The organism is Phaeobacter gallaeciensis DSM 26640 (assembly GCF_000511385.1).
Lineage (GTDB): Bacteria > Pseudomonadota > Alphaproteobacteria > Rhodobacterales > Rhodobacteraceae > Phaeobacter > Phaeobacter gallaeciensis.
In genome coordinates, this window is sequence record NC_023137.1 from 72672 (window position 1) to 130018 (window position 57347).

Annotated in this window: 51 protein-coding genes (2 of these 51 cut by a window edge); 20 read left to right on the top strand and 31 right to left on the bottom strand. The window is 60.2% G+C overall.

Translation table 11 applies throughout. The annotated features are described in order from the left end of the window. Positions 1 to 1965, top strand: the 3' portion of a protein-coding gene (pbpC, locus tag GAL_RS00305) for a penicillin-binding protein 1C (RefSeq protein WP_024095616.1). The gene continues 114 nt to the left of window position 1, outside the view; only the last 1965 of its 2079 coding nucleotides appear in the window; its start codon lies beyond the left edge, outside the window; the stop codon is at positions 1963 to 1965. Between the two features lie 37 nt (positions 1966 to 2002). Here the strand turns inward: pbpC and GAL_RS00310 are convergent, their stop codons facing one another. Genes GAL_RS00310 through GAL_RS00325 form a run of 4 tightly spaced genes read right to left on the bottom strand, consistent with a single transcriptional unit; the run spans position 2003 to position 8912 of the window. Beyond that, on the bottom strand, positions 2003 to 4063 hold the full coding sequence (locus GAL_RS00310; RefSeq protein ID WP_024095617.1) for a hypothetical protein: 2061 nt from the start codon (positions 4061 to 4063) through the stop codon (positions 2003 to 2005). A 15-nt stretch (positions 4064 to 4078) separates the two neighbouring features. Beyond that, positions 4079 to 6997, bottom strand: coding sequence for a DUF4159 domain-containing protein (locus tag GAL_RS00315; RefSeq protein ID WP_024095618.1), 2919 nt, complete (start codon positions 6995 to 6997; stop codon positions 4079 to 4081). Then, entirely contained in the window at positions 6994 to 7908 is a 915-nt protein-coding gene (locus GAL_RS00320; protein ID WP_024095619.1) for a DUF58 domain-containing protein, read from the bottom strand. Before GAL_RS00320 ends, GAL_RS00315 begins: the two co-directional genes overlap by 4 nt. Further along, a complete protein-coding gene (locus GAL_RS00325; RefSeq protein ID WP_024095620.1) occupies positions 7905 to 8912 on the bottom strand; it encodes an AAA family ATPase in 1008 nt (335 codons plus the stop codon). Before GAL_RS00325 ends, GAL_RS00320 begins: the two co-directional genes overlap by 4 nt. 64 nt (positions 8913 to 8976) lie before the next feature. Here GAL_RS00325 and GAL_RS00330 point away from each other — a divergent pair, with 64 nt between their 5' ends. From GAL_RS00330 to GAL_RS00340, 3 genes are all read left to right on the top strand, one after another. Further along, entirely contained in the window at positions 8977 to 9594 is a 618-nt protein-coding gene (locus tag GAL_RS00330; protein ID WP_174888024.1) for a DUF1285 domain-containing protein, read from the top strand. 276 nt (positions 9595 to 9870) lie between these two features. Further along, positions 9871 to 10623 (top strand): hydroxypyruvate isomerase family protein, encoded by a 753-nt coding sequence (locus GAL_RS00335; RefSeq protein WP_024095622.1) that lies wholly within the window; start codon positions 9871 to 9873, stop codon positions 10621 to 10623. Positions 10624 to 10772: 149 nt separating this feature from the next. Continuing rightward, on the top strand, positions 10773 to 11042 hold the full coding sequence (locus GAL_RS00340) for a DUF2798 domain-containing protein (protein WP_024095623.1): 270 nt from the start codon (positions 10773 to 10775) through the stop codon (positions 11040 to 11042). A 209-nt stretch (positions 11043 to 11251) separates the two neighbouring features. On the opposite strand, the gene polA is transcribed toward GAL_RS00340, so the two are convergent. Then, positions 11252 to 14065, bottom strand: coding sequence for a DNA polymerase I (polA, locus tag GAL_RS00345; RefSeq protein ID WP_024095624.1), 2814 nt, complete (start codon positions 14063 to 14065; stop codon positions 11252 to 11254). Here polA and GAL_RS00350 point away from each other — a divergent pair. Then, complete coding sequence (locus GAL_RS00350; RefSeq protein WP_040104268.1) at positions 14064 to 14294, top strand: hypothetical protein; 231 nt, start codon at positions 14064 to 14066, stop codon at positions 14292 to 14294. The genes polA and GAL_RS00350 overlap by 2 nt on opposite strands. On the opposite strand, the gene GAL_RS00355 is transcribed toward GAL_RS00350, so the two are convergent. Next, entirely contained in the window at positions 14291 to 16345 is a 2055-nt protein-coding gene (locus GAL_RS00355) for a bifunctional diguanylate cyclase/phosphodiesterase (protein WP_024095625.1), read from the bottom strand. The genes GAL_RS00350 and GAL_RS00355 overlap by 4 nt on opposite strands. A 210-nt stretch (positions 16346 to 16555) precedes the next feature. Continuing rightward, positions 16556 to 16738, bottom strand: a complete 183-nt coding sequence (locus GAL_RS00360; protein ID WP_024095626.1) for a zinc-finger domain-containing protein — start codon at positions 16736 to 16738, stop codon at positions 16556 to 16558. Positions 16739 to 16809: 71 nt separating this feature from the next. Here GAL_RS00360 and GAL_RS00365 point away from each other — a divergent pair, with 71 nt between their 5' ends. Beyond that, positions 16810 to 17742: an ABC transporter ATP-binding protein gene (locus GAL_RS00365; protein ID WP_024095627.1), complete on the top strand. Its 933-nt coding sequence runs from the start codon at positions 16810 to 16812 to the stop codon at positions 17740 to 17742. A 61-nt stretch (positions 17743 to 17803) separates the two neighbouring features. Here the strand turns inward: GAL_RS00365 and GAL_RS00370 are convergent, their stop codons facing one another. The 3 genes from GAL_RS00370 to GAL_RS00380 form a co-directional block, all read right to left on the bottom strand. Continuing rightward, positions 17804 to 18181: a hypothetical protein gene (locus GAL_RS00370; RefSeq protein ID WP_024095628.1), complete on the bottom strand. Its 378-nt coding sequence runs from the start codon at positions 18179 to 18181 to the stop codon at positions 17804 to 17806. Positions 18182 to 18202: 21 nt separating this feature from the next. Beyond that, complete coding sequence (locus tag GAL_RS00375; protein WP_024095629.1) at positions 18203 to 18964, bottom strand: DUF6478 family protein; 762 nt, start codon at positions 18962 to 18964, stop codon at positions 18203 to 18205. A gap of 181 nt (positions 18965 to 19145) precedes the next feature. Beyond that, positions 19146 to 19745, bottom strand: coding sequence for a hypothetical protein (locus GAL_RS00380; protein WP_040104267.1), 600 nt, complete (start codon positions 19743 to 19745; stop codon positions 19146 to 19148). A 302-nt stretch (positions 19746 to 20047) separates the two neighbouring features. On the opposite strand from GAL_RS00380, the gene GAL_RS00385 reads away from it, so the two are divergent. The 4 genes from GAL_RS00385 to GAL_RS00400 all read left to right on the top strand — a co-directional run bounded on the left by GAL_RS00385 (position 20048) and on the right by GAL_RS00400 (position 26550). Further along, a complete protein-coding gene (locus tag GAL_RS00385) occupies positions 20048 to 23266 on the top strand; it encodes an ABC transporter transmembrane domain-containing protein (RefSeq protein ID WP_040104266.1) in 3219 nt (1072 codons plus the stop codon). Beyond that, a complete protein-coding gene (locus GAL_RS00390; RefSeq protein ID WP_024095632.1) occupies positions 23256 to 24179 on the top strand; it encodes a CPBP family intramembrane glutamic endopeptidase in 924 nt (307 codons plus the stop codon). The genes GAL_RS00385 and GAL_RS00390 overlap by 11 nt, the downstream gene beginning before the upstream one ends. 62 nt (positions 24180 to 24241) lie before the next feature. Then, entirely contained in the window at positions 24242 to 25186 is a 945-nt protein-coding gene (accD, locus tag GAL_RS00395) for an acetyl-CoA carboxylase, carboxyltransferase subunit beta (RefSeq protein WP_024095633.1), read from the top strand. A 95-nt stretch (positions 25187 to 25281) separates the two neighbouring features. Beyond that, a complete protein-coding gene (locus tag GAL_RS00400; protein WP_024095634.1) occupies positions 25282 to 26550 on the top strand; it encodes a bifunctional folylpolyglutamate synthase/dihydrofolate synthase in 1269 nt (422 codons plus the stop codon). A 106-nt stretch (positions 26551 to 26656) separates the two neighbouring features. On the opposite strand, the gene zapE is transcribed toward GAL_RS00400, so the two are convergent. Then, positions 26657 to 27727, bottom strand: a complete 1071-nt coding sequence (gene zapE, locus GAL_RS00405) for a cell division protein ZapE (protein ID WP_024095635.1) — start codon at positions 27725 to 27727, stop codon at positions 26657 to 26659. Positions 27728 to 27950: 223 nt separating this feature from the next. Between zapE and GAL_RS00410 the strand changes: the two genes are divergently transcribed. Continuing rightward, positions 27951 to 29192, top strand: a complete 1242-nt coding sequence (locus tag GAL_RS00410) for an MFS transporter (RefSeq protein ID WP_024095636.1) — start codon at positions 27951 to 27953, stop codon at positions 29190 to 29192. A gap of 18 nt (positions 29193 to 29210) precedes the next feature. On the opposite strand, the gene GAL_RS00415 is transcribed toward GAL_RS00410, so the two are convergent. From GAL_RS00415 to GAL_RS00445, 7 genes are all read right to left on the bottom strand, one after another. Beyond that, positions 29211 to 30131: an ornithine cyclodeaminase family protein gene (locus GAL_RS00415; protein ID WP_024095637.1), complete on the bottom strand. Its 921-nt coding sequence runs from the start codon at positions 30129 to 30131 to the stop codon at positions 29211 to 29213. Then, the gene (locus GAL_RS00420) at positions 30128 to 30748 is read right to left on the bottom strand and encodes an HAD family hydrolase (protein ID WP_024095638.1); all 621 of its coding nucleotides are present in this window, start codon (positions 30746 to 30748) and stop codon (positions 30128 to 30130) included. The genes GAL_RS00415 and GAL_RS00420 overlap by 4 nt, the downstream gene beginning before the upstream one ends. A 12-nt stretch (positions 30749 to 30760) precedes the next feature. After that, positions 30761 to 31726, bottom strand: coding sequence for a DMT family transporter (locus tag GAL_RS00425; RefSeq protein WP_024095639.1), 966 nt, complete (start codon positions 31724 to 31726; stop codon positions 30761 to 30763). Between the two features lie 83 nt (positions 31727 to 31809). After that, positions 31810 to 32262 (bottom strand): YaiI/YqxD family protein, encoded by a 453-nt coding sequence (locus GAL_RS00430; protein WP_024095640.1) that lies wholly within the window; start codon positions 32260 to 32262, stop codon positions 31810 to 31812. Continuing rightward, positions 32262 to 33755, bottom strand: a complete 1494-nt coding sequence (gene sthA, locus GAL_RS00435) for a Si-specific NAD(P)(+) transhydrogenase (protein ID WP_024095641.1) — start codon at positions 33753 to 33755, stop codon at positions 32262 to 32264. Before sthA ends, GAL_RS00430 begins: the two co-directional genes overlap by 1 nt. Positions 33756 to 33758: 3 nt before the next feature. Beyond that, complete coding sequence (fghA, locus tag GAL_RS00440) at positions 33759 to 34592, bottom strand: S-formylglutathione hydrolase (protein WP_024095642.1); 834 nt, start codon at positions 34590 to 34592, stop codon at positions 33759 to 33761. Between the two features lie 197 nt (positions 34593 to 34789). Beyond that, positions 34790 to 35728 (bottom strand): AEC family transporter, encoded by a 939-nt coding sequence (locus GAL_RS00445; RefSeq protein WP_024095643.1) that lies wholly within the window; start codon positions 35726 to 35728, stop codon positions 34790 to 34792. A 303-nt stretch (positions 35729 to 36031) separates the two neighbouring features. On the opposite strand from GAL_RS00445, the gene GAL_RS00450 reads away from it, so the two are divergent. After that, positions 36032 to 36676 (top strand): TetR/AcrR family transcriptional regulator, encoded by a 645-nt coding sequence (locus GAL_RS00450; RefSeq protein ID WP_040104265.1) that lies wholly within the window; start codon positions 36032 to 36034, stop codon positions 36674 to 36676. Positions 36677 to 36682: 6 nt separating this feature from the next. Here GAL_RS00450 and GAL_RS00455 read toward each other — a convergent pair whose 3' ends face one another. Continuing rightward, positions 36683 to 37231, bottom strand: coding sequence for a c-type cytochrome (locus tag GAL_RS00455; RefSeq protein WP_024095645.1), 549 nt, complete (start codon positions 37229 to 37231; stop codon positions 36683 to 36685). Between the two features lie 163 nt (positions 37232 to 37394). Between GAL_RS00455 and GAL_RS00460 the strand changes: the two genes are divergently transcribed. Further along, entirely contained in the window at positions 37395 to 38096 is a 702-nt protein-coding gene (locus GAL_RS00460; protein ID WP_024095646.1) for an ArsR/SmtB family transcription factor, read from the top strand. Positions 38097 to 38164: 68 nt separating this feature from the next. Further along, positions 38165 to 38509, top strand: coding sequence for a DUF2794 domain-containing protein (locus tag GAL_RS00465; RefSeq protein WP_173674603.1), 345 nt, complete (start codon positions 38165 to 38167; stop codon positions 38507 to 38509). Between the two features lie 37 nt (positions 38510 to 38546). On the opposite strand, the gene GAL_RS00470 is transcribed toward GAL_RS00465, so the two are convergent. From GAL_RS00470 to GAL_RS00480, 3 genes are all read right to left on the bottom strand, one after another. Continuing rightward, positions 38547 to 39392 (bottom strand): C40 family peptidase, encoded by an 846-nt coding sequence (locus tag GAL_RS00470; protein WP_024095648.1) that lies wholly within the window; start codon positions 39390 to 39392, stop codon positions 38547 to 38549. A gap of 11 nt (positions 39393 to 39403) precedes the next feature. Continuing rightward, positions 39404 to 40798 (bottom strand): leucyl aminopeptidase family protein, encoded by a 1395-nt coding sequence (locus GAL_RS00475; protein ID WP_024095649.1) that lies wholly within the window; start codon positions 40796 to 40798, stop codon positions 39404 to 39406. Positions 40799 to 41096: 298 nt separating this feature from the next. Continuing rightward, on the bottom strand, positions 41097 to 41492 hold the full coding sequence (locus GAL_RS00480; protein ID WP_024095650.1) for a hypothetical protein: 396 nt from the start codon (positions 41490 to 41492) through the stop codon (positions 41097 to 41099). 138 nt (positions 41493 to 41630) lie between these two features. On the opposite strand from GAL_RS00480, the gene GAL_RS00485 reads away from it, so the two are divergent. Then, complete coding sequence (locus tag GAL_RS00485) at positions 41631 to 42281, top strand: carbonic anhydrase (RefSeq protein WP_024095651.1); 651 nt, start codon at positions 41631 to 41633, stop codon at positions 42279 to 42281. A gap of 33 nt (positions 42282 to 42314) precedes the next feature. Here GAL_RS00485 and GAL_RS00490 read toward each other — a convergent pair whose 3' ends face one another. Further along, positions 42315 to 43469, bottom strand: coding sequence for a DUF3095 domain-containing protein (locus tag GAL_RS00490; RefSeq protein ID WP_024095652.1), 1155 nt, complete (start codon positions 43467 to 43469; stop codon positions 42315 to 42317). Between the two features lie 172 nt (positions 43470 to 43641). Between GAL_RS00490 and GAL_RS00495 the strand changes: the two genes are divergently transcribed. The 4 genes from GAL_RS00495 (at position 43642) to GAL_RS00510 (ending at position 48187) form a co-directional block, all read left to right on the top strand. After that, positions 43642 to 44820: an MFS transporter gene (locus GAL_RS00495; protein ID WP_024095653.1), complete on the top strand. Its 1179-nt coding sequence runs from the start codon at positions 43642 to 43644 to the stop codon at positions 44818 to 44820. Positions 44821 to 44898: 78 nt separating this feature from the next. After that, a complete protein-coding gene (locus GAL_RS00500; protein WP_024095654.1) occupies positions 44899 to 45921 on the top strand; it encodes an aspartate-semialdehyde dehydrogenase in 1023 nt (340 codons plus the stop codon). A gap of 130 nt (positions 45922 to 46051) precedes the next feature. Beyond that, positions 46052 to 46387: a hypothetical protein gene (locus tag GAL_RS00505; protein WP_024095655.1), complete on the top strand. Its 336-nt coding sequence runs from the start codon at positions 46052 to 46054 to the stop codon at positions 46385 to 46387. 126 nt (positions 46388 to 46513) lie between these two features. Further along, positions 46514 to 48187 (top strand): DUF4139 domain-containing protein, encoded by a 1674-nt coding sequence (locus tag GAL_RS00510; protein ID WP_024095656.1) that lies wholly within the window; start codon positions 46514 to 46516, stop codon positions 48185 to 48187. Between the two features lie 8 nt (positions 48188 to 48195). Here GAL_RS00510 and GAL_RS00515 read toward each other — a convergent pair whose 3' ends face one another. The 7 genes from GAL_RS00515 to GAL_RS00545 form a co-directional block, all read right to left on the bottom strand. Then, positions 48196 to 49266 (bottom strand): branched-chain amino acid ABC transporter permease, encoded by a 1071-nt coding sequence (locus GAL_RS00515; protein ID WP_024095657.1) that lies wholly within the window; start codon positions 49264 to 49266, stop codon positions 48196 to 48198. After that, complete coding sequence (locus tag GAL_RS00520; RefSeq protein WP_024095658.1) at positions 49263 to 50294, bottom strand: branched-chain amino acid ABC transporter permease; 1032 nt, start codon at positions 50292 to 50294, stop codon at positions 49263 to 49265. The genes GAL_RS00515 and GAL_RS00520 overlap by 4 nt, the downstream gene beginning before the upstream one ends. A gap of 59 nt (positions 50295 to 50353) precedes the next feature. Then, on the bottom strand, positions 50354 to 51103 hold the full coding sequence (locus GAL_RS00525; RefSeq protein WP_024095659.1) for an ABC transporter ATP-binding protein: 750 nt from the start codon (positions 51101 to 51103) through the stop codon (positions 50354 to 50356). After that, entirely contained in the window at positions 51096 to 51872 is a 777-nt protein-coding gene (locus GAL_RS00530; protein WP_024095660.1) for an ABC transporter ATP-binding protein, read from the bottom strand. The genes GAL_RS00525 and GAL_RS00530 overlap by 8 nt, the downstream gene beginning before the upstream one ends. Positions 51873 to 51995: 123 nt before the next feature. Then, a complete protein-coding gene (locus tag GAL_RS00535; RefSeq protein ID WP_024095661.1) occupies positions 51996 to 53180 on the bottom strand; it encodes a substrate-binding domain-containing protein in 1185 nt (394 codons plus the stop codon). Between the two features lie 142 nt (positions 53181 to 53322). Next, positions 53323 to 54093, bottom strand: coding sequence for an HpcH/HpaI aldolase family protein (locus tag GAL_RS00540; RefSeq protein ID WP_024095662.1), 771 nt, complete (start codon positions 54091 to 54093; stop codon positions 53323 to 53325). Between the two features lie 137 nt (positions 54094 to 54230). Continuing rightward, positions 54231 to 55640, bottom strand: coding sequence for a pyridoxal phosphate-dependent decarboxylase family protein (locus tag GAL_RS00545; protein ID WP_024095663.1), 1410 nt, complete (start codon positions 55638 to 55640; stop codon positions 54231 to 54233). Between the two features lie 227 nt (positions 55641 to 55867). Between GAL_RS00545 and hpaR the strand changes: the two genes are divergently transcribed. Continuing rightward, positions 55868 to 56302: a homoprotocatechuate degradation operon regulator HpaR gene (gene hpaR, locus GAL_RS00550; protein ID WP_040104263.1), complete on the top strand. Its 435-nt coding sequence runs from the start codon at positions 55868 to 55870 to the stop codon at positions 56300 to 56302. 9 nt (positions 56303 to 56311) lie between these two features. On the opposite strand, the gene GAL_RS00555 is transcribed toward hpaR, so the two are convergent. Next, positions 56312 to 57347, bottom strand: the 3' portion of a protein-coding gene (locus GAL_RS00555; protein WP_024095665.1) for a glycerate kinase type-2 family protein. The gene runs 239 nt beyond the window's last position; only the last 1036 of its 1275 coding nucleotides appear in the window; the start codon falls outside the window, past its right edge — the gene reads right to left on this strand; its stop codon occupies positions 56312 to 56314.

The following is a 57347-nucleotide window of genomic DNA, read 5'->3' on the forward strand; positions in this document are numbered from 1 at the left end:
ACGCCGATGCCTGCGACGCTGGCGGAGACCGCGACAGAGGTTCGTGACCGCAACGGGCAATTGCTGCGGGCTTATCCGGTGGCGGATGGGATCTGGCGCATGGCTGTAACGGTGGATCAGGTCGATGCGGGCTATCGCGCGATGTTGCTGCGATATGAGGACAAGCGGTTCTATGACCACAGCGGTGTCGATGCGCTGGCGTTGGTGCGCGCGGCGGCACAGGCCCTGTGGCGGGGGCGGGTGGTCTCAGGCGGGTCAACGCTGAGCATGCAGGTGGCACGACTGCTTGAGGATGGCAGTACCGGGCGCTGGGCGGGAAAGCTGCGACAGATCCGATTGGCGTTGGCGTTGGAACGTCGCCTCAGCAAGGCGCAGATTTTAGAGCTGTATCTGATCCACGCGCCGTTTGGTGGTAATCTCGAAGGGGTGCGGGCGGCGAGCTATGCCTGGTTCGGCAAGGAGCCGTCGCGGCTGACCCCGGCAGAGGCTGCGCTGCTGGTGGCGTTGCCGCAGGCACCGGAGGCGCGCCGCCCGGATCGCGCGCCGCAAAAGGCACGGCTGGCCCGCGACCGGGTGTTGCAGCGGATGCGTGATGCCGGGGTGCTGACGGCTGACGTAGCCGAGGCCGCAGCGCGGGCGCCGATGCCGCGGCGCATGCGGGGTTTTCCACAGCTGGCGCCACATCTGGCGGATGATCTGGTGGCAGAGACACCGGAGCAGGCGCGGATTGATCTGACCCTGGAGGCCGGACTGCAACAGCGTCTGGCGCAGCTCTTGGCGCAGAGTGTGGCGCGGCAGGATGCGAGGCTGTCGGCGGCAGTGCTGGTGGCGGATCACCAGAGCGGCGAGATCCTCGCCTCTGTCGGATCGTCCGGGTACCGGGATGATCTGCGGCAGGGGTTTGTGGATATGACACGGGCCTCACGGTCCCCCGGATCGACGCTGAAACCGTTGATCTATGGTCTCGCCTTTGATCAGGGGCTGGCCCATCCCGAAACGCTGATCCACGATGGTCCGATTGATATTGATGGTTATGCGCCACAGAATTTCGACGGTCGCTTTCGGGGGGATCTGCGAATCCGGCGGGCGCTGCAGCTGTCGCTAAATACCCCGGTGATACAGTTGACGCAGGCATTAGGCCCGGCGCGCCTGATGTCAGCGCTGCGGCGGGGCGGCGCACGCCCTCGGTTGCCTGGCGGCAAGCCAGGGCTGGCGGTGGCGCTCGGCGGGGTTGGCGTGTCGCTGCGGGATCTGGTGCAGGTTTACGCTGGGCTGGCGGCTGGTGGGCAGGGTCCCCGGCTAAGGGCGCGTCTGGACGCGCCATACGAGCGGATGCCGCGTCTGATGAGCAAAGTCTCCGCTTGGCAGATCGGCGATATTCTACGCGGTGTGCCGCCTCCCGCCGGGGCGCCTGCGGGGACGGTGGCCTATAAAACCGGCACATCTTACGGGCATCGCGATACCTGGGCGATCGGATGGGATGGCCGCTATGTGGTGGGTGTCTGGCTGGGGCGGGCGGATGGCACGCCGGTGCCGGGAGCCTTTGGTGCGGAACTGGCGGCGCCACTGTTGTTTGAGGCATTTGGGCGGATTGGGCGCGGATTTACCCCCTTTCCAGCTGCACCTGCCTCGACCCTGCGCGTTGCGACGGCGGAGCTGCCGCTGCCATTGCAGCGCTTTGAGAGGGGGGGCGTTGGTGGCCCGCCCGGTGAGCGGCTGAAGCTGGCCTTTCCCCCGGATGGGGCGGCTCTGTTGCTGGGGGAGGGCGGGCAGATGACCCTGCGGATCAAGGGCGGCGAAGCGCCGTTTCTGGTGCTGGCCAATCAGACGCCTGTGGTGACAGGCGCCCGACGTCGCAGCATCGATCTGCCTGGGTTGGACCGCGGGTTTTCAACACTGGTGGTTGTCGATCGTAACGGCCGGTCGGATCAGGTGCGGGTGCGCATTACCCGCCCGGATGAGTAGTTGTCATCAGCGCATTGTTAGACCCCGGAATGTGGGATCAGCGCCGCCCCTCGCGCAGCCAGCCTGCAATGATCGCGGCGCTGGCCATCAGCAGAACCAGCCAGGCGGGCAGAAGCGGCGTTTGCCTGACCGAAATGGTACGGTAGGCGTCGCGCGGTGTCAGGCCGATCCAGCCGCGCCCCGCTGCAACACGTCCGGCACGTATATTGCGGAGGCTGGGTATGCCATCATGTAGCGCCCGCACACCGCCGCGTGTCTGCGCTACGGCGGCGGCCATGACCTCTCCGGTGGCGATGGTCTGTTCAAATTCGCGCGGGGCCGCAGGGCCGAGGCCGATCACGGTGGATTGCTCCCCTTCTTCCAGCCGGTAGAGGCCGGGTTCCGGCCCCTCATAGCGGCCTTCCCACCGGCCGGGTGCGGTCTGGGTCAGGGAGACCGTGGCGGTGCTGCCATCCGGGGGGGTGACGGTGACCTCGCCGACATCCGCATCAAGACTGCGGCGCTGGATGCGCATACGCTGGCCGGTGGCCTCGGCTGAGAGAACATCCTCCTCCAGCTCGGGCTCTTTCATCATCCAATGGGCCAGACGGCGCAGCAGTTCCAGTTGCGGGCCGCCGCCCTCATATCCCCGGCTCCAGAGCCAGGCATGATCGGAGGCCAAGAGCGCCACACGTCCTTCCTCAACGCGGTTCAGCACAAGCAGGGGGCGGGCGTCGACGCCGCTCATCAAAACATGGCCTTCGGGCACGTCGACTTCGATCTGGCGCAGCCAGCGGCCCCAATCAGCGGCGCCGGTCAGATCAGCGGTGACGGGATGGCGCTGGCCGAGATCGGTGATCTCGGGCCGGTAGGCCCGTTCCAAGACACGCGCCGAAGGGCTGGCGGGCAGAATACTGGAAAGCGGCGAGCGGTAGATACTATCGGCGCTGGCAAAATCCGGCCCGGCGGCGACAAGAACAGCGCCACCGCGCTGCACGTAATCGGCCACATTGTCGAGGTAGATTGCGGGCAGGATGCCGCGGCGTTTGTAGCGATCAAAGATGATCAGATCGAAGTCGTTGATCTTTTCCAGAAACAGCTCCCGCGTGGGGAAGGCGATCAGCGACAGCTCATCCACTGGCACGCCATCCTGTTTTTCCGGCGGGCGCAGAATGGTGAAATGCACAAGATCCACGGCGCTGTCGGATTTCAGCAAATTACGCCAGGTGCGCCCGCCGGGATGTGGCTCACCGGAGACCAGCAGCACACGCAGCCGGTCACGGACGCCGTTGATCTGGACCAGCGCAGCATTGTTGCGATCCGTCAGCTCGCCCTCAGTGGTGGGGACGGTGAACTGGATCACGTTGCGCCCGCCATGGGGCAGCGTCAGGGGCAGGTCGAAATCGACACCAACCGGCAGGTTGAAGCGCTGAGGTTCGGCGCCACCGATGGAAATTGCCAGCTCGGCCAGTTCGCCCGTAGGCGGGGCGTCCCCCTGATCCTCAATCCGTAGTGTCAGGGTCACCGGCTCGCCGATAATGGCAAAGCTCGGGGCGTTCTTCACGATCAACCGCCGGTCCCAATCACCGGGGCGGCCGGTCAGTAGGAGATGCAGCGGGGCAGGCAGGGCTGGGGTTTGTGCAATGTCATGGATCTGACCATCGCTGAGGGCAATGATCCCGGCGACCCGTCCACGTGGCACATTGGCCAGCGCCTCTGCCAGTGCGCCCATCAGGAGGGTGCCGCTGTTGTCGCTGCGGCCCTCGCGCGCGGGCACGTTGTCGATCTGGATCCGACGGACCTCGGTATTGGCCCGCTGGGCGAGGGCCGCTTCCAACGCTGTGACGGCGGCGCTGGTCTGCTCGCGGCGGTCGGAAAGGGCTTGGCTGGCGGTTTTGTCCTCCAGCATCAGCACGATATCATTGAGCGGAGCGCGGTCCTCAATCTGATAAACCGGACCGCTCAGAGCGCCGATCAGGACGAGGGCAGCAAGAGCGCGCAGAGGCCACCCGGCTAGGCGTTTCCAGACCGCGAGACTGAGCACTGCCGTGGAGAGGGCCGTTAGCAGCCAGATCATCGGCCAGGGGACCAGCGGATCGAAGAGGATGGTCTGCGTCATACGTCCAGCCTCATATCATTGCCCCAACCGATCAAGCAGCGCTGGAACATGCACCTGGTCGGATTTGTAGTTCCCGGTCAGCACATGCATCACCAGATTGACACCAAAACGGTAGGCCAGTTCGCGCTGACGCTCGCCCGCATAACCACGCCCAACCGGCAGCAAGGGGCGGCCATTGTCGTCCACTGCCCAGGCGGCGGCCCAATCGTTACCGCCGATCACAACCGGTGTCACACCGTCATTGAGATTGCGAAACGGGATGCCCTCGACCTGTTGCGCGTCAGCGGGGGCGGCTTCGACCCAGACGGCGCCGCGGCTGTATCGCCCGGGAAAATCCTGCAGCAGATAGAACGCGCGCGTCAGCACATGGTCAGCGGGCAGTGGTTCCAGCGGTGGTACATCCAGCCGCAGGGCGAGCTGTTGCAGACGGCGCCCGGCGGGGCTGCTGGCACCGGCGCGGGTCAGATCGGCATCGCGGGTATCAAAGAGTATCATGCCCCCGGTGCGCAGATAGGTGTTGAGCCGGTCATAGGCTGCGCCCGAGGGCATCGCCTGATTGGCGGTCACCGGCCAGTAGAGCAGCGGATAGAAGGCCAGCTCGTCGCGCTCCAGATCAACAGAGGCGGGTGGGGCAGGCTCGACCGAAGTGCGGAAGCGCAGCGTGTTTGACAGGCCTTGCAGCCCGTCGCGGGCCAGCTGATCGACCTGCGGATTGCCGGTCAGTACATGGGCCAATGTCAGCTCGGCTGCCCGCTCTGCCGCCAAGGCATCGGCTGCGGGATCAGACGCGGAGGAGGGGGCCGCCTCCTCAATCGTAGTGGCGTTGCCTTGGGCGTGGCTGCGCATGTCATGACCGGGGGTGATGACCCAGACAGAGGTGGCCAACAGCACCAGAGAGGTCAGGTTGCGGGTGGTGTTCGCGGAGGTCCGGGGCGGGCGCGACAGAAGTCCGGAAAGCAACAGGGAAGCGAGCACATCAAGGGCGAGTAGAAGAAGGGCGAAGCTGATCAGCAGGCCGCCCAGCGGGCGTTCGGGCGTGGCCCCATAGCCGTTGACAGGGACGTTGAGGGGCCACTGCGCCGGAGTCAGCTGATCCTCTGTGCGGATCACATTGCGGGCGATTCTCCGGTCGCCGTTTTGATAAAGCCCCGGTTGCAGCTCAGGTCCGGCAGGGGCGGCGATCAGGTCCGGCCCGGCCACGCCGGGGAGCGCATCGGCATCGGAGAGCGCGCCAAAACCGTCCAGCACCTGAAGCGGCGCCCATGTGGTGCCGTCCAGGTCCACGGCCTCTGCCGGTTTGGAGCCTGAGGAAATCGCCAGCCGCTCCATCATTTGCACAAACAGGCCGGAGAGCGGCAGGCTGCTCCATTCCGCGTTTGCGGTTACGTGAAACAATACGATCTGGCCATTGCCCAGCGGCTTGCGGGTGACCAGCGGTGTGCCGTCGGAGAGTTCCGCAATCACCCGTTCTGCCAGCGAGGGGTCGGGCTGGGCGACCACTTGCGAACTGACGGTGACGTCAGGGGGAATGCTCAGCCCGAAAAACGGAGAGTCTTCGGCGAAGGGAGCGAGGGTTTTTGGCTCACCCCAGCTCATGGCGCCGCCGATGCTGCGGCCCCCTATTCGCAGGCGGACAGGCAGCAGCGGTTCCTCATCGGTGCGCGCGGTATCGCTGGCAGCGAGGCGGGGGCCAGCAAAACGCAGCAGCAGCCCGCCCTCATTGACCCAATCCACGACCGCAGTCTCCTGATCGGGGGGCAGGCGGGCGGTATCTGCAAGGACAATCACGTCGGGATTGGCGGGCAGAAGATCGCTTAGTCCACCCTCAAGCAAATCAGCGGTCGGAGCCAGCGCCTTGCGCAGATAGTGCAGAGGCGAGAGGAGGGCGAGACCTTCGTTGCCACTTTGGGCAGAGATCAGTGCCACTTCGCGACGGCGCAGCCCGTCATCGGCAAGCGATACAGCCCCGGCGCTGTTTTGGCCCTGCAGCTCAAACAACCGGATGCGCGCGCGCAGCTCTGCGGGCAGCGACAGGCGGGCGGTGGCTTCGCTGCCGTCGGCGGAGGTGCTGTCCGGATCGGCGAAATCCACGGTCACCGAGCCGAGGGTGCGCATGGTGCCGCCCGGGTCTGGCCCCTTGGCAAGGACGGTTACGGTTTGATCCGCACCTGCGCCAAGGGATGTTGTCACCGCCCCGTCACCTGAGGTGGCCTGCGGGCTGCTACGGACGACGGTAATCTCCATGGCACCATCCACGTAGACAACCGGGCGCAGTGCCAGCCGGGGGCTGGCATGTTCATAGACGGTTAGCCTGCCGCGCTGGCGCAGCGCCGCCAGCAGATCGTCACGGCCAGCATACTCCAGACCGTCGCTGAACCAGAGGCTGTCAAATCCACCTTCAATGGCATCTATCTGGGTCCCGGCGCGCGCCAGTTGCTCCGGCGTTGGTTGCCATGCTTGCGGGGCCTCACCTATGATCTGACGACGCCAGCTTGCCGCGCTTTGGAACTGAGGCGGCTGAGGAGCGGTCAGGCGCAGCACGGCAACAGGGCGATCAGCGCGTCCGGCCTCAGCCAGAAGATGGTCGATTTCCTCTCGGGTGCGGTCCCAGTCCGGGGCACCGGCCCAGCTGCCGTCCAACACCACCAGCAACGGGCCGCGCCCGGTCGGGGTCGTGGTAGGGTTCAGAACCGGGCCAGCCAGTCCGATGATGGCGGCGGCTACGGCCAGAAGGCGCAGCAACAAAAGCCACCATGGGGTGCGATCCGACAGGCTGTCATCGTCGCGCAGACCCAGCAGAAGGGTGACCGCCGGAAACAGGCGTTTGCGCGGGGCAGGAGGCACCGCCCGCAACAGCAGCCACAACAGGGGCAGCGCCAGAAGCGCCAGCAGCAGCCAGGGGGCCGTAAAGCCGATGCCGGCAATGGTCGTCATGAGCCGCTTCTTTCCATGGCGTGAAACAGCCACATCAGGGCCGCCTGCGCGCTGTCACCTGTGTGATGCGTGCCCAGACGCCAGCCCGCCGCGCGGCACAGGTGGTCCAGCGCGTCGCGCCGTTCGGCAAGCCGATCAAGGTAGCGCTGTTTGAGGGCGCCGGCCTTCAGCGTTTCATGGCGCAGCCCGCCGCCGACGCTTTCGAAGATGGTGCGCCCGTCGAAGGGAAACTCTTCCTCCGCCGGGTCAAGCACCTGCATCAGCACGCCATGGACGCCACGGTCTGCAGCCTTGGCCAGCGCCTGTTCCAGCGGTGCGAAGGGGCCCAGAAAATCGGAGAGAAACAGCACCCGCGCGTGGGGCAGCATGGCGCGATCTTCCGGCGGGGTATAGTCGCCGTCGTCATCTAGGCTGAGTGCGTCGGCCAAGCGCAGAACCTGAGCATTGCCGCGTCGAGGTGGCAGGCGGCCGCCGGTGAGGCCAACACGTTCCCCTGCTCTTAACATCATCACGGAGGCGGCCAGTCCGAGCAGTCGGGCGCGGTCAATTTTTTGCGGCAGCGCCGGGGTGGAGGCAAAGCGCATGGATGCCCCCTGGTCGACCCAGAGGTGCACCGTCTGAGCGATCTGCCACTCCCGTTCACGAACGAACTGCTGATCCCCCTTGGCGGACCGGCGGTGATCAATCATGCGGCGGCTGTCCCCGGCCTGCACAGGTCGGTATTGCCAGAAATCATCGCCCATGCCGGCACGACGGCGGCCGTGTTCGCCCAGAAGCACGGACCCGGCCAGCTGCTGCGCCCGAACCAGAAGCGGCGGGAAGCGACTGGCCGCAGTTTCTGCGCGGTGGCGCAGGGCCGCTGAGGTGCTGCCAGCGGTTTCGCCTGGCTGAGGGGCGCGCGCCTGTGTCACGCGGCGACGCCGGGTCGTGCCATGGTCTCGGCTGTAGTGGTGATTAGATCAGTCAGGCTTTCGCCGCGGGCGCGGGCAGCGAAGTTCAGCGCCATCCGATGGCTGAGCACGGGCTGTGCCATATCCAGCACATCATCTGCATTGGGGGCGAGACGCCCCTGTAGCAGCGCGCGGGCGCGTACGGCCAGCATCAGCGCCTGTGCTGCCCGTGGCCCGGGACCCCAGGCAACGGTCTGTTGCACCTGTTCAGAGGCGCTTGGGTCATCCGGGCGGAAGGCTCGGACCAGATCGAGGATCATCTCCACAATGCTATCTCCCACGGGCATCCGGCGCAGAAGGTATTGTGCGGCGATCAGCTCATCCGCGGTGAAGACCTGATGCGCGCTCCCCTCGTCTATGCCGGTGGTTGCCAGCAAGATGTCACGCTCCGTTTCGCGTGTGGGATAGGGCACATCAATCTGGAACAGGAAGCGGTCCAGCTGCGCCTCTGGCAGAGGATAGGTGCCTTCCTGCTCAATCGGGTTCTGGGTGGCCAGCACATGAAAGGGCGTACCCAGAGGGCGGTCGGCACCGGCGACGGTCACCATCCGCTCTTGCATTGCCTGCAGCAGCGCAGATTGTGTGCGGGGACTGGCGCGGTTGATTTCATCTGCCATCAGCAATTGGCAAAAGACCGGCCCTGGCAGAAACCGAAAGGCACGGCTGCCGTCCTTGGCGGTATCCAACACCTCGGATCCCAGAATATCGGCGGGCATCAGATCCGGGGTGAACTGCACCCGGTTTCCTGCAAGCCCCATGACCGTAGATAGGGTTTCCACCAGCCGGGTCTTGCCCAGTCCGGGCAGACCGATCAGCAGCCCGTGGCCCCCGCACAGCAGCGTGCTCAGTGTCAGATCGACCACACGCTCCTGACCGATAAAGCGCCGGGTGATAGAGGACCTGGCCTGTGTCAGCTTGTCTTCAAGCGCTTCAATCTCGGCCAGCAGATCGTCGGGTTCGGACATGACTTTCCCTTCACGGCGAATATATAGTGATACTGTATCGCGTTGACAGAAAATGGCAAAAGCAATGAGCGGACAAAATCCCGTGACTTCCGGCAGCAACACCCCTGAAACAGGATCAGAGCCCCCCAGCGCCGAGGGGCTGGCGGCTGCGGCCAAGACGGCGAGCAAAGGCGGTCTGCCGCCAGTACATCTGTGGAATCCACCGTTCTGCGGGGATCTGGATATGCGGATTGCCCGCGATGGCACCTGGTTCTACCTCGGCACGCCAATCGGACGCTTTGAACTGGTGAAGCTGTTTTCCTCCATTCTGAAGCTGGAAGATGGCAAGTATTTCCTTGTTACGCCTGTCGAAAAGGTTGGCATCACGGTGGAGGATGCTCCCTTTGTCGCGGTCGATTTCGAAGTGGGCGGCACGGATGAGGCACAGGTGCTGCGGTTTGAAACTCATGTTGGCGACAGAGTTGAGGCCGGGCCTGCGCATAAAATCCGCGTGGTGCGGGATGAAGAGACAGGTGAGCCAGCACCTTATGTGATGGTGCGGGCTGGTCTGGAGGCGCTGATTGATCGCAAGAGCTTTTACCGGCTGGTGGATCTGGGGTGTCACCGGGACGGATGGTTTGGCCTGTGGTCCGGCGGTGCGTTCTTCGGCATCATCCCATCGGATGAGCTGCCGGACGACTGAACCCGATCCAGATCTTAGCGTCGTCGGCAGAGCGCTGCTGGTCGCAGGGTGATGCGGCGGGAAGCCGCTGATCCAGTTGAGTGTATTGTAAAATTAGCGAAAATTCTCGCGAAAACCTGCTCAAAATCGGTGGAGATCTGAGGCAGATTGAGGCGGTGTGATACTGGACGGATCAATGGGAACCTGGCGGGGGCTGGGCTGTGCCATTGAGGTGACGCCGTTCGGCACATGTCTATTTGGCCGCCAATCGGGGGTGGCTCCAAAGGAGGTTTTCCAATGCCGAAATTTGCGGCCAATATTTCATTGCTGTTTGCAGAATTGCCCTATCTGGATCGGTTTCCTGCAGCCGCGCGGGCCGGGTTTGAAGCGGTGGAAATCCTGTTTCCCTATGAGCTGGCTGCGAAAGAGACCCAGCGGGCCTTGTTGGCCAATGGGTTGGAACTGCTGCTGATCAACGCACCGCCCCCCAACTATACCGGCGGGATGCCGGGCTATGCGGCGCTACCGATGGGGTCGGATCGGTTTCAACGCGACATCAGGCGGGTGTTGCGCTACGCGGAGGTGCTGCGGCCCGGTATGATCCATATCATGGCTGGTTACGCCAAAGGCGATGTGGCCAAAGATACGCTGATCCGCAATCTGCAATGGGCCGCTGATTATGCGCCGGGACAGCAATTCACCATTGAGCCACTGAACAGCGGTGATCAGCCGGGGTATTTTCTGGATGACTACAATCTCGCGGTTGAAGTGCTGGAGGCCGTGGACCGCAAGAACGTCGGTCTGCAATATGATGCCTATCATGCGCAGCTGATCCATGGGGATGCGGTCAAGGTCTGGGAGGCCTTTGGCGACCGTGCAGCCCATGTTCAGATCGGAGCTGCTCCCGGACGCTGCGAGCCAGGAACCGGACCGGTGGATTTCGAACAGCTCTTCGCGGCGATTGACGAAAGCGGCTATGAGGGCTGGGTCAGCGCCGAATACACCCCAAGTACCAAACGGACAGAAGACAGTCTGGCCTGGATGGGCTGACAGAGGTCGCATCTGATCTTGCCAATTGTCATGACGGATCGCCTGGCTGCGGCCAAAGGTCCGGTTGCCGTGTCATAACACATTCGCGAATTGAAATGTGATTGATCGCAGGGCATAAGGCGGCATTCGATCTAAGATTGGAGACCACCATGTTCCCTGCGCGATTCGCCCCTGTCCTGTTTGGCCTGATCCTATCGGGGGTCATGTCCTGCATTGTGACGGGGGTTGCCACGCTGAAAGCGGTTGGCCTGAGCGCAGAGGCGCCGGGGCTCTGGATGTCAGCCTGGAGTTTCGGCTGGCCGGTGGCATTCGTCGTTGTGCTGGGGGTGGCGCCTGCGGTGCGCCGATTGGTGGCCTGGATGGTGAAGCCGCCTGCGGAAACACCCTGCCCCGCAGGACCGCCCAGCGTAAAAGACTAGCACCGCAGTCCAAGGGGCACGCGCCTCCCGCCCGTCATCTCGGCATCAAAGATGCCGGTCTTCCCGTTGGGTCAGGCGCCATGCCGAGGCATGGCGCGTTGTGGCTTCGCCCGATGGTTGGCGTTGCCCGGTCAGGCCTGGATTATTCCGCTTCCGCCCCGGTCAAAAGGGGCGGAAGCCAGTCTAGCCGGTGCGAGGGGGCAGGCTGCTTAGTGGGCCTCTGCCCAGTTTTGCCCTCTGCCGGCATCTACCACCAGTTTCACGTCCAGATGAACCGCCGGATCTGCCGCGGTTTCCATCACGTGACGGGCGGTTTCGATTGTCTCATCAACCGCGTCTTCCGGCACCTCGAACAGAAGTTCGTCGTGAACCTGCAGTAGCATCCGTGCAGGCAGATGAGCGATAGCAGCAGGCATTCGGATCATCGCGCGGCGGATCACATCGGCTGCGGTGCCCTGGATCGGCGCATTGATTGCGGCGCGTTTGGCAAAGCCGGCGCGCGGTCCCTTGGCAGAGATCTCCGGCGTGTGGATCTTGCGCCCGAACAGGGTTTGCACATGGCCGTGCTCCTTGGCGAAGGCAACGGTTTCATCCATATAGCGGCGAATGCCGGGGAACCGTTCAAAATAGCGGTCGATGAAGCCCTGCGCCTCGGCTCGCGGGATGCGCAGGTTGCGGGCCAGACCAAAGCCGGAAATGCCATAAATCACGCCAAAGTTGATCGCTTTGGCCTGTCGGCGAATGTCCGGTGTCATCTCCTCCAGCGGAACGTTGAACATCTCTGACGCGGTGAGGGCGTGGATATCCTGCCCCTCGGCAAAGGCCTGTTTGAGGGTATCAATCCCGGCGACATGGGCCAGGATACGCAATTCAATCTGGCTGTAGTCCAGCGCCAGAAGCACATTGCCGTCCTCCGGAACAAAGGCCTCGCGGATGCGGCGCCCTTCCTCGGAGCGGATGGGGATATTCTGCAGGTTGGGATCGGTTGAGGCGAGGCGCCCGGTGTTGGCCCCGGTCTGCACATAAGAGGTGTGAACGCGCCCGGTTTCGGCGTTGATATGATCCTGAAGCGCGTCGGTATAGGTCGATTTCAGCTTGCTCAGCTGGCGCCAGTCCAGCACCAGACCCGGTAAGGTGTGTTCGGTGGCGAGATCCTCAAGAATATCCGCCCCGGTGGCATAAGCACCGGTCTTGCCCTTCTTGCCCCCCTCCATGCCGAGCTTGTCAAACAGAATTTCTCCCAGCTGTTTGGGGGATCCGACATTGAAGGTTTGACCGGCCAGCTCGTGTATTTCGGCCTCCAGCCCAGCCATTTTCTGGGCAAAAGCGTTGGACATGCGCGACAGCGTATCGCGATCTACCTTGATACCTTCGCGCTCCATCCGGGCAAGCACGGGCACCAGCGGGCGTTCCAGCGTCTCGTAGACCGTGGTGACGCCCGCCTGATGCAGCTGCGGTTTGAACAGCTGCCACAAACGCAGGGTGATATCGGCGTCCTCAGCGGCATAGGCCACGGCATCGTCGATCGGCACGCGGTCAAAGGTGATTGCGGATTTTCCGGTGCCCAGCAGCGGTTTGATCGGGATCGGCGTGTGGTTCAGATAACGTTCCGACAGTGTGTCCATGCCGTGCCCGTGCTGGCCTGCGTACATCGCATAGGACATCAGCATCGTGTCATCGATTGGCGCCACATTGATGCCCCGGCGGGCAAAAATCTTGGCGTCGTATTTCATATTCTGGCCGATCTTGAGGATACTATCGTCCTCAAGCACGGGCTTTAGCAGATCGAGTGCGTCCTGCAGCGGCATCTGACCGTCTACCAGATCGTCAGAACCGAAGAGATCATCGCTGCTGCCGGATTTATGGGTGAGCGGAATGTAACAGGCGCGGCCCGGTTCCACGCAGAGTGAGATGCCCACAAGATCCACCACCATCTCGTCAAAGCCAGTGGTTTCCGTATCCACCGCCACCCAGCCGCGTTCGCGAATCTGGGTCACCCATTTTTTCAGCGCCTCGGCGTCACGGACGCATTCATAGCTGCCGCTGTCGAAGGGCATATCCGCCACGGTCGGCGTCTCGGCGGTGTCGGTGCTTTGCGCAGGGGCGTCGACAATGGCTGGCGCCTCTTTGCCCAATTGATCGGCGACACGCTTGGACAGCGTGCGAAATTCCATCTCAGCAAGAAAGTGGAGCAGCTGGTCTGCATCGGGGTCGCGCACGCCCAGATCATCCAATGTGAAATCCAGCTCCATATTGTTGTCCAGCTGGACGAGCTGCTTTGACAGTTCGATCTGCGCGCGGTTCTCGATCAGGGTTTGGCGGCGCTTGGGCTGTTTGATCTCCTCGGCGCGGTTGAGCAGGTCCTCCAGCGAACCGTATTCGTTGATCAGCAGCGCGGCTGTCTTGATCCCGATCCCCGGCGCGCCGGGCACGTTGTCGACCGAGTCGCCAGCAAGCGCCTGGACATCCACCACACGGTCCGGACCGACACCGAATTTCTCGAAGACACCATCGCTGTCGATGCGTTTGTTCTTCATCGCGTCCAGCATTTCGACACCACCGCCGACCAGCTGCATCAGATCCTTGTCAGAGGAAATAATTGTCACCCGGCCGCCTGCATCGCGGGCCTGGCAGGCAAGCGTGGCGATAATATCGTCGGCCTCGAACCCTTCCTGTTCCTTGCAGGCAATATTGAAGGCCTCGGTGGCGGTACGGGTTAGAGGAATCTGCGGGCGCAGATCCTCGGGCATGGCTTCGCGGTTGGCCTTGTATTGATCGTAAAGATCATTGCGGAAGGTGTGCGATCCCTTGTCGAAGATCACCGCAACATGGGTTGGCGCGTCCGGGCCGGTGTTGCCTTCAACATAGCGGTGCAACATGTTGCAAAAACCCGCCACAGCACCGATGGGCAGCCCGTCGGATTTGCGGGTGAGGGGCGGCAACGCGTGATAGGCGCGAAAGATGAAGGCCGATCCGTCGATCAGATGCAGATGGCAGCCGGTGCCAAAAGGGGTGGTTGTCATGGCCGATGCTCCGGTGTTTCGCGTCGTCCCCGTTATCGGTGATCGCGCGAGCGAGAGCAATTGCCGTTTCACCCCTTTGCGTGACGGCGCCAAGGGGATGCGGACAGTCCGCTGTTGTTCGCCGGTGCGGCTGCTGATGATTCCGCTGCCGTGTCTGATGTCGTGGGCCAGCAAGCAAAGTCGTGAGAAAGCGGATGCTTTGGCGATCAATCTCAGATCAGGGACTTAAGCGGTTTTCTTTTTTTGCTGATTTGCTTGCACGACTGCGCGCATTTCGTCGCGGCTCATTGGCTTGCCGAAATAGTACCCTTGAACCGAAGAACAATTTTCCATGCGTAGGAACTGCAGTTCGTCTTCGACTTCGACACCTTCGGCCAGAACAGGGATGTTCAACGCAGCACCGAGCAGCAGGGTCGAGCGTACGATTGCAGCCCGCTGGGCGTCGATGTGCACGTTCTGAACGAAGCTCTGATCGATCTTGATCTTGTCGAAGGGAAATGTTTGCAGCATCGCGAGTGAAGAATAGCCGGTGCCAAAATCATCCATGGCAATGCGCAGACCCATGGTTTTGAGTTGCTGCATGACCTTCAGCGTATGGACCTGATCATCGATGATGCTGGCCTCTGTGATTTCCAGTTCGAGCCGGTCGGCCGACAGGCCGGTTTCCAGCAGGATGTCTGAGACACGTTCGACAAAGGAGGGTTGCATCAACTGCTGCGGAGCGACATTGACGGCAATGTTGAAACTCCCCGGCCAACTGCTGGCTTCCTGACAGGCCGTGCGCAGAACCCAGAGGCCGATCTCGCGGATCAATCCCGTCTCTTCAGCGATCGGGATGAAGGTATCGGGCGAAACGCGCCCCTTTGCGGGGTGATTCCAACGCAGCAGAACCTCAAAGCCGACGGGTGCCAGCGAGCTGAGATCGTTCTGTAGTTGATACACCAGTTCAAACTGATCGCCTGCGATACAGGCTTGCCGGAGATCGTTGACCAGTTCCAGACGCTCGCGGTTGTGTTTCTCCATCTGGGCGTTGAACAGGCAGATATGCCGGTCGGCATCTGCTTTTGCGCGATACATAGCCACGTCCGATTTGTGTAGCAGATCGCGGATATCCCGACCGTCCTCAAGGCTGGTGGCGACGCCGATCGCGACGCCGACGATGGCGGATGTGTTGTCAAAATCCACCGGTTCCACGGTGAGCGCATGCAGCCGTTCGGCGAAGGCCAGCACCTGATCGACCCGGCGGAATCCCTGTTTAAGAGCGACAAATTCATCCCCTCCGACGCGGGCGATAAACTCATCTTTCTCCAGTACGGAGTTGAGACGGTTTGCTACCGTCGTCAGAACGGAGTCTCCAGCAGAGTGACCGTAGAGATCATTGATTTCTTTGAAAAGGTTGAGGTCTAAGGTTAGTACGGCCACGCGCTCTGTCTCGTCGCGTTCCAGCAATTCGGTCAGGCTGGCCATTTTGCGCGTCAGAGCCATCCGGTTGGGCAGGCCGGTCAGCGGGTCATGCAACGCGGCGTGCTGCAGCTGATTGCGCGCTTCGTTCTCCATGTTTGTTTCAATACTCAGTGCCGCAAAACCGATCATCAGGATGATCGCCATCGTGCCCAGCACGAACAAGCCGAGTGTCGCGTCAGAAATCACTTCCGGCGGGACGGAGTAGAGCGGGCTGAGTTGTACTGTGATGGCCGACATCCCGGTGAAATGCATGGCGCAAATCGTCAGCGTCATCAGGCCAACTGCGACAATCCAGTGCCGCCCGGTTGCATAGCGTGTCAGATATTCATAGGTCGCCACCCCCAGCGCCGCGCCGAGCAGAATTGACGAAATCAACGGTGTGGTTTGCCAGACAATTTCTCCCGGCAGCAAATACCCACTCATCCCGAGATAGTGCATGGTTGAAACGCTGAGACCGAACATTGCGCCACTAGCCGCAACCCGATAGTTGGTCGAATATGCAAATGCGTAGACGCCATTCGTCATGAGCATGCCCACCACCGCAGCCGCAAGCGACACCCCGGTCAGCAGAGGGTCATACCCATGCGCATATCCGGGGTCAAAGGCGAGCATGGCGATGAAATGTGTTGTCCACACGGTGCCGCCGCTGATCAGGCTGGTGAGCGCGAGCTGGACAAGTTTGCGCGTGCCAGCCGTCCGACCGAGGCGCTGAGTCATCTGTACCGACAAGCAGGAACCGATAACGCAGACAAGCGCAGCCAGGGCCACAAGGCCAAGGCTGTGTTCTTGCGTAATGCATTGAACGACGCTGTACATCTCAATCTCCGGTGGTAGCAGATACACTCTCTATCCTGTGCACCATCATCGTAAAGAAACAGCTACCATGCCCTGATCACGGCGGTCTCGATGCTTCAAATTCGTTACAATCAACCTGTGCTGTTGACGGTGGGCGGGAGTGTATGCGCATACGAAAAACGCCGCCAAGGCTGGCGGCGTCTTGTCAGAATAGAGAGGAGTAGCAGGCCGTTACGCTTGCCTGTCCACAGCGTCCTTATGGATGAATTTGCAATCGCAATAGGGGCATTCGACGAAGCCTTCGGCCTCGGGGATTTGCAGGTAGACCCGCGGATGTCCCAACGCACCTTCGCTGCCGTCGCAGGCGACGCGGTAGCTGTCCACGATCTTGGTTTCCGGCGCTTCGATGGTCATCTCTGGCGGTCCTCTTGGTTATCAGTTAGTGGCTTTTATGAGCCAAGGGAAAACCGGGGGCAAGGGCCGCAATGACTGAGGACGCAATCCGTATCGAAGGTTTGCAGAAAACCTACAAGGGCCGCAGGGGGCAGCCTGCCAAAGACGCGCTGAAAGGCGTGGATCTGAGCATTCCGCGTGGATCGGTCTTTGGTCTTCTCGGCCCCAACGGTGCCGGCAAATCCACCATGATCAATATCCTGGCCGGGCTGGTGCTGAAAACGGCGGGAAAGGTCACGATCTGGGGCTTCGATCAGGATGAAAACCCGCGCCAGTCCCGTGCCTCCATCGGGGTCATGCCGCAGGAGTTGAATCTGGATCCGTTTTTCAGCCCGCGCGGTGCGCTTGAAGTGCAGGCAGGATTGTACGGGGTGCCAAAAACCGAACGTCGCAGCGATGATATTCTGCGTATGGTGGGGTTGGAAGATAAGGCACATGCTTATGCCCGAACTCTGTCGGGCGGGATGCAGCGGCGGTTGCTGCTGGGCAAGGCGCTGGTCCATCATCCGAATATCCTCGTTCTGGACGAGCCGACAGCAGGTGTGGATATCGAATTGCGCCAGATGCTGTGGGAGAATATCCGCAAGCTGAACGCGCAAGGCATGACCATTATTCTGACCACACATTATCTCGAAGAGGCCGAGGAAATGTGTGATGAAATCGCGATCATCAATCAGGGTGAGCTGGTGGCGCGCGACACCACGGCAAATCTGCTGGGGCGGTTGGATGCAAAGGCGATGGTGGTCCACCCGGCGCATCCGGTGACGACATTGCCAGTGGGCGATGGAATCGCGTCGGAGTTGCGTGGTGATGGTGCGGTGATCCTGCGCTACCACGGCAATCAGACGAGCGCAGAAGAGGTTTTGTCGGCGGTACGTGAGGCCGGGATTTCGATCCGGGACGTTAAAACCGAAGAGGCCGATCTGGAAGATGTGTTTCTGGCGCTGACAAAATCTCGGAGCTGATAGCGCAGTGGCGCGTCAGCATTCTGCCCTTGTTAGAGCCTAGTTCGCCTCGCGCGAGCCGTCATTGTGTTTCGACGCAGTGACGACGAAAGGCACGTTTCAGCATATCGAGTTCGGCGCGCAGCAGTTCCACCTCAACTCGTAGATCATCACCGGTAAGTTCGCCGCAGATGAGGGTGAAATCGCCTAGCTTTGCATCCGTCGTCAGATCATAAATCACAAAACTCTGGACACCATCGGCAATCGCTTCGGTTGGAATTGGGATGGTAAGGGACCATTCACCGGCGGTTTCACTTTCTTCGAGGGCGACATCTGGCACAAGGCGATCCAAGTGGCGCACTTCTATTACGGGCGTGGAGCCTGAGGATCCCGTGTCCCCGATGCGCCCTTCCCACAGGCCGTCGCGAAAACGAATTTTGGTCAATGTCAGCTGGCTCATGTCAGGCCTTTCGAATGCGGGTTAGAGACTGGCGCGGCGGCTGCGGGACAGGGTGAGATCGCGTAGGGTCACCTGATTCATTTCCGGGGCTTCAAAGATCAGTTCCAGCCACAGCCGCTCGACGCGTTTTTCGTTCAGCTCGGCATAGGCGAGATCATATTCGACGTGGGTCCGTTTGTCGCTCATGGGCATTTCACGCACCAATTGTTCGGTGTTCGGACCATGCTTGATGTTGAGCCGCGCAAAGATTTCTATCGGGTTTTCGGTTTCCACCGTGCAATCCACCCGCAGCAGATGATCGCGGCTTAGCCCGTGAGTCACCTCTTGCGGCAGCTCAATGACCAGCGACAGGAATGAGCCGTCAAAGCGGAACACATCCAGGCGGACGCCATAAGGGGCAAGGTCTTCCTCACGGTTGTTGCGCAGCTGGCGCAGGGTGAGTTCCGAGACGGCACAGTCATGAAACAGCTGCACCTCATGGCCGAGCCGGGTTTTGCTGGGAACCGCGGAGGCACCGGGAACAGGCAGCGGGCCGCGCCAGAGTTCCGGGCGCCAGCCCCAGTCTGTGCCATGGGGGCGCGGAAAGGCGTTTGAGCCGATTTGCGGCAGTGCCAGCCGACTTTCGGCGATATGAATCAGTTGATCCAGATGCAGGCGTAGTGTTCTGGCGCGGTTGCGCTGCTCCCTCAGCCGGCTGAGGGACGCTTTGGGGGCCTGTTGCGCAAGGCGTCGCCATCGCTTCAGCACGCGTTTGAATAGCAGCTTTTCAATCGTCCTGCCCATAGGCTCAATATCCTGTCCTGCGTCCTGTCATTTTTGGCGCGATGCAACACCTAGCGACATACGCATTGTTTTTTCTGACCCTAGCCAAAGCGATGGGCGCTGACAAACCTCCGGGCCGGTAATCTTGCCGGGCGATGGTATTGGCGGGGGCGCCGACTGTTTGCAGCCCGGATACGGGGCACTATTGCGCGGCGGCATCGGGGCTGGGGGGCAGATCCGCGGTTACGGAGGCTTCAAGCGTTTTAGCGGTCAACTCATTCAGCAGTCGGGCGCCGCGCCCGCCGAGGTTGCGACTGCCGCCGGGGGCATAAAGCGCAAGCGCCACCAGTTGATCGTTCAGCACAAAGGCACCGCGCCAATGGACCGGGCTGGCACCTCGGGCGCGGTGATCCGGCATGTTTAGCTTGACCAATGGCAGCATCATATCGTTCCGCTCTGTCAGCAGTCGCGCGCCGGGCGCATTTTTCAGCAGATCCGCGCTGGTCAGGGCTTCATCCGCAGGTCCGGCCGGCCCAACAGCAACTGTTATCAAGGCGCGATTGCGGTTCGAGGGTCCGGGGCGCAGGCTGGAGCAGGGGACCACGATGGCAAAGCCCCCTTCGGCGCGGTGGCCGGTCATGCGGGGGTCGATGCAAAATCCGGTTGGCGGAACGAGGTGAATGGTGTCGCTGGCAAAGCTCATACGGGTGATATCGCCGGGTTGAGGATCAGCTGTATCCGCGACCAGTGATGCGCCGGTTCCGGCAGTGCATCCCGCCAGCGCGAGTGGGGCGACCACCATTAGCGCCAGTCGTGCCAACCCGTATCGCTCGATCGTTGACGATATCCGCTGTGCGCCACCGCAAAACCACTGTGCAAAGGCGGTAGAAAAGCCACACTTGGATCGACCCTCCGAGATTGAGGCGCACCCGTTTTCCGCGTGTTGTGCAGCCTGCTCTCCATCCAGAATAGGTTCTTTGTTTCCGTTGCTTACGATGGTCACAGCGGTTTCTGCCTGTCGTTGTTCTGCTCAAGCTTGGCATAGTCTGAGGGGCGTGTCGGAGCAAGCATCTCACGTAAAAGTCGACCGGGTGTTGCCTTGTAATGTCAGGGGGCAATGATTACGGTCTGACCGCTGCACAGCCAGCAAGCGATTTCTCGCTAAGATCTTCCGACACGCAAAAGGAGCAGGGGATGCAATCCACCCTGTTTTCATTCATCTGGACCTATTCGCGGCGCCAGCAGATAGGTCTGTTGGCGTTGACCATGGTCACGTTCCCCTTCCTCTATGCGGCGTTGGAATTGCCCAAGCGGATTATCAACGACGCTATCGGTGCGCCGATGGATCAGGTTGAGGTTCTGGGGCAAGAAATCGGGCAGGTCGACTATCTGCTGCTGCTGTGTGTTGGGTTTTTAGCCGCGGTTCTGATCAGTGGCCTTTTGAAGATGCGCCTCAATACCATGAAGGGCATCGTCGCCGAACGTCTGCTGCGGCGCCTGCGGTACACGCTGATCAACCGGATGATGCGGTTTCCCGCGCCGTATTTCAGGACCACCAGCCAGGGTGAGCTTGTCTCCATGATCACCTCGGAATCAGAACCGATGGGTGGCCTGATGGGCGACGCTGTGGCGCAGCCTGTGTTTCAAGCCGGGCAGATGCTGACGATTGTCGCGTTTCTCTTTATGCAAAGCGTGTGGTTCGGACTGGCCTCGGTGGCGCTGATCCCATTGCAGGCCTGGCTGATCCCGATGCTGCAACGTCAGATCAACCTGCTGAACAAGGACCGCATTCAGGAGGTGCGGGCTTTTTCAGCAGAGATTGGCGAAACCGCCGCTGGGATCGGGGATCTGCGGATCAATGGTGGCCGCCGGTATCGGCTGGCGCAGATATCGGCACGTCTGGGACGGCTGTTCGATATTCGGCGGCGGATCTACACCAAAAAATACTTCATGAAGTTTCTCAACAACATGATCGGTCACCTGACGCCGTTTGTGTTTTATTCCGCCGGCGGTGTGCTGGCGATCCGCGGCGATATCACGGTGGGCGCATTGGTAGCCGCATTGGCCGCTTACAAGGATCTGTCAGCCCCGTGGCGAGAATTGCTGACCTACTACAATCAGGTGCAGGATATGAGCCTGCGCTGGTCGATCATGACCGATCGTTTCGCGCCCAAGGGCATGATTCCGGAGGAGCTGATCGAGGGCGCGCCGACGGATATCCCTCATCTGCGCGGCGCCATCGAATTGCGCAATGTTTCGGTGAAAGATGCCGACGGAAATATGGTGCTGGAGGATTTGTCGCTGACCATTCCGGCGGGGGGACGTGTTGCAATCCAGAGTAGCAGCGAGGCGGAGCGCGCGGCTTTTGCAGCACTGCTGACGCGGGAGGTTGTGCCATTTCGCGGGTCGGTGACGATTGCAGGGCATCGGCTGGACCAACTGCATCAGGGGGTGATCGCGGCGCGCGTCGGCTATGCCTATTCGCGGCCCTATCTGTTTAATGGCTCACTTGGCGACAATGTGCTGATGTCGCTGCGCGATCATCCGCATATGCCTGCAGGCAGCGAGTCCCGTGGCAAGAGCCGTGTAATGACCGAAGCCTGCCGTGCCGGTAATAGCCCGGATCCATTAGCTGCGGATTGGATCAACCCGGCGCTGGCAGGGCTTGGATCCGAAAGCGAGCTGCGTGACTGGTGGTTTCAGCTGGTCGAGGCGATGGGCATCGACGAGCAGCTGTTCCGTCGCACCCTGCACACCCGGTTTCAGATTGGTCCGCATCTTGGCCTTGTGCAGCAGATCATTGCCTTGCGCCCTCTTGTGGCGGAGCGGCTGAAGCATGCGGGCCTTGCTGATGTGGTGCATCGTTTTGAGCCGGAGGTGTTCAATCCAGCGGTTCCTCTGGGCGGCAATATCCTTTTTGCCGCGCCCACCCGCCCTCTCGCGCCCGAGGAGCTGATTGCGGAAGACGGGCCGATTATCAGCGCTTTGCGGGATCATGGCCTGCAGCAAGACGTGATAACCTTCGGTCTTGGGGTGATGGACACCTTGCGGCAGACCTTTGGTCGAGAGGACACAAATCACCCGTTGTTCAAGCGGCTTGGGTTGGACGAGGCGCTGTATCAACGCATCGCCGAGGTTGCTGACCGCCAGGCCACGCTGGGCGTGTCCGGGCTGGGCGAGGACGAACGGGTGTTGCTGGCCTCGGTGCCGTTTCTGATCTCTGAGGAGCAAATCGGCACAGCATTTCCGGAGCGGTTCAAGCAGCGCATCCTGGATATGCGACGTGATGTGGCACCAGCGCTGCAGGCGCAATTGGGTGATCTCTTTGTCTCCATTACGCCTGACGCCTATCTGCCGCGGCTGACCGTGCTGGAAAACGTGCTCTACGGCCGGCTGTCGCTCAGCGCGGGTGCCAAGGCCAAGCAGGTCGAGGATCTGGTCGCCGAAGTGTTGGAAGAACACGGGCTGCGCAAGCGTCTGGCGCTGATCCTTTATGATTTGCCGGCCGGTCTGGGCGGAACTGCGTTGGAACCTGTGTTTCAGGAGCGCGCGGCCTTTACCCGGGCGGCGATCAAGCGGCCCGATATCCTGATTCTGGACCGCGCCTTAGCGAGCCATGACAGTGCAAGCAGGTTAGAATCCCGTGAACGGCTTTCCAAGCTGATGCCAAATGCCACGATGCTGTTTCTGGAAGACCAGTTCAACCACCCGGAGCGCTATGATATTTTTGTGAAAATTCAAAATGGTCGGATTGACGGCGTTGAAGGCAATCTGACCGATCCGATGGAGAGTGCTGCACGAAACGACCTGGGTAAACGGCTGGAACTGATCCAGAGCACAGAGCTGTTCTCGAAACTGGATGCACGAAATCAGCGACTGTTGGCCTTCTCGGCGCGCTGGCATGACGTGGCCAAGGGCGACCATGTCTTTCAATATGGAGACGCCGGCGACGCGGTGTTCCTCTGCCTGTCCGGCAAGGCGGATTTGTTCTGGCCGGACAGCACTGCGGAGAGCACACCGATTTCGCAGATTGAGCCGGGGCGGTTGATCGGGGATCTGGCCGTGATCCTGAACGACAAACGGCAGCTGGATCTGATCGCGGTGGAGGATTGCCGCTTCCTCAGGATTGGTGCCGAAGAATACCGCGCCGTGATCGAAGCGGATGCCGGTGTTGCGGTGCAACTGCTGGAGACTGTCTCGCGGCATCTGGTGCAGGTGGCAGGCGTGGCACGGGCAGCGGCTCAGAATGTCTCTGGCGAGGACACACCAGCGGTCGCAGCTGCCGCCATCGTCGCGGAGGAGCGTGCCGGCAATGTTCACTAAGCCCGCGACAACAGCCTATGCCGCCCATGACCTGCTGGTCGATCCGGCGGCGCGGTCTGCGCCGCAACTCTGGCGCCTGTTGCTGGGTTTGCTTCTTATTGGCGTGCTCAGCTATGCGTTGACTGCGGTAGCCGTGCAAACGCTGATCGTAGCGTTTCCGGGCGCGTGGGTCCGCGATCTGCCGACCGGCGGATCGCCGGTCGCGATGCTGGTCCTCCTGAGTAGTTTTCTCTGTGTGACAATTGCTGTTGCCTGTGCACTACGTCTGTTGCACCGTCGCAGTTTGAGCAGCGTGATTGGCCCCATGCCGTTGGCGCTGCAACAGTTTGGTCGCACCTCCCTGCGTCTTTCCGTCCTGATGGTCGTGCTGGCGCTGCTCTGGCTGATCCTGCCGATAGGGCTGGATGGTGGCGTGATGTCGGATCTGGTGCCGAATCTTGCGCTGCATCAGTGGCTGCGCCTGTTGCCTCTGGCGTTGATTGCGATCTTCATACAGATCAGTGCGGAGGAGATCCTGTTTCGCGGCTACCTTCAGCAGACACTTGCTGCGCGCGGTCTGCACCCGCTGATCTGGCTTTTCGTGCCATCTGCGATTTTTGCGGTGGGTCACTACGCGCCGGGGGATGCGGGGGTGAATGCGCCTCTCATTGCGCTTTGGGCTGGCGGATTTGGTTTGCTGATGGCGGATCTCACTGCGCGTGCGGGCACACTGGGTCCGGCAATGGCCGTCCATTTTGTCAATAACATCATTGCGATCCTGCTGTTTGGCTCTCCAACCACCCTGTCTGGTCTGGCCCTTTTTCTGGTGCCGTTTGAGCTGTCTGACCCTGTCGTATTGCGGCAGATGCTGTGGCTCGACTTCGCGGTTATGGGGCTTTGCTGGCTGGTTGCGCGGCTTGCCATCCGGCGCTGATTGCATTTAGACGCGCGGGGCCTTATTTGAAGGTCCAAACCGCCCCTACAAAGGCATGGCTTATGAACTGGATCACCAACTACGTCCGGCCGCGGATCAATTCGATCTTCTCGCGCCGCGAAGTTCCCGAGAACCTTTGGCGCAAATGCGATGAATGCGGCACCATGCTGTTTCACCGTGAGCTGAGCGACAATCTGAATGTCTGCAACAACTGCGGGCATCACATGCACATCACCCCCCGCGACCGTTTTCTGGCGCTGTTTGATGGCGGCGTTTTCACCGAGGTTGCCGTGCCTGAGCCACTGGCGGATCCGCTGAAGTTCCGGGATCAGAAACGCTATCCTGACCGGATGAAAGCAGCGCAGAAGACGACCGCCGAGAAAGAGGCGATGCTGGTGGCCGCCGGTGAAATTGGCCGGACCCCGATCATCGCCGCCGCGCAGGACTTCTCCTTCATGGCGGGATCCATGGGCATGTATGTTGGCAATGCGATCATTGCCGCTGCTGAAGAGGCCGTGAAACTGAAACGCCCGTTGGTACTGTTTTCTGCCGCAGGCGGTGCGCGCATGCAGGAGGGGATCCTGTCGCTGATGCAGATGCCCCGGACCACAGTTGCGGTCCAGATGCTGAAAGAGGCAGGTCTGCCTTATATTGTGGTGCTGACCCATCCGACCACCGGGGGTGTGACCGCCTCTTATGCGATGTTGGGGGATGTGCATATTTCTGAGCCCAACGCATTGATCTGTTTTGCCGGTCCCCGTGTGATCGAACAGACCATTCGCGAGAAACTGCCCGAAGGGTTCCAGCGCGCCGAATACCTGCTGGATCACGGCATGTTGGATCGCGTAACACCGCGCACCGAAATGCGTGAGGAGTTGATCAAGATCACCCGGATGCTTCTGGACCTGCCTCCGCAGATTGTTGGTGACCTGCCTGCACCGGATGAGAGCGAGCAGGCCGCGAATGATGCCAGTGGTGCCGCAGACGCACCGGTATCAGGGACCTGATCCTGCTAGAATTGTGATATTACGGCCCGCTCGTCCTGCGCGCGGGCCGTTTCTATATTGCCCTCGTAAAATCGCCTACATCAATGAGCCGCAAAATGACCCAGACCTCCGACGCGATCCTTGCCCGCATGATGGCGCTGCACCCTAAGATTATCGACCTGACGCTGGACCGGGTCTGGCGGTTGCTTGCGGCGCTGGATAATCCGCAGGAGAAGCTGCCGCCGGTGATCCATCTGGCGGGTACCAACGGCAAGGGCTCCACCCAGGCGATGATCCGTGCCGGGCTTGAGGGGATGGGCAAGAGTGTCCACGCTTATACCTCGCCGCATCTGGCACGGTTCCACGAACGCATCCGGCTGGCGGGGGAGCTGATTTCGGAGCCGCATCTGAGTGACGTGCTGGATGAGTGCTACGCCAAGAACGGCGGTGAGAACATCACCTATTTCGAAATCACCACGGTGGCGGGCCTCCTGGCGTTTTCGCGCGTGCCTGCGGATTACACCCTGTTGGAGGTCGGCCTTGGCGGGCGTCTGGATGCAACCAATGTCATCACGCCTGAGGTCTCGGTGATCACTCCGGTTTCTATTGATCACGAACAGTTTCTGGGCAACACCCTGACCAAGATCGCGGGCGAAAAGGCCGGCATCATCAAACGCGGCGTGCCGGTTGTGGTTGGCCCGCAGCCAGAGGACGCGATGGAGGTCATTGAGGCCACCGCCACCCGCCTTGGTGCCCCATTGATCGCTTATGGTCAACACTGGCATGTCTGGGAGGAACGCGGGCGGCTGGTGTTTCAGGACGAAAACGGTCTCCTGGACCTGCCGCTGCCCGCGCTATTGGGCGCACATCAGATCCAGAACGCAGGCGCGGCGCTGGCAACCCTGCGTCATCTGGGGGCTGATGAGGCGGCTTGCGAGGCCGCGATGGCCAATGCCGAATGGCCTGCCCGCATGCAGCGGCTCAAGACCGGCCCGTTGATCGAGGCCGCGCCCTCGGCTGAGCTGTGGCTGGATGGCGGTCATAACGCGGCGGCAGGCCTGGCACTGGCGGAGGTGCTGGCGGGATTGCCCGCGCGGTCCACGCATCTGATCTGCGGCATGCTGAACACCAAGGATGTGAGCGGTTATATGGCCCCGCTGGCCCCGCATGTTGAAAGCCTCACGGCGATTTCAATCCCGGATGAGATCAACACCCTCAGCGCCGAAGAGACCGAAGCCGCAGCCAAGTCTGTGGGCATCGCGGCAGGAACGGCGCAGAGCACCATGGCGGCGCTGCAGGCCATCACTGCCAAGGATCCGCAGGCACGGGTGCTGATTTGCGGTTCGCTCTATCTGGCGGGCCATATCCTGCGCAACAACGGGTGACGCTGATAGCCGGTATGCCAGCAGCGCAGTCGGCCAGTCACCTTTCTCAAAATACTCCGGGGGTGAGAAAGCCCTGCTTTCGAGGGGGCAGCGCCCCCTTCGCGCCTTAGGCCTCGCGCCCCCAGTCCCGGTCCTGCATCTCCCGCAGACGCGAGGCGGTGCGTTCGAATTCAAACGTGCCTTCCCCTTCGACATAGAGCATTTCCGGTTCTGCCGCAGCGGAACAGATCAGGCGCACCCCTGCCTCATAGAGCGCGTCGATCAGCGTTACAAAACGCTTGGCTTCATTGAAGTTGTTACGGCTGAGGCGGGGAATGTCTTCGAGGACCAGCACCTTCACCTCCTCGGCAAGAGCAAGATAATCGCCGGGTCCGAGCATCTTGCCGCATAGGTCATAAAAACTGGCGCGGGCCACCCCGTTGCGGAACGCGGGCAGGGTGACTTCGCGCCCCTTCACCTCAAGCGTCAGTGGCTGTGCAGGCCCGCCGGAGAGGTCTTCCCAGATGGCGCGGATCTTTGCATTGGCGTCAGCATTCACCGGTGAGAAATAGACCTGCGCCCCAGTGAGGCGATCCTGACGGTAGTCAACCGGGCTGACCATCTCATGGACCTGCATCTGCTGCTTGATGAGATCAATGAACGGCAGAAACAGCTGTCGGTTCAATCCGTTCTTATAAAGGTCATCGGGCACCCGGTTTGAGGTGGTGATCACGGTGACACCGGCGGCAAACAAGGCCTCAAACAACCGCCCAACAATCATCGCATCGGTGATATCGGTGATCTGCATTTCGTCAAAAGCCAACAGTCGGACCGATCCGGCCACCTCTGCCGCCACGGGGGCAAGCGCATCTTCGACCCCTTGCTGACGGGCCTCGTGCATTTTGCCGTGGATCTCCTGCATGAAGGCATGAAAATGCACGCGACGTGATGGGATGTCGTCCAGGCTGTCGACAAATAGATCCATCAGCATCGATTTTCCCCGACCGACCCCGCCCCAGAGATACAGGCCGGTGACAGACTCGTAGGTGGCTTTGCGAAACAGGCCACGCTTGACCGGCGGCGCTTTCAACCCTTCGGCAATGCGATCAAAATGCGCAAGCACGGCCTCCTGGGCGGGATCCGGCTTTAACACGCCTGTGTCGATTTTCTGCTGATAAAGCGTGGTCAAATGGGTCATATCGCAAGGGATAACGTGGTGGGCATCGGATGGGAAGGGACGTCCGCCGCGTAGGTCTCGGCATCTGGAATGCTACGAGGCGGGCCAATCAGACCTGCCGGATAAAGGGTAACATTTGATGCATCAAATATTCTTGTCTATCGCCGCAAAAATCCTGATTTGACCGGATGTGGTTTTCCCGTACCGTCGTCTGACCGGAAATCGTCCGGCAAGGAGACAGGCCATGAGCAGACCCACACCGTTGTTTACCCCCGTTCTGATCGTGGGCTGCGTGATCATTATGGTGAGCTTTGCGGTGCGCGCCTCCTTTGGCGTGTTCCAGATTCCGATTGCCGAGGAATTCGGCTGGCTCCGGTCCGAATTCTCGTTGGCGATTGCTATTCAGAACCTGGCCTGGGGCATCGGTCAGCCCATTTTTGGTGCGATCGCAGAGAAAATTGGCGACCGCAAGGCGATCATCATCGGGGCACTGATCTATGCTGCCGGGCTGGTGTTCAGCGCTTGGGCGACCACTCCGTTTGAGATGCAGGCCTATGAATGGCTTGTTGGCTTTGGCATTGCGGGCACCGGGTTTGGCGTGGTGCTGGCCGTGGTTGGTCGCGCCAGCTCGGATGAGAACCGCTCGATGTCACTGGCCATTGTGACGGCGGCGGGGTCTGCAGGGCAGATCTTTGGCGCGCCGACTGCGGAGTGGTTGTTGACCTTCCTCAGCTGGCAGAGCGTATTTCTGGTGTTTGCAGGGGTTGTTCTGGCGCTTATCGCCACATTGCCACTGATGCGCGCGCCTGAGGCCGCCTCTAAGGCCGAACTGGAAGAGAGCATGGGCGCAATCCTGAAAAAGGCGTTCAAGGATCCATCCTATACGTTGATTTTCCTTGGCTTCTTCAGTTGTGGCTATCAGCTGGCTTTTGTCACCGCGCATTTCCCGGCCTTTGTTACCGAGATGTGCGGCCCGATCCTGCCGGGTGGTGCGCTGTATTCCATCGGGATCACCTCGACATCCGCGCTCGGGGCGGTGGCGATTTCCCTGATTGGCGCGGCAAATGTGGGCGGGACACTGCTGGCGGGTTGGCTTGGCAATCGTTACTCTAAGAAATACCTGCTGGCGGCAATCTATACCGGCCGTACGATTGCGGCGGCGGCCTTCATCCTTGTGCCGATCACGCCGGTCACTGTGATCGTGTTTTCCATCGTCATGGGGTCTTTGTGGTTGGCCACGGTGCCGCTGACTTCCGGCTTGGTCGCACATCTTTATGGGCTGCGCTATATGGGCACGCTTTATGGGATTGTGTTCTTCAGTCACCAGCTGGGCAGTTTCCTTGGTGTCTGGCTGGGGGGACGGATGTATGACATCTATGGTGACTACACGTTGGTCTGGTGGATCGGCGTTGGGATCGGAGCCTTCAGCGCCATTGTCCATTTGCCGATCCGGGAGCATCCGCGCACTGTGCTGGCTGCCACCTGATAGTGACGCGGCGGGGGACTATGCGCCCCCTTGCCAGCGATCCAGAATGTGACGACTGGTCATCAGATCCATATGGGCGCCACCGCCGTTCTTGAACAAGGTGATCCTGGCAGGGTCGAATTGGGGGAAGGCCGTCAGATCGTAGAAATCTGCCCGCACGTCATCGCGGCTGATCACTCCCTGTGCGAGAGGGATCTTGAATTCACCGATGTGATCTAAGGTGGTGTCGAAACTGTCGCAGTAGATGTCCGCGCGTTGCAACGCCTCATCATCGGCTTCGCGCATATCTGGACGGTAGGCGCCGATCAGGTTGAGGTGCTGACCGGGTCGCAACCACGCGCCCTTGATGACAGGGGTGGAGGACATGGTGCAGGTCACGATGATATCTGCGGCACCTACAGCGGTTTCCAGATCGGTGGCAACTTTGGCGTTGGGATAACGGTCGGCCAGCGCTTCGGCCTTCTCAGCGGTGCGGTTCCAGACGCGGATCTGGGCCTTGGGGTAGGCGGTGCCGAAGGCTTCGATCAGCGATGCGCCAACGGTTCCGGCCCCGACAATCAGGATCTCTCGGCTGTCAGGGTTGGCCAATCGCAGAGCGCCCAAAAGACTGTCCCCTGCGGTTTTCCATTTGGTCACCAGATGGAAATCGGCCAAGGCCTCCAGCATGCCGGACTGATCCGCATAGAGACAGACAGCGCCGTTGATCATTGGGTGACCCTGATCCGGGTTGCCGGGGAAGATTGTGGCGCTTTTGACCGCCAGACCCAGACCATCGATCCAGGCAGCGCGGTTTAGCAGCGTGTCTTTACCCCGGTAGAGGAAACTGTCGGTGACTTCGGCCTTTGGCAACTGGTGGCCTGCGGCAAGTGCGTCGCAGAATGAGAGCCAGTCAAGATTGGCTTCCCCCTGATCAAAAGGGATTTGCAGGATGGCGCTCATCGGGAGGCCTCCGCTGGCAGCAATCCTTCGGCAACCAGACGGTCCGCCCAGGTCTGAGGGTGGGTAAATAGATGGGTCTGCCAGCCACGTGCGGCGGCGGCTTCGATATTTTCGGGGCGGTCATCCGTGAAGAGAAGCTGTTCTGGTGCCACGCCCGTATCTCGCTCCAGATGGGCGTAGATCTCGCCCTCTGGTTTGATGGTTTGCAGATGACCAGACACAAAGGCCTGATCGAATTCGTTGAAGAACGGGTAGGTGGTCTTTGCCAGCTCGAACGTGCCGACACCAAAATTGGTCAGCGCAAACACTGGCACGCCGCGCTCCCGCAGCGCGCGCATCAGGCGGACGGAGTGTGGGATTTCAGGGCTGGCCATCTGGAGCCAGCTGTCGTGCCAATGGCGAATTTCTTCAGCCCATTCCGGGTGTTGATCGGCAAGAGCGTAAACAGCGCCTCTGAAGTCCTCCCCCCGGTCTATGCCAAGGTTCATGCCATGCAGATCGACCTCGTGAAACAATGCTTCGCGTCGAGCCTTGCCGATTTTGGCATCATAAAAACGCTCGGGCTCCCATTCGATCAGCACGCGGCCGATATCAAAAACGACGGCTTGAATGGTCATCTTCAGGCTCTCCTATCCGGTGGAGCGCGGTCGCGGGCGTGGTGCCGGGCGACTGCGGCGGGTTTCGCGCCAGACTGAAACAAGCCCGGCGCCAATGATCAAGGTTGATCCGATCCAGACCGGCCCGTCGGGCCATTCGTCAAATACCAATACCCCCCAGATCACGGCCATTGGCATGGCGATATATTCGAATGGGGCGACGAGACCGGCCTCGCATTGGCGATAGGCCTGGCTGACGAGGTAGCCCCCGATCGACCCCGCCAGTCCCACGATCAGGAACAGGATCCAGTCCTGCGGCGCAGGCCAAATCCAGGCGCGCAGAATGAACTGTACCCCGGCGTTGTCAGAACTGGCAAAGCGCCCGTCGCCGGTTGTCAGCCCCACGAGGGTGCTCACCAGCAAGAAGCCCAACGTGGGATAAAAGGAGAGCGTTGCCGCCTTGTCCGCGCCGCCCGCACGTCGGGTCAGGACATGCAGCGTGGCGTAGCCGCAGGCCCCCAGAAACGGCAGGATCGCAGCGGGCTGAAAGGTGCCGGGACCGGGGCGCATGATGATCAGGATGCCGGCAAATCCAACGGCAACCGCCATCCAACGCCAGGGGCCGACCCGTTCTTTCAGGAACAAAACCGACAGGCTGGTCACCACCAGTGGCGTGGCAAAGGCGATGGCCACCGCCTCAGCCATTGGCATGATCGCAAGACCGGTGAAGAAACAGAGGTTGGCAAACAGCACTGCGAGGCTACGCAGCAAATGCAGGCGCGGTTGACGCGTCCGCAGGATAGCGTAGCCGCCCTCCAGCGGGACGATCAGCACCAGCAAAACAACCATTGCCACCACGGAGCGCAGCATCACCACCTGATAGAGCGGGTAGTCCCCTGACAGAAACTTGAAGATGACGTCTATGATGGAAAAGCAGACAGCGGCCCCAATCGCGGCAAAGACGCCAAACAGCGATAGGCTGGCCGGTTGCTGCGTCACATCTGGTCCCCCTTGGACTGGTCTTCTTGCAATCAGTGACTTACCGCAGGGAAAAGGGCAAGGGGTGGCGAAGGTGGCGGCCGTCAGCTGTTTTGCGCGGCGCGGACCTCGCGTTCCAGCGCATCCAGAAATCGGGAGCGATCCGCCTTGGTAAACCCCTTGCCGCTGCCGCCTGCGCCAAGCGGATTGGCGGCGCGCAGGTCTGCCATCAGATCACGCATCGCCAGTTGCTGGCCGATGTTGGCTTCAGTGAAGCGTTCGCCATTGTGGCGCAGCACACGGGCGCCAGCCTCGATACATTTTGCGGCCAGCGGGATGTCACCGGTGACCACCACATCGCCCGCGCCACAGCGTTCAGCGATCCACATGTCTGCCACGTCGGCACCTTCTGACACGATCACCGTCTCCACCAGCGGGTTCTGTGACGGGCGTAGCCCGCCATTGGAGACCACGTACATGGTGACCTTATGGCGGGTTGCGACGCGCTCTGCCTCGGCTTTGACCGGGCAGGCATCGGCGTCGATATAGAGTGCCATTACTCCGCAGCCTTGGTTGGCTTTGCCTTGGCTGTCGATTTACCCTTGGCGGCGGGCTTGGGTTTCTCCGCGTCTGATTTCTTCACCTTGAATTCATCAGGGATGGGCATCCGGTTGAAGGCATCAAGGCCGGCGATCTTGTATGCCTCGGCCAGGGTTGGGTAGTTGAAGGTGTTCTGAACGAAATAGTCCACCGTGCCTTTGAGGTTCAGAACCGCCTGCGCAATGTGGATCAGCTCGGTCGCACCTTCGCCGACGATCTGGACGCCCAGAACCCGGCGGGTTTTGAGGGAGAACAGCATTTTCAGCATGCCGTGCTCCAGCCCCATGATGTGCCCGCGTGAGGTTTCGCGGAAGCGGGCGATGCCGATCTCATAGGGGATGCCCCGTTCCTGCAATTCCTCCTCCGACATGCCGCAGGTGGACATTTCGGGGACCGAGTAGATCCCGTAGGGGAACCAGGGGCTTTCCGGCAGGGTGGGCGTTTCCAGTGCGTGACAGGCGGCAACCCGGCCCTGTTGCAGTGAGGTTGAGGCCAGCGAGGGATGTCCGATCACGTCGCCGGTGGCATAGATATGCGGCACGGTGGTCTGGTAGGATTTGCGATCCACGCTGAGGCGACCGCGATGATCCGTCTCCAATCCGACCGCTTCAAGGTTCAGCGCCTCGGTGTTGCCCATACGGCCCGCTGCAAACAGCAACATGTCGCCGCGTACATGGCGCCCATTCTCGAGGCTGACCTCGATATGGCTGCCCTCATCCTCAATCTTGGTGATGGCCGAGCCAAGCCGCAGATCGACACCGTTTTCGCGGATCTGATGGGTGAAATCCTGGATCAGCGTGCTGTCGATGAAATCAAGGAAGGTGTCGCGCGGCTCAATCAAGGTTACGCGCACGTCAAGGGCGGAGAACATGGTGGCATATTCAACGCCGATCACGCCCGCACCAACGACGACCAGTGAGCGGGGGATTTCCTCCATCTCAAGGAATTCATCGCCATCCACCACGGTTTTGCCGTTGAAAGGCACGTAGTCCGGGCGATAGGTCCGCGTGCCGGTGGCGATCAGGAATTTTTCGCCAGTCACACGGGTGGTATCACCTGCCTCGGTTGCGACTTCGACCTCGTTCGGGCCGACAAAACGGGCCAGGCCGGGCAGAACCTCGACGTGATTGCGGTTGAACTGGTGTTCCAGCACGTCGACCTCATGGTCGAGCGTCATATGCAGGCGGGCCTTCAGATCCTCGGCCTGAATCTGATCTTTGACCCGGTAGGCACGTCCATAGAAACTGCGCTCGCGCCAGCCGGAGAGGTTCAGAACGGTTTCACGCAGGGTTTTGGACGGGACGGTGCCGGTGTGGACCGAGACACCGCCCAGCCGGTCCTTACGGTCGATCACCAGCACGCGTCGGTGCAGTTTACCGGCCTGAATAGCCGCAGTCCGCCCAGAGGGACCGGAGCCGATAATGATGAGGTCGTAGTTGTAGTCTGTCATGGTTCAGCCCCGGTACAGCGCTTCGGCATGGAAGGAGACATGATCCTCCATGAAGGTGGAGACGAAGAAATAGCTGTGATCATATCCCGGCTGCATCCGCACTACGGCCTGTTGGCGGCGGCTCGCTGCGGCCTGTGCCAGAGTTTCGGGTTTTAGCAGATCAAGGAATTGATCGGATGTGCCGGTGTCGATCAACACAGGCCCGTCAAAGCCGCTGTCCTGCATCATCAGGGTTGCATCGTGACGCGCCCATGTCGCTTCGTCTGCACCTAGGTATGCGGTCAGCTGTTTGCGGCCCCAATCGCTGGCAGTGGGGTTGCAGATCGGTGCGAAGGCCGACACGGACCGGAACCGGCCGGGCAGGTTCATTGCCATCGTCAGCGCGCCGTGTCCCCCCATGGAATGGCCGGTGATCGACTGGCGGTCCATATCCAGTGCAAACTGCTCCCCCAGGAGGGCAGGCAGTTCTTCGGTGATATAGTCCCACATCTGGAAATGCGAAGCCCAGGGGTCCTGCGTGGCATTCACGTAGAAACCTGCGCCCTGACCCAGATCGTAAGCTTCGTCATCGGCGACACCTTCACCGCGCGGGGAGGTGTCGGGGAACACCATCGCTATGCCTTGTTCTGCACACCAGGCTTGCGCCCCGGCCTTGGTCATTGCGTTTTCATGGGTGCAGGTCAGCCCCGACAGATACCACAGCAGTGGCACCGGACCGTCGGCGACCTCCTCCGGCAGGAACAGCCCAAAGGTCATGTCGCAATTGGTGCTGCTGCTGGCATGGCGATAGACGCCTTGCACGCCTCCGAAGGCGGCATTTTTCGAGACGGTTTCCATGGGGCGACTCCTTTGTTCCTTGTTGGTCTATCGCTACCTGTGGTCAGCCATAGCGTCCAGTGACTGCGCGTCTGCGGTTCTTGTTTTTGCGACATATGATTGCAAAAACCTGAAGACGGCGGCGGATTACTGGTTCTGGAAGCTGTTTCGATACGGCTCAGCTCCGTTCAGTTGAAGCCACATGCTTCAGGTCGAGCCTATGGCAGGGCGAGGGCCGAAACCCAGGCGATCACTAGCGGCAATGTCAGGATCGAGAGCGTGGTGGACAACAAGATCGCGGCAGAGGCGCGGTGCGGTGCAACACCGTAATGCTGAGCAAGCATATAGACATTGCCGGCAACGGGCAGCGCGGCAGCAGCGATGGCAACACCGGCGGCATAGGGATCCACCGGGATCAGCAGAAGAACGCAAATCGCGACGCAGGCGGGGTGTAGGACGAGTTTGGCAAAGCTGAGCCAGCTTGCGATCTGGACCCGCTCGGCGGATTTCGATGCCAAAGAAGCCCCAATCGCAAAGAGTGCGCCCGGCGTTGCGGCATCGCCGAGAAGCGCCAGAAACGCATTGGCAGGCGTCGGAATCGGCAGGGCCAGAGCGGACCATATCAACCCGGCACAAATTGACAGGATCATCGGGTTCTGCAGCAGCCCTCGCCCAACCAGCCGAAGCGTATCGCTGCCGAACCCGCTGCCGCGCCCGATGTTGATCAGAACCACGATTAGGGAGGAAAACACCACCAGATCTACGCTGAGGATCAGCATCATTGGCCCTACTGAGGCAGGACCGAACAGCAGGACCATCATTGGCAGGCCAAGAAAGCCGACATTGCCGATCGCCGCGCATTGCGCCTCAACCGCAGCGGTCTGCATATCGAGACGCCGCAGAAGTGCGACTAGCGTGGTCAGGATATAGACTGCCATCGTGCCCAGCAGGTAACCGAGGATCAGCCGGGGGTCGAAGATCTCGGAGAAGGACAGATTGGCTGCAAACCGAAAAATCATCGCTGACAATGGGAAGTAAAAGACGAATTTGGTCAGGCTCGCAGTCGCCTCCTCGGAGAAGAAACGGCTGCGCCCGGCCATGTATCCAAGGCCAATTATTGCGAAAAATGGCAGTGTTCTCAGAAATATCTCGAGCATCACCGCAATTGGTAACCTGAATTGACCAACGCGGAAAGAGGGTTCTGCCTCCGCATGGCTTGAGTGTTCGGCCTGTCCTCGAAACGCCATGCCCGTGGGCCGCTGGTGGCCGAGCCGACCTCCCTGTCGCTACGTTCTGAGGGTAAGTTTATTTCACTTGAGCGTGCGGAGCGCTAACTCACAGGCTATCAAAGTGTTACAGGTGGGTGTGAGGCGATGCTTGACCTCATTTGCGAATGTGTAGATTTGGCTCCAGATCTGCGACATATCAGGTCGCGCGCGACGCCACAGCAGAGAGTATGGATGAACCAGCCAGCCGCCATTCCCCGTAAGGGCCGAAAATACGATCAGGTGCTTCAGGGCGCGCGGGATGTATTCATGGCCCATGGGTTCGAAGGCGCCAGCGTTGATGATATTGCCCGCAAGGCGGGTGTCTCCAAGGCGACGCTCTACAGTTATTTTCCTGACAAGCGGCTGCTGTTTATGGAGGTTGCTCGCCATGGCTGCGCCCGTCAAGCGGACACTGCGGTGACTATTGCGTCTGGCTGCTGCGATCCTGAGACGGCGCTGCGCGAGGCGGGCCATCATATACTTTCAGTGATCCTGTCGGAGTTCGGCGTGAAGATGTTTCGGATCTGTGTTGCCGAGGCGGACAGGTTTCCCGACCTGGGGCGGCGGTTTTACGAAAGCGGGCCTGCGACCATTCGGGCCCAGCTGCGAGAGTATCTTGCGGAGGCGACGTCGCGCAGGCAATTGCGGATCGACGATCTGGATCTGGCTGCGGATCAGTTTGCCGAGCTGTGTCGGGCAGATATGTTCTTGCGTTTGCTCTTCAATATCGAAGCTGAGATCGGACCGCAGGAGCGGGAACGGGTGGTGGATGCGGCGATCACTACGTTTCTGGCCCGCTATGGCGTGCCTGCTGCGACTGAGGAAACGACCCGGTGATTACCCCTAGTGGGTGGTGAATTCCCTTGGCGTATCCCGATAGATCTGGTGACAATTGTGGCAGGCAGAGATCAGCCTTGGCAAGCTGCGTCTTAGACCTGAGACGGAGCGGATATTCAGGGCCTTCGCGGCTTTTTCAGCATCATCGGCATGGCGTTTGAAATCAGCCCAGTTCGTCCAGATGCCACCGCGCGCGTGGGACGAGAGATCTGTCACGTCGCGGCGAAAATGGCGTGAAATGCGGCGTGTCGACCGGATCAGGCTGCGGCGCGCGGCACGGGCGCCGGACCGATCAAACGCGATATAGTCCCGCGTCAGTGCAGTGAGATCCTGAAGCGCCTTTTTCTGACTGCTCATCAGGGCGATGCGCTGGGCAACATATTTGTTCGGTGCGGGGCTTTCTGCCTCAACCTTGCCTGCGAGCAACAGCAATGCCGTCATCAGCAATAGGCCACTCAGCACCGCAAACAGAGGCATCAGAAATTGGCAGGTGTTAGGAGACGCTGTGACGACCCGCGCCGGGTGGGTGCTGTCCTTTGTCAGGTGAGGTGCCATCGCCTGCTGTTTCCCTAGCCAGATGTGTCGCAATGCGTTCAGATTAGGCGGATCGGGTTAGATCGCGGTTAATGCGTAAACAGACTTCCAACAGCGAACACTTCGACAGCGGGCGAAATGTTTGTACTGGGCCTGATCCCAGACGCTGGGTTAGTCTCTGTTCATGAGTACGCCACGATTTGATATTCTGGGCCAGGCCCTGGCCGATGCCAGCCGTACCCGTATGTTGTGTGAATTGCTGGATGGACGGTCCTACACCAACAAGGAACTGGCCTCAGCCGCAGGTGTCACCCCGCCCACTGCCACCGCGCATTTGCAGATGTTGCAGTCCGCAGGTCTGGTGGTGGCCGAAAAGCGCGGGCGCTGTGTGTTTCACCGTTTGGCCAGTGCGGAGGTGGCCCATACCCTCGAACAGCTGGCCTCGATTGCGCCGTCGGATCATCTGCAGCGTGCTCAGCAGCGCAAGGCGGGTCAGTTGGCACCGCTGCGCAGTTGCTACGACCATTTTGCGGGCCCGCTGGCTGTGGCGATGACTGTACGTTTTCTTGAACTGGGCCTTTTGGTTGAGCACAACGGCGGGTTTGAGGTGATCCCGGCGGCTGAATGGGACAGGCTTGGCGTGGTGCTGCCGGGTCGACCAGGGCGGCAGCCATTTGCCCGCCCTTGTATGGACTGGACGGAACGGCGTCTGCATATCTCAGGTGCTTTAGGGCGTCAGTTGCTGTCCCACGCGCTGGACGCGGGGTGGGTGAAGCGTCAGCCTGTCAAACGGGGCTTGTTACTGACGACGCCCGGTCGCGCGGCATTTGAGCAGATCATTGGTCTGGATACGCGGTCTGTCGTGCCCGAACTGTCGCCGTCCTGAGGGCGGCGCGGTACGGATGATTAGCAATAATGCTTGATTTACGGGCTGTTTGGCGCGACCCTGCTGATATGAGCTTTGACCAAGTGCAGCCCTTCGCATCGTTTTCTGACCCGCAGCAGGTTGCCTTTCACCGTACCGAACTTTCGGTGATCCTGTCGCTTTATGGTCGTATGGTTGCAGCCGGGGAATGGCGGGACTACGGCATTTCTACTCTGCGGGATCTGGCGGTATTTTCAGTGTTTCGCCGCACGGCTGAGCACCCATTGTACCGAATTGAAAAGCGGCCCAAGTTGCGCAACCGGCAAGGACAATACGCGGTTGTCGGCATGGATGGCCAGATCCTGAAACGTGGACATGATCTGCGAATGGTGCTGCGTGTGCTTGAGCGTAAGCTGATCAGATCAGTGACATGACGGCCTGATACGCGTTAGCACGGGGGCAGGCTGCGCCCTAGAGGATAACACGCCGATGGCTTGTGATCGGCCCATCACCCTGTGACATGATCCGCTCCACGGCGTCAGCAACAGGCTCCAAGGCGACGGCCATGTGATAGGCGTTTGCATGGATCATGGTTTCGGGGTCCTGCATCAGTGCCACGTGTCCCTTCCAGAACAGCAGGTCACCTCGTCGCAGATCGCTGGGCACCGCTGTGTTGCCGAGCGGGATGTTATCGCCCAACTCACGCTCCTGCTGGTTACTGTCGCCGGGGCAAGCCACCCCGCAGGCCAGCATCGCAGCCTGAACCAGACCGGAACAGTCGATGCCCCAGCGGCTGTTGCCGCCCCATAGATAAGGGGTTCCAAGAAACAGCTGCGCAACGGCGACCGGATCCCTGTCGGGCTGGGAAATTGGCCGCAGATGATGCAGAGGGACGTAGCCGTGATTTGTTTCGGCAAATTTGCTGCCTAGGCTGGAAACGCGCAGCCTGCTGCTATGGCTGAGGCTGCAGAGATCTGCGGATTTCATATCTGCCGCGCTGTAGGCATGGGTCGCCGCAGTGCAGACCTGATGGGTGACGGGGTCTGTGGGTTGCTCGAGCGAGGAAGTCGGGACATAGCCGACGTAGCGATCTGCAGCCGCCTGTACGAAGGCCCAGCCGTCATGGGCACCATAGATGGTGACCTCAGCCCCGAGCAGCAGTTGCCGGTCCCTTGGTCCGTCTGGGCGACGCAGGAGATTCACCACTGGCAGACAAATCTGTGCAGGTTGGCCTCCAACGATTTGTCTGCCGTCAGGATCTAACGCCAGATGTGCGGCGATCACGCGGTCGTTTGCGGGCGTGCGGCGAGGATCCATCGTCTTATCCTTCAGAGTTTCAGCATCTGAGGGAGCGCCTCGAACACAGCGCGCGCGCCCTGCAGTGCGCCACCTTTGGGCCGAGCGGGTGCTGCGCTTGGGGTCCAGCCATAGATATCGAAGTGCATATAGCGGTGTTCTCCGGCAAAACGGCGCAGGAACAGGGCTGCGGTGATTGAGCCGGCGAAGCCGCCGCTGGGCGCATTGTCCAGATCGGCAATCTGCGGTTCGATCATCGCCTCATAGGGCGCGTGGAAGGGCATGCGCCAGACCGGGTCAGCGACCGCAGCTGCTGCTGCGCCGATGGCATCCGCATCAGCGTCAACATCGGTATAAAACGGCGCAAGGTCCGGGCCGACGGCGACGCGGGCGGCCCCCGTCAATGTTGCCATGGAAATCAGCAGATCCGGTGTGTCCTCCGCCGCATAGGCCAGTGCATCGGCCAGAACCAGCCGACCTTCGGCATCGGTATTGTTGATCTCAACGGTCAACCCGTTGCGGGCGGTCAGCACATCACCGGGGCGGAACGCGTTGGCAGAGACACTGTTCTCGACCGCCGGGATAAGCACACGCAATGCGACGGGCAGCTGCAGCGCCATGATCATATGAGCCAGTCCCAATACATTGGCCGCGCCGCCCATATCTTTCTTCATCAGCCCCATACTGCTGCCGGGTTTGAGGTTCAGCCCGCCAGTGTCAAAACAGACGCCTTTACCCACAAGTGTCAGCTTGGGGCCGGTACTGCCCCAGCGCATCTCCAGCAAGCGCGGTCGGCGGTCAGAGGCGCGGCCGACGGTATGGATCATCGGAAAATTCTGCGTCAGTAGATCCTGATCTGCGATCACGTCGAGGCTTGCACCATGCCGGTCAGCTAGGGCCTGTGCTGCGTTCTGCAGCTCAGCCGGACCCATGTCTGCCGCAGGTGTGTTGATTAGATCCCGTGTCAGAAACTCCCCGGCAGCGAGGGCTTCGAGCCGGGCATTATCCACACCCTCGGGCGCAATCAGATGTGCCTCGGCGTCTCGCCCGCTTTTGTAGCGGTCAAACCTGTACTGGGCGAGCAGCCAACCCAGACACTCTGCTGGGCGGTCCTTTTGGGCAATACCTTCGGCGAGATGATATGTGCCCTTGGGCAGTTTGGACAGTGCACTGGCTAGAATAAATCGGCGCCGCGTGCGATCTTTCTCGGTACCATATCCGACCAAGGCCTGCCGTGGCTGGCCATCTTTGCCCGGGAGCGTAAGGACCTGCCCAATGGCACCGTTAAATCCGTTTGCACGTGCCCAGTTGGCGGTTTCAGCCGACGCCTTGGCCAGCCAGCTCTCGCAGCTCTCCTGACTCAGCACGTGCAAAGCGATGCTTGCGGTGTCCGGTTTGGCAAAAGCAGGATGCTTGGCAGAGGGCATAACAGGATACTCCGGCTCGGGGGGCGATTTGATCGTCACAGTATCTGTCACAGCGCTATCTGCAAGCCCTGCAATTGCCGAGGCGACCCGCTGTTTCCAGCGGGCGCCATTCGTGAATTGTTGTGGATAGAACGCCAATGAGGGCCCTGGAAAGAGCCCGGACGCATTACATACGCCACAACGAAACCAATAGGTGATGCGCAGTCCACCTTGGGTCTGACAGATGGAGACAGGCTCCGTCGGCGGCAGATCCGCTGTCAGATGTATCTGAGCACGTGTCCCCCCCCAGGATCACGCGTCAGACCGAAAGGTCTTGCTGCTCCCAGACGGCGGTCAGAGACCGTTCTCCAATCCGCATCAGTCGGAACAGCGTCGCCGCCACTGCGGCAAAATCGTCGATATCAATTGCCCCGGTTACGTCACGGGCAACCTGCGCCATTGCCGTCATGCCGATCTGGTCAGCGATGGCGATCAGCGATCGCGCGCTTTTGCGCAGATTGGGCATATCATTCTGGCGCCATAACCGCTCGCAGTGAGACAGCCGTACGGCCAGTTCCTCAATCGCGCGACAGACCACATCTTCGGCCCCTGCTTCGCCAAGTTGCGCATAGAGATCCGACAATTTGTCGGAATCCAGGCGCACGTTTTCTTTGTGTATTACAGTGAGTATTTGAGCCACCACATTAAACCCCATATATTCATGCCCCCACGGCACGGGCCAAACTTGCGCTTCAGAAGTTGTCAAAAGGTTTCCAAGCGGATGGTCAAATCTCTCGAATTTGCTAACAATCCTTGGTAACAGACCCGCCAAATGCCAATTGAGGATCAGCATATGCAATTTGCAAAACCCCTGCCAAGCTATCTGGTGACGCGCTATCACGGGTGGAAAGCCACGACCTATAGCGACAATCAGGGCTGGTACCGGCGGCTTGCCAGCGAGGGTCAGCGCCCGCGCGCGATGGTTATCTCCTGTTGTGACAGCCGGGTGCATGTCACCTCGATTTTCGGCGCCGATCAGGGCGAGTTCTTCATCCATCGAAATATCGCGAATCTGGTGCCGCCCTATCAGCCGGACGGTGACCACCACGGGACCAGTGCGACCGTCGAATATGCCGTCACCGTTCTGAAAGTGGCGCATCTGATCGTACTGGGGCATTCACAATGCGGCGGGGTACAGGGCTGTATTGATATGTGCAAAGGCCACGCGCCGGCCCTGGATGCCAAGGAGAGCTTCGTCGGGCGTTGGATGGATATCCTGAAACCGAAATTTTCACTGGTTGAGGATATCGAGGATATCGATACTCAGGCGCGTCAGTTCGAGCGTCAGGCGGTTGTGGCCTCGCTTGAAAACCTGATGACCTTCCCGTTCATCGACAGTGCCGTACGTGATGGCACATTGAGCCTGCATGGTCTGTGGACTGATATCGGCGAAGGTGGGCTGGAATGTTACGAACCGCGAAGCGGCAACTTCCAACCGGTCTGAGACCTGCAGCCGAACGGTAGCTCAGGGTGGGCCTCAGGCTGTTGCCCGGTCTGAGGCCGCCATTCGCAGTGCGGCTTGGGTATAGCCGCCAGAGGCGCCATCGATGAAGTGAACATGATCGTCGCGCATCGCTGATGGAACAATGCAGGTCACCAGCGCCTCATCCTGTTCGTGGAGCCCGTATCGTGCATGACCGGCGGTCGCGGCTTTCTCCAGGATCCGCGTAATGTCGTCGCGCACGTGTGGCGGGCAGTCGAGTGTCAGCTTAAGGCCATCGTCGAATTTTCGGAAATCGGCATTGGCCACCAGCATCCTGCGATAATGCTGCGCATCAAAACTGCCAAGCGGGCGCTTTCGGCTAAGGGCATACGCGGCCAATGTTGTCTGAATAAACAGCTGGGCCTTGCGCAGGATCAAAGCAGTTTTCCCGCGTGAGATCTTGGCCTCAAGGGTAAGGCCCGGCGGTGGGAAGCTAAAGCTTGGCCCCCCTTCCGGTACCGGATGGCCATTGCGCTGTAGCTGATCCGCCACGGCGAGAATATCACCGGCAATTTTTGCAAAATCCTTGGCAGAGGCTGTCGGTTCGGGTTGCACCACTACCGAAAGGATCAGACCGTTGCGGGCCGGAATTGTGTTCCAGCGGCAAGACAGGCCAGTCAGATCTGGTGGATCGGGCAGTGGGGCAGGCGGCACCTCAAACCCGCCGTGCTTCATTTGCCGTTCGGCCCAGTTCAGGCCACCGCCCGCGAACATCGCATAGTCAGCGGCTTCGGATACAGCATAGCGGGCGACAGCAACATCTAGCCCCTCGGCCCGGATCCAAGACACCGGGAGCAGTGCCGCGCGCAAGTCAATATCAAACTCCGCACTGGCCCAGCTGCGCAGGCGAGCCAGAGTGTCACGGGCAATGTCGGCATGTTCAGGACCAACTGCAAAGGAGGCCCCGTCACCGCCAAACACATAAGGAAACGGCACACCCTGCAAGGCGTTTATCATGGCTGCGATCACCGAGGCTCCGATGGTATTCACCGTCTTGTAACGCCCGGATGCGATCAGATCGGTGGAATTGACGATATCGCAGCAGCCTACCATCCAGTCTCTGGGCAGTGGTGTAAACGCGCCGGCCCGCGTCAGGCCGGCGAAATCGCGGCTGGGCGAGAGGCTTTGGTAGAAACCATCCTGTGTCATATGCGATCCGTTCATCCTGCAGACACCATAGCCTAGCGCGGCTGCGACGCACGACCAATCACGGCTAAGTGGTTTCGCGCTCTTGTGAATTGGTGCGAAATCGCCACTGTGGACCGATCAGATTTCCGGTCCGGGTCATGTGCCGGGTCGCGCAGCTCATTCGGGGGATTTCATGCAGGTGGGGCTGATTATTTTATGTCTGGGCTATGTGCTCAGCCAGTTCTTTCGGGCATTTCTGGCGGTGCTCAGTTCTGCCCTTCAAACTGATCTGGGCGCCTCGCCTGAGGATCTTGCCTTTGCCTCCGGGCTCTGGTTCCTGACCTTCGCCGTCATGCAGCTGCCGGTGGGGTGGGCGTTGGACCGTATCGGGCCAAGCCGTACTGCGGCAGCGTTGTTGTTGCTGGGCGGGGGCGGCGGGACGTTGGTGTTTGCGCTGGCCAGCCAGCCGTTTCACATCAGCCTTGCGATGGTCCTGATCGGGGTGGGATGTTCGCCTGTCCTCATGGCATCCTATTACATATTCGCGCGGGAGTATCCGCCGCGCCGCTTTGCGACACTGGCGGCCCTGATGCTGGGGGTTGGCTCCCTTGGGAACCTGGTTGCATCCTATCCAACGGCGCTTGCGGTTGAGGTTCTGGGATGGCGCGGTACATTGTTTGGGCTTGCGGGGATCTCGACTGCGGTAGCGCTTGGTATTGCGCTGACAGTGAAGGACCCGGCGCGGGTTGAGGTCAGCGACGGCCCCAAAGGCTCTGTGCTGGATATTCTGCGCATGCCTGTGCTTTGGCCGATATTCATCATGATGTTTGTGGCCTATGCACCCTCGGCGGCGCTCCGCGGCCTGTGGATCGGCCCTTATATGAGTGATGTCTTTGGTCTTGGTTCTGAGGCGATTGGGGTCGCCAGTCTGGTGATGGGGGTTGCGATGATTCTCGGCACATTTGCCTATGGGCCGATGGATCGGCTTTTGGGTACACGCAAAGGTGTGGTGCTTGGCGGTAATCTTCTGGCCTGTGCGGCGCTGGGTGGCCTGATGCTATTCATCGACGGGCCAGTGCCATTGGTCGTGGCTCTGATGGCGGCCGTCGGTTTTTTCGGTGCGGCCTTCCCGGTCATCCTGGGGCAGGGACGCGCCTTTGTGCCGCCGCACCTGGTTGGGCGGGGAGTGACCATGCTCAACTTCTTTGGCATTGGCGGAGTGGGAATCATGCAGTTCGCCAGTGGGCGTCTGCATGCAGAAACAACCGGAGCGGAGCTTTCCTTACCGTATTTTGTCATTTTTGGTTTCCTCCTCGCGTTTCTGGCGGCGGGATGCGCAATATATCTGCTCAGCCGCGACAGCTTGGATTGATCTAGCCTTTCCTCGCGCGGGCTTTCCCGATAAGACACCGCAGCCGGTCACGAGGCCGGATACAATTGGAGAAACAAAATGGGTTATCGCGTCGTTATCGCGGGCGCCACGGGCAACGTGGGTCGCGAAATGCTGAACATTCTGGCGGAACGCCAGTTTCCTGTGGATGAGATTGCAGTTCTGGCGAGCCGCAAATCCCTCGGCACCGAAGTTACATTCGGCGACAAGACACTGACGACCCAGGATCTGGATACGTTCGACTTCGCCGGTTGGGATATGGCGCTGTTTGCTGTTGGCTCCGATGCCACCAAGAAATACGCGCCGAAAGCCGCTGCGGCCGGTTGCGTCGTCATCGATAACTCGTCGCTGTACCGCTATGATCATGACGTGCCGCTGATCGTGCCCGAGGTGAACCCGCAGGCGGTGCATGGTTATGCCAAGAAGAACATCATCGCCAACCCCAACTGCTCCACTGCGCAGATGGTTGTGGCGCTGAAGCCGCTGCATGATCGTGCCAAGATCAAGCGTGTCGTGGTGTCGACCTATCAGTCGGTGTCCGGCTCTGGCAAAGATGCGATTGACGAACTGTGGGATCAGACCAAAGCGGTCTACAACCCTACACAGGACGTACCACCGAGCGTCTACACCAAGCAGATTGCCTTCAACGTGATCCCGCACATCGATGTTTTCCTGGACGACGGCTCGACCAAGGAAGAGTGGAAGATGGTCGCCGAGACCAAGAAGATCGTTGATCCCTCGATCAAGGTCACCGCGACCTGCGTGCGGGTGCCGGTCTTTGTCGGTCACTCCGAAGCGATCAACATCGAATTCGAGGACTTCCTTGATGAAGATGAGGCCCGTGACATCCTGCGTGAGGCCCCTGGCATCATGGTGATCGACAAGCGCGAAGACGGCGGCTACGTGACGCCGGTCGAATGTGTTGGTGATTTTGCAACTTTCATCAGCCGTATCCGTCAGGATTCGACCTTGGATAATGGTCTTAACCTGTGGTGTGTCAGCGACAATCTGCGCAAGGGTGCTGCTCTGAATGCGGTTCAGATCGCGGAACTTCTGGGGCGTGAAGTTCTGAAAAAAGGCTAAAAACCTATCCATTCAGATAAGGGGCTGCCTCGAAAGAGGCGGCCCCTTTACCGTTTGTATAACTGTTCTTGCCAGCCTTGATGCCACTAGTCTGATGGGGGTTAGACAACGGTAAATGGGGGATAAGACCATGATGGAAAAACGATCCGCGGAAGATATCGCAGACAGTGCGCGCATTAGCGCGGGCGAAAGCGCCTGGGCCACCGCACGTAATAGTTCGCGGCTGGACGCAGAGATGGCAGCACAGCTGAGAATGGTCCTGAGCGAGAGTTTCCGCACCGCGAAGACCTGGCTGGAGTTGATCCGCGCGCTGCGTATCAAGGGGTTCTACTTGGAGCGGAAAGATGGGCGCATGCGTCTTCGGGACGCCCATAGCCATGTTGAAATCTGCACCTGCCGGTTTCTGGGCTTCCCAGGCCGAGAGCTGGAAACGCGTTTCGGCGAACCTTTGCCTGAATACCTCTGAGAGGCCCAGACACGAAGGGGTGGCGGGCAGGCAATCGCGGATACAACTGGTCACAGCTCGGATGCGTCTCTAGGTTCGGTGGCAGGCGAGGCATTGCCCCGCAGTGTTCATCAATCGAGAGAAATTATGCGATCTGCTTTTTCAGTTTTCACCTTTGGCGCGACGCTTGCCGTGGCCACACATATTGCCTCAGCTGGGGTTTCGGACGTGATACAAGTGGACAGCCAGGTCGTAGCTGTCACTCTTTACCCAGGATTGGCGCAGATCACCCGGACAGCCGATGTGGTGTTGCCTGAGGGGCAGCATGAGCTGATCCTGCAAGGGGTTCCGCGAAGTGCGGAGACGGAGAGCCTGCAGGTTCAAATAAACGGCGCCCGCCGGATCAGTACCCGGGTGCGAGATGAGTTCGTTCCGCCGCGTGACGCGTCGACACCGGAGATTCAGGCCGCCGAAGCGCGCATAGATGAGATCGAAGCACAGATCACTACGGTGGAAGATGAGGCCGCGCGCGCACGGGCTACCGCTCATGCGGCGCGCAGTTCTATTCATTTCCTGGAGCAGCTTGGCAACAATGACGGGCTTGTGGATACAAATGCCACTGCGCTTGCTGATATCGCCCTGATGATCAGCCGTCAGGCCGGCGAAAATCACCGTCAGATTGTTGATGCCGAGGCTGAGGCCCGCAATAAGGAACAAGCGCTGGTTACCTTGCAGGAGAACCTGACAGACGCCCGCGCGGCGCTTGCCGCTCTTACGCTAGAGGACGAGGAGCGCCTCTATATTGAAGTAACGGTTGAAGCCGCCGCCGCGGGGGCAACCTCAATTCGCATGGAGTATCTGACTGAAGGGGCAGGCAATATCGGCTGGTCTCCGAGCTATGAGCTGCATCTCGCAACTGGCAGTGATCCGGAGCTGACGTTGAACCGCAGCGTGATCTTGTCACAGGACACGGGCGAAAACTGGCAGGACGTTGCGCTGACGCTGTCGACCGCAGACCCTTTGGGCCAATCAGCGCCCTCGCGGCTTTTCCCACAGCTGCGGCGGATCGAGAAGCCAATGCCCGTTCCAGAACCGAAACAGCGGATGTCATCTGATATGGAACTGGATCTTGCGAACGAGCCTATAATCGAAGCGGCAGTGGTGGTTGAGGAGATGCTTCGGCAATGGTCTGTCGACCGCAGTGGCGTCGCCGCGGTCTATGAGTTTGATACGCCTGTCTCCGTCGCATCAGGGGCTGAGGCGTTGCGGTTGGAGATGGACAGCCTGAAGACAGCCGCGACGCTCACCGCTCAGGCGGTGCCGCTGCGCAATGAGACGGCCTACCGTATGGTACGCTTCACCAACGAGTTTGGTGAACAGCTATTGGCTGCGACGCAGGCTGCCCATTTTGTCGACGGAAAATTGGTTGCTGTCGCAGATTTTGCCGGGCTGGCACCGGGAGCAGAGGCGGATCTGGGCTTTGGCGCAATCAGAGGTCTGACCCTAAGTCGCGATATTCTTGACCAGAGTGAAGGGGAGCAGGGGCTGATTTCGCGCAACACTGAACAGGTCCGTCGGGTCGAGATTGAGGTGGAGAACCTCACGAACCGTGCTTGGCCGCTGCGCTTGCTGGACCGTGTGCCCTATTCCCAGCAGGACGCGCTGGAGATTACCTGGGACGCCCGCCCGGCACCGACGGAAGAAAACGTCGAGAAACAGCGTGGTATCCTCGCTTGGGATATGGAGATTGCGGCGGGTGCGACCGAAGTGATCGAGATTGATACTGAGCTGAGCTGGCCCGAAGGTCAGATCCTGCGCTGATCTGCGCGCTAACGTTGGCCGCGCAGGCGGCCAACCACGCCACTGGGGAAGAAATAGACACTGAGAATGAACAGCACCCCAAGCCACAACAACCATCTGTCCGGGCTGAGAAGTTCGGGCAGCAGAGGTAACCCTTCGGTCATGCCCGAGAGAACACCCATCAGGTTTTGCAGATAGTTCTGTGCCAGCACAAACAGGGTCGCGCCGATAACTGCGCCGTAGATGGTGCCCATGCCGCCAATGACGACCATCAGCAGAATGTCGATCATGATTGTCATCGACAGGGTGGTATCCGGCCCCACATAGCGCAGCCAGATCGCATAGAGAGATCCTGACAGCGCCGCTATCGCCGCTGAGAGGCAGGTGGCGGTGACGCGGTAGTAGACCACTTTGTAGCCAATTGCCTCTGCTCTGAAGTCATTTTCCCGGATCGCTTGCAGCACGCGGCCAAACGGCGAATTTACGACCCGCAACAGAGCCAGGAACAGCAGCGCGCTGCCGCCGAAAATCAGGTAATAGGTCAGCAATTTTCCGTTCAGTTTAACCCCGAAGAGTTTGCCATCGAACGCCTCTTTGCCGAATTTGAACGCAGGCCCCAGCTCGCGCGGGTTTTTGAAGGTCAGCCCATCCTCGCCTCCTGTGAGCCCGGAGAGCTGGCTGACCAAAACCGCCACGGCAGAGGCAACAGCGAGCGTGATCATGGCAAAGAAAATCGCTCGGACACGCAGGGAAAACAACCCAATCAGCAGCGCCAGAACGGCTGCGAGCGCCGCACCCGTGATAGACCCGATTGCCAGCGCGTCAAAGCCACGTCCCATATGGGTTGAGGTGAGAGCGACCCCATAGGCGCCCATGCCGAAGAACATCGTATGCGCAAAGCTGACAATGCCGCCGTAGCCCAGCAAGAGATCGTAGCTCGCCACCAGCACGATAAAAATGCAGATGCGCGCGGCGGTATCGACGGTGCGAACGCCCGGAAACAGAAAGGGTGCGAAGGCCAGGCAGATCAGGATGACACCAAGCAGCAGGGCAAGGGTGCGAGAGCGTGGCAGGTCGCCAGACAGAAGAGTACGGATCATTTTGCCTTTACCACCGGGATCATGCCCATGGGGCGCCACATCAGGATGGCCACCATCAAGGCGATATTGGAAACTAGGGCCAGTTTCGGCTCTACAAAGGCGATGTAATTCTGCAGCAGCCCGACCAGCAGCGCGCCGATGAAACAGCCCTCAACCGAGCCAAGCCCGCCGATGATCACCACGATGAAGATCAGGATCATCGCCTGATTGCCCATATGGGCGGTGATCACCTCCTGATAGAGGCCCCACATAACGCCCCCAAGTCCGGCCAAGGCCGATCCGGCGATGAACACGCCGATGAAAACCAGCCGCAACCGGTATCCTAGGGCCGCGACCATCTCACCGTTCTGAACACCGGCCCGTACGATCAGGCCGATCTTGGTGCGGCGCAGGACAAACCGCATGGCGGCAAAGACTGCCAATCCAACGCCGACTGTGACCAGCCGATATTTCTCGATCGCGGCATCGCCGAAGGTGAGCGCGCCTTTTAGCGCTTCGGGTCGAGTAAAATAGATTTCCTCTGGCCCCCACAGGACAATGATCAATTGCTCTGCGATGATCAGCCCCCCCATGGTGACAAGGATTTGGCTGAGGTGGTTGCCGTAGACAGGTTTGACAATCACCCGTTCGAAAGCCCAGCCCATGACGGCGGTCGCAGCCATAGCGGCAAGAACCGCGGCCAGGATCGCCAGCAGGTTCAGCCCCAACGAGGGGGCATTGGTCAGATGCCCCAGTGTCAGCAGGACGGAAATCCCGATGAAGGCCCCAACCGAGACAAAGGCGCCGTGACCGAAGTTTATGACGTCCATCAGGCCGAACACCAAAGTCAGCCCTGACGCCATCAGGAAGATCATCATCCCCATGGCCAGACCGGACACTGTCAGGGTCAGCCAGCTGGCCGGGTTCTGCACCGCGATCAGACCGGCGATTGCCAAGATCGGAACCAGCATAAGCGGCGCATAAGGCGCCAGCCTGTCGGCCACCGAAGACCGAGCCATTGTTGGGCTGTGTTCAGGGGCTGCGCTCATCGGCTTGTCTCCTGTCCGATGCAGCCGTTGCGAGATATGTATTGACCGTCAGACATCATTTACTTCGCTTCCATGCTGAGGCCCATCAGCCGTTCCTGAAGGGTGGGATCGCCAGCGAGTTCGGCCATCGCTCCGGACCAGATCACGCGGCCGTCGTCCATCACGTTGGCGGTATCGCCAAGTGCCTTTGCGACGGCGAAATTCTGTTCGACCATCAGGATTGAGGCTCCCTGGTCCTTTAGGTCCTTGAGCGCGCGGGCCATCGTGGAAATGATCGCAGGGGCCAACCCCTTGGTTGGTTCGTCAATCAGGTAGAGCTTGCGCTCTTCGATCATGGCGCGGGCAATCGACAGCATCTGTTTCTGCCCACCGGAGAGATTGCCGGCTTCGGAGGTCCAGAATGTCTTCAGCGGCGGAAACGCCTGAAAGATCCAGTCCAGACGCGCGGAATCAATGGGGCCGGAGACAGCGGCCAGCACCATGTTCTCCTCCACGGTCAGATCGGCAAAAATGCCCATGTCCTCGGGCACGAATCCCAGGCCTGATCGCGCTATATTGGCAGTGGGCATCCGGGTGATGTCATCGCCATCAAAGAGGATACGCCCGCGATGCGCCCGCCAGTGCCCGATCACACTGCGCAGGGTCGTGGTCTTACCGACGCCGTTGCGCCCCAACAGCATGGTGACGCCGCCGCGCGGCACGTTGAGATCGACACCCTGAAGAATATGGTACTGCGCAATATTCGTGTAGATCCCTTCAATCCGAAGGATCGGATCGCCGGTGGTCCCAGTCTGGGCAAGATCAGACATGATCCAAAACCCCCTCAAGTCCGCGCCCCATATAGGCCTCTTGCACGATGTCCGAGGCCATCACCTTGGCCGGGGCACCATCTGCCGCCAGCGCGCCATTGTGCAGGACGATAATGCGGTCGGCGAGGGTTCGGATCACATCCATCTTATGCTCCACCAATAGGACGGTGCGGTCGCTCTGCGCTTTCAGGTCTGCGATGAGGTCCAGCACAACCGGGGCCTCATCGACGCTCATCCCGGCGGTTGGCTCGTCAAACATGTAGATCAGCGGGTCGAGGGCAATCAGCAGAGCGACTTCCAGCTTGCGCTGATTGCCGTGGGACAGCTCTGAGACGATCTGGTTGCGCTCCTCCAGAAGGCGCACACGGGCTAGGATTTCTTCGGCCTGATCCATCAGATCGGCGTGGCCTGTAACCATTGACCAGAGATTGAATCCGCGCCTGGCTTTGGCCTGAACCACCAGACGGACATTCTCCAATACGGACAGATTGGGAAACAAGTTGGTCATCTGAAAAGCGCGTCCGATACCGGCCTTTGTACGGGCTGAAACGGAGGCGGTGCTGATGTCCTGACCGTTCAGCGTGACGCGTCCGGCGGTGGCGGGGATCTGCCCGGAAATCAGATTGAAATAGGTGGTCTTCCCAGCGCCGTTGGGTCCGACGATGGCGGTCAGTTCACCGGCGTGAAAGGCACATGTAACGGCATCGACAGCCACGTGCCCACCGAAGCGTACAGTCAGTTCATCGGTGGTTAGAAGGGGGGCAGTCATGAACGGATCCGTGTGGAGTGTGATTGAATCGCGGTTGTCCGTCTGGCACCGCTGGCAGGCGCGATCTTGAGGTGGTTGACCGGGCCCGGCATCACATGCGCCGGACCCGAGAGAAGGGTGCGATCAGTTGCGCACCGGGATCGGCAGATCGTCGATGCCCAACTCGCGAACCAATTCGGGGATCGCCCATTCGACATCATCTTCGACACGCAATTTGAAGTGGTACATCGGCTGTAGCGCTTGATGATCTTCGGCCCTGAACTGCATGGTGCCTTTCGGGGTTTCCCACTTCATGCCTTCCATCGCGGTGATCAACGCTTCGGTGTCGGTGGAGCCGGCTTTCTTGATGGCTTCCACGGCAGCGATACCAGCGGCCATGCCGCCTGCGGTGAAGAAATCAGGAGGGCTGTCAAACCGCTCAAAATGGGTTTTAACGAGCCAGTCGTTCACGGGATTGTCGGGCAGCTCATAGTAATAATAGGTGCCACCTTCCATGCCTGCGAAATCCTTGAACCCCTTCAAAGCGGCAAGGATATTGCCGACACCGGCAAATTCGATCCCGAAACGGCCCGGATCCATGGCGTTGATTTTGGCCCAAGGGTTGCCGCCACCAGCCCAGATGATGAAGAGCTTCTTTTCGCCTTCGAGATCTTTCATCGCGTTGAAGATCCGTTCCCCGGCCGCCGTAAAGTCAGTGGTATCGGTCGGTGCGAATTCTTCGTGGACGATCTCGTGCCCCTGCGCGGTAAGGGCTTCGCGGAAAGCGGCGATGCCATCGCGGCCAAAGGCGTAGTCCTGTGCCAGCGTTGCGATATGCACGTTGTCCCCGGCCAAGGCGATGGCGCTGGCTACGGCATCCTGAGAGGAATTGCGAGAGGTCCGGAAGATGTAGCGGTTCCAGTTCGACCCGGTAATGGAGTCAGCAACCGCCGGTTCTACGATCAGCAATTTTTCGTATTCTTCGGCGACCGGTAGCATCGCTAGCGCGACGCCGGAGCTGACCGGCCCGATGGCCAGATCGACCTCATCGTCGCCATAGGCCTCCTCAAGCAGGGCCTTGCCGTTCTCGGGCTTCAGCTGGGTGTCTTTTTCGATCACCACGATCTTCTCGCCGTTCACCTCCATGGTGCCGCCGGTGGCGTATTCCAGCCCCAGCATCAGGCCGTCGTGTGACTGTTTGGCGTAGGCCTCAAACGGGCCGGTTTTGCCATAGACGTGGGCGATTTTAATATCAGCAAAGGCGGCGGTGGCCAAAGCTGACGTCAGCGTCAGTGCGGAGACCATCCCCGCAGCAAATGTGCGTTTCATCCTGTAACTCCCTCGTGGCGCGCCAAGCCATCTGGCGCGGTCTCGCTCCTGTCGTGGCAGGCTAGCGGCGAGGTGTCAAACCGGTCAATTGCGCGAAAATACGTATTTCCTTATGCAGTTTTGCCTCGTGGGTCGTCCGGGGCTACTTCGATGTCCAGTCCGTGGCGAGGGCGCGCGCATTCTGCGCGAGCAGCATGACATCAATCCCGACGGCGAGGAATTGTGCCCCCATGTCGAAATAGGCCTGTGTGGCCTCGGGCGAGGTGCCCAATATGCCCGGCGCCTTGCCTGCGGCCTTGATCCGCGCCAGCGCGTCGGCAATCACGGCGCGCACCTCTGGGTGAGCGGAATTGCCCTGATGTCCCATATCCGTGGAGAGGTCGGCGGGCCCGATGAAGATACCATCAACACCCGGCACCGCCAGAATTTCTTCGAGATTTTCGATGCCTTTACGGTTTTCGACTTGCAACAGCAGGCAGACCTGCTGATCGGCGGTTTGAATGTAGTCGCTGGCGGTACCGAACAGGGTCGCGCGCGCAGCCGTCGCGCCGACACCACGAGTGCCATGCGGCGGGTACTGGCAGGCGCGCACAAGTTCGCGAGCCTGATCGGCATCCTCGACGATGGGGACCAGAACAGTTTGCGCACCGGCGTCCAGCACCTGTTTGATGATCCAGGTTTCACCGATGGGCACGCGCACCACCGGATGGCTGTCCGATGCTGCCAGCGCCATCAGCTGATCCCGAATGGAGCGGATGTCATTTGGGGCATGTTCCCCGTCGATCACCAGCCAGTCAAAGCCACAGGTCCCCATGACTTCGGCGACGGTCGCTTCGCCAAAACTCATCCAGCAGCCGATTTGACGATCCCCGTTGGCCAGCGCCTGTTTGAAGGTGTTTTTGGGTGCAGGCATAGAAACTCTCCGGTTTTGATCAGGTGCAGTCGGTTGTGTCTGTTCGGGATGGGCGCAACTGAGGAAAAAGGTATCGCCCCGCGCCGCAGCTTGTCCAGCGGCCCCGCATCGACCTCGTCGAAGCGGGTTTGCCCTTGCTAGAGCGTTCGGGCGATTTCGGTGATGACGTCATGTGCCATCATGACATCGGCTTCGGTTGTTTCAAATTGCCCGGCCTGAAAACGGATCACCAGAGCGCCATCTACGCGAGTCTGGGTCAGGTAAATGCGACCATCGTCGTTGATCGCATTCACCAATCGCAGATTCAAATCGTCCAGATCCGTGGCTCCATCGGGTTGATACCGAAAGGACCAGAGAGACCACATTGGCGGTGTCACGATCTCGAAATCAGGCTCTAACTCGAGCCGATCATGCAGTTTCTGTGACCATGTCACATGATTGCGCAACCGTTGGCGCAACCCTTCCAGACCGTAGGTCCGGATCAGAAACCAGATCTTGAGCGCGCGGAATCGGCGACCCAAGGGCACTGACCATTCAGAGTAGTTGATGATGCCGTCTTTGCCATGAGTTTTGAGATACTCGGGGCTTATGGCCAGCGTTCGGACCAGGTCGTCCGGATCTTTCAGGAAATGGGCGGAGCAATCAAATTGCACCCCCAGCCATTTGTGCGGATTGAAAACGATGCTGTCTGCGCGCTCAATTCCGGGCCAGTAATGGCGGTATTCGGGGCAGATCATGGCGGAGCCGGCCCAGGCGGCGTCCACATGGGTATAGAGTCCATATTTTTCAGCCACATCGAGTATCTGATCGACTGGGTCGGTGGCGCCAACTCCCGTGCCTCCGACACAAAGGATGACGCCGGCGGGCCGGTGGCCGGCCGCGATGTCGGCCTCAATTGCTGCAGCCAGCGCGTCGGGGTCCATGCCGCGCCAGTCTCCCTTGATCGGAACACGGACAAGATTTTGCTGGCCGATACCGGCAACCCAGATGGCGCGATCGACGGAGGTATGCACCTCCGAAGAGCAGTAGATGCGCAAAGTCTTTTGAGTAAATAGCCCTTGCTCATTGCCTTGCCAGTTCAGCGCCTTCTCCCGCATTGTCAGAACAGCTGCGAGGGTCGCGGAGGACGCGCTGTCCTGAATGACCCCCTGAAACTCTTCCGGCAAGTCGAGCGCCTGACGCAGCCAGTCCATCATGCAGGTTTCCATTTCGGTCGCCGCGGGAGAGGTTTGCCAGAGCATGCACTGCGGCGCGATGGCAGAGGTGAGGAATTCCGCCAACACTGATGGGGCAGCGGCATTTGAGGTGAAGTAGGCAAAGAACCGCGGATGTTGCCAGTGGGTGATCCCGGGCATTACGATGGTTTCAAAATCGGCAAAGATTGCCTCCATACCTTCGCCGGTTTCGGGCGGCGTGGCGGGGAGCGCATTCAGAACGTCGCCGGGTTCGGTTCTGGCACGCACTGGCCTGTCACCAACCGTCTGATGATAGTTTTGCGTCCAGTCGGCAATCTTGCGTCCCCAATGGGAAAAGTCAGTCCAGTTCATTGTCCGTCCTTTGCGCTGAGAGGGGAAACCCACGAGACGTTATATAATTAACATGTGTATTAAAACCTGTCTACTTTTTGGAATTATATCAATAGATAAGATTGGTTGAGCGCAATTCAGCCTATCTGGGCAGAGTACATACTGATTGAGCTGTTTTCAGAAGCACGCTCTTGCTGGCGTTGTCATTGAAGGTTTGCCTTTGTGCGCAGGGGCGGCGATAATTGGCCATGACCAAGCAGTTACCAAGCACAGACCGATCTTTGCCCATCGCCCTACTACGCGCCCGCGAGCGTGTGATGGGCCCTATCCGCGCGCTTCTGAGCGACGCCGGTTTGACGGAACAGCAGTGGCGTGTGCTGCGTGTTGTTCAGGAAACCGGAGGTATCGATCCTACGCAGATTTCTGAACGGGCCTGTCTTTTGCTGCCAAGCCTGACACGTATTTTGCAGAAGCTTGAAGACAAGGGGCTGATCCAGCGCACGAAGGATCAGATAGATCGCCGCCGCCAGATCGTAAGCATTACCTCAGCGGGGGCGCAGGTCATTGATGATAATCTGGATGCCAGCCTTGCCGTCATTGCGCGCACCCGTAGCCAGATGGGCGAGGAGCGTTACGAGGCGTTGCTGGATTTGCTGAACGAGCTGCATCAACTGGACGAATAGGGGCCTGTTCTACTGCCGTGACAGCAGCATGATTTGGACATCGGCGACATTTGTGCCGGTTCCGCCTGTTATGAGGAGATCGCCCGAAAGCTTCAGCGCGGCATGACTGTCGTTGTTTTTAAGAAGGGCATCGGGGTTACCGCCGTTCTCACTGATACGTTGCCAGGTACCGCTATCGACGATACCGCCTGCTGCATCTGTCGGACCGTCACGACCATCAGTGCCTGCGGAGAGGAAGGTCCAATGCTCTTTGAGGGCACGAGGCCCCAAGCGGGCGATATGTAAGGCCAGTTCCTGATTCCGCCCGCCACGCCCGCACCCGGTCAGCTGCACAGTTGTTTCGCCGCCAAAAATCAGCGCAGTGGGGCGGCTGGTCTCATGCGCTTGGATGGCGGTGAGAATTTCTGTTGCTGCCCCCTCGACATCGCCAATAAGCGCATCGTTGACGATATGTGCCGCCCATCCATCGCGCCTAGCCTGATCGCGCATCGCAATCAGGCTATGGCGGTTTGAGCCGATCAGATGGGCTGACGTCACACTGGAGTCCGCAAGCGATTGCTTTGGGTCTTCCGGTGTGGCCAGATGGGTTCGAACCGCGTGAGGCAGCCCGTCCCACAGGTTATGGGACAGAAGGCAGTCGCGCGCCATTGACCGCGAGCCCAGTGGTGCCACCGTCGGGCCTGAGGCGATGGCTCTCAGATCATCGCCGATGACATCCGAGAGAATATAGCTAAACACCTGTGCGGGTTGCGCGGCACTCAACAGGCCGCCACCCTTAAGCTCCGACAGTTGTTGGCGGATTAGATTCATCTCGGTGATGTCGATACCGGCCCCGAGCAGCAGATCCGTCACAGCGGTTTTGTCAGCCAGCGTGAGACCTCCCGCAGGCGCGACCGCCAGAGCGGAGCCGCCGCCTGATATCAGTGCGACGACCCTGTCCTTGGCGTTCAGATTGCTGAGTGCGGCGCGCAGGGCGGCCCCCGCAGCCAGGCTCATGTGGTTCGGAATAGGGTGACTGCCTGCCAACACCTCGACATCAGGTAGG

Coding starts and splice junctions, on each gene's coding strand:
- GAL_RS00330 (WP_174888024.1), top strand. CDS start 8,977: ATGAGCGGACAAAATCCCGTGACTTCCGGCAGCAACACCCCTGAAACA.
- GAL_RS00525 (WP_024095659.1), bottom strand. CDS start 51,103: ATGTCTGATCTTGCCCAGACTGGGACCACCGGCGATCCGATCCTTCGG.
- GAL_RS00335 (WP_024095622.1), top strand. CDS start 9,871: ATGCCGAAATTTGCGGCCAATATTTCATTGCTGTTTGCAGAATTGCCC.
- zapE (WP_024095635.1), bottom strand. CDS start 27,727: ATGACCCATTTGACCACGCTTTATCAGCAGAAAATCGACACAGGCGTG.
- GAL_RS00470 (WP_024095648.1), bottom strand. CDS start 39,392: ATGGATCCTCGCCGCACGCCCGCAAACGACCGCGTGATCGCCGCACAT.
- GAL_RS00520 (WP_024095658.1), bottom strand. CDS start 50,294: ATGAGCGCAGCCCCTGAACACAGCCCAACAATGGCTCGGTCTTCGGTG.
- hpaR (WP_040104263.1), top strand. CDS start 55,868: ATGACCAAGCAGTTACCAAGCACAGACCGATCTTTGCCCATCGCCCTA.
- GAL_RS00450 (WP_040104265.1), top strand. CDS start 36,032: ATGAACCAGCCAGCCGCCATTCCCCGTAAGGGCCGAAAATACGATCAG.
- GAL_RS00500 (WP_024095654.1), top strand. CDS start 44,899: ATGGGTTATCGCGTCGTTATCGCGGGCGCCACGGGCAACGTGGGTCGC.
- GAL_RS00410 (WP_024095636.1), top strand. CDS start 27,951: ATGAGCAGACCCACACCGTTGTTTACCCCCGTTCTGATCGTGGGCTGC.
- GAL_RS00310 (WP_024095617.1), bottom strand. CDS start 4,063: ATGACGCAGACCATCCTCTTCGATCCGCTGGTCCCCTGGCCGATGATC.
- GAL_RS00315 (WP_024095618.1), bottom strand. CDS start 6,997: ATGACGACCATTGCCGGCATCGGCTTTACGGCCCCCTGGCTGCTGCTG.
- GAL_RS00370 (WP_024095628.1), bottom strand. CDS start 18,181: ATGAGCCAGCTGACATTGACCAAAATTCGTTTTCGCGACGGCCTGTGG.
- sthA (WP_024095641.1), bottom strand. CDS start 33,755: ATGACAGACTACAACTACGACCTCATCATTATCGGCTCCGGTCCCTCT.
- GAL_RS00325 (WP_024095620.1), bottom strand. CDS start 8,912: ATGTCCGAACCCGACGATCTGCTGGCCGAGATTGAAGCGCTTGAAGAC.
- fghA (WP_024095642.1), bottom strand. CDS start 34,592: ATGGAAACCGTCTCGAAAAATGCCGCCTTCGGAGGCGTGCAAGGCGTC.
- polA (WP_024095624.1), bottom strand. CDS start 14,065: ATGACAACCACCCCTTTTGGCACCGGCTGCCATCTGCATCTGATCGAC.
- GAL_RS00415 (WP_024095637.1), bottom strand. CDS start 30,131: ATGAGCGCCATCCTGCAAATCCCTTTTGATCAGGGGGAAGCCAATCTT.
- GAL_RS00380 (WP_040104267.1), bottom strand. CDS start 19,745: ATGGTGGTCGCCCCACTCGCGCTGGCGGGATGCACTGCCGGAACCGGC.
- GAL_RS00460 (WP_024095646.1), top strand. CDS start 37,395: ATGAGTACGCCACGATTTGATATTCTGGGCCAGGCCCTGGCCGATGCC.
- GAL_RS00475 (WP_024095649.1), bottom strand. CDS start 40,798: ATGCCCTCTGCCAAGCATCCTGCTTTTGCCAAACCGGACACCGCAAGC.
- GAL_RS00495 (WP_024095653.1), top strand. CDS start 43,642: ATGCAGGTGGGGCTGATTATTTTATGTCTGGGCTATGTGCTCAGCCAG.
- GAL_RS00385 (WP_040104266.1), top strand. CDS start 20,048: ATGTCAGGGGGCAATGATTACGGTCTGACCGCTGCACAGCCAGCAAGC.
- GAL_RS00400 (WP_024095634.1), top strand. CDS start 25,282: ATGACCCAGACCTCCGACGCGATCCTTGCCCGCATGATGGCGCTGCAC.
- GAL_RS00535 (WP_024095661.1), bottom strand. CDS start 53,180: ATGAAACGCACATTTGCTGCGGGGATGGTCTCCGCACTGACGCTGACG.
- GAL_RS00515 (WP_024095657.1), bottom strand. CDS start 49,266: ATGATCCGTACTCTTCTGTCTGGCGACCTGCCACGCTCTCGCACCCTT.
- GAL_RS00355 (WP_024095625.1), bottom strand. CDS start 16,345: ATGTACAGCGTCGTTCAATGCATTACGCAAGAACACAGCCTTGGCCTT.
- GAL_RS00480 (WP_024095650.1), bottom strand. CDS start 41,492: ATGGGGTTTAATGTGGTGGCTCAAATACTCACTGTAATACACAAAGAA.
- GAL_RS00445 (WP_024095643.1), bottom strand. CDS start 35,728: ATGCTCGAGATATTTCTGAGAACACTGCCATTTTTCGCAATAATTGGC.
- GAL_RS00455 (WP_024095645.1), bottom strand. CDS start 37,231: ATGGCACCTCACCTGACAAAGGACAGCACCCACCCGGCGCGGGTCGTC.
- GAL_RS00510 (WP_024095656.1), top strand. CDS start 46,514: ATGCGATCTGCTTTTTCAGTTTTCACCTTTGGCGCGACGCTTGCCGTG.
- accD (WP_024095633.1), top strand. CDS start 24,242: ATGAACTGGATCACCAACTACGTCCGGCCGCGGATCAATTCGATCTTC.
- GAL_RS00540 (WP_024095662.1), bottom strand. CDS start 54,093: ATGCCTGCACCCAAAAACACCTTCAAACAGGCGCTGGCCAACGGGGAT.
- GAL_RS00465 (WP_173674603.1), top strand. CDS start 38,165: ATGAGCTTTGACCAAGTGCAGCCCTTCGCATCGTTTTCTGACCCGCAG.
- GAL_RS00430 (WP_024095640.1), bottom strand. CDS start 32,262: ATGGCACTCTATATCGACGCCGATGCCTGCCCGGTCAAAGCCGAGGCA.
- GAL_RS00365 (WP_024095627.1), top strand. CDS start 16,810: ATGACTGAGGACGCAATCCGTATCGAAGGTTTGCAGAAAACCTACAAG.
- GAL_RS00545 (WP_024095663.1), bottom strand. CDS start 55,640: ATGAACTGGACTGACTTTTCCCATTGGGGACGCAAGATTGCCGACTGG.
- GAL_RS00390 (WP_024095632.1), top strand. CDS start 23,256: ATGTTCACTAAGCCCGCGACAACAGCCTATGCCGCCCATGACCTGCTG.
- GAL_RS00485 (WP_024095651.1), top strand. CDS start 41,631: ATGCAATTTGCAAAACCCCTGCCAAGCTATCTGGTGACGCGCTATCAC.
- GAL_RS00420 (WP_024095638.1), bottom strand. CDS start 30,748: ATGACCATTCAAGCCGTCGTTTTTGATATCGGCCGCGTGCTGATCGAA.
- GAL_RS00375 (WP_024095629.1), bottom strand. CDS start 18,964: ATGGGCAGGACGATTGAAAAGCTGCTATTCAAACGCGTGCTGAAGCGA.
- GAL_RS00505 (WP_024095655.1), top strand. CDS start 46,052: ATGATGGAAAAACGATCCGCGGAAGATATCGCAGACAGTGCGCGCATT.
- GAL_RS00350 (WP_040104268.1), top strand. CDS start 14,064: ATGGCCGATGCTCCGGTGTTTCGCGTCGTCCCCGTTATCGGTGATCGC.
- GAL_RS00340 (WP_024095623.1), top strand. CDS start 10,773: ATGTTCCCTGCGCGATTCGCCCCTGTCCTGTTTGGCCTGATCCTATCG.
- GAL_RS00490 (WP_024095652.1), bottom strand. CDS start 43,469: ATGACACAGGATGGTTTCTACCAAAGCCTCTCGCCCAGCCGCGATTTC.
- GAL_RS00360 (WP_024095626.1), bottom strand. CDS start 16,738: ATGACCATCGAAGCGCCGGAAACCAAGATCGTGGACAGCTACCGCGTC.
- GAL_RS00530 (WP_024095660.1), bottom strand. CDS start 51,872: ATGACTGCCCCCCTTCTAACCACCGATGAACTGACTGTACGCTTCGGT.